A 57357-nucleotide genomic window follows, 5' to 3' on the forward strand; every position below is an offset into this window, starting at 1 on the left:
CCTTGGCGGTCGACGTGATGCAGTCGCCCTTCACCAGCTGCCCGCCGCCGGCGCCCGCGTCCCCGGGGTGGTCACCGGTGAGGTTCCGGCCGCAGACGGTGTTGGTGGGGATGCCGCTGCTCTTCTTGTTGTCGCCGGAGCCGAAGACCCGTGAGACCTGGATGATCAGGTCCGTCCCGGCCGGGCACTGGATCGCGTTGGGCATGATGCTGGCGCTCTTGATCTCCAGCGCCTTGAAGGTCGCGCCCGACTCGTCGCAGTCGTAGGCCCGGTAGCCGTCCGGCTTGTTCTCCGGATCCGGCCCTCCGCAGTCGCCGACCTCCCACGAACCGCCCTTGCCGTCCGAGGCGGAGGAGGGGGACGACGACGCGGAGGACGACGAGGAGGAGTCCTTGTCACCGAAGACCTTGGACGCGCCGTAGCCCAGACCGAGAATCACCGCGAGCACCAACAGGCTCTGCAGACACCCGGCTCCTCTCCGGGGGCGGGACGGGGTGCTGCCTGGCTGGCTCATGGTGCTGCTCCTCATGGTGTGTGGTGCACGGGTACGACGTCACGGCGTGCGAAGCCATGCGTACGAGGCCATGCGTACGAAGTCACGGGTGGGGACGCGGCATGGACACCTCACGGTTCCCGGAGCGGAGGGCTCGGCGGACAGCCGGCCGAGGCGCGCCCCCGCCGATGCCCGTACAGGAAAATCCCTGATCACAGGCGGTGAGGCGGGTCCAGGGGCAGCCGCCTGGAGCTGCGCGTCACCACGCTCGCCGAGCGCCCCGGAGGACAACTCCGGTGCGCCACCGCTCGGTCGGCGTTAGCGTGTGCCCCGTGCCGCACATCCCCGCCCTCCTCGTCATCGACATGCAGAACGCCCTGGTGGCCATCGCCCACGAGGGCGCCGGGACCGTCGCGAGGATCGCCGCACTCCAGGAGCGGGCCCGGGCGGCCGGCGTACCGGTGGTGACGGTCCAGCACCAGGACGACGAGCTGGAGCCGGGCACCGAGGGGTGGCGCATCGCCCCCGCACTCGCGCCCGCGCCGGGCGAGCCGGTCGTCCCCAAGTCGAGCCCCGACAGCTTCCTGGACACCGGACTCGACGCCACCCTGCGGGACATGGGGGTCACCGAGGTCGTCGTCACCGGGTTCGCCACCGAGATCTGTGTGGAGTCCACGGCCCGGCGGGCGCTGAGCCTCCGCTACGACGTGGTGCTCGTCGCCGACGCCCACACCACGTCACTCCGGCCCGGCCCCGACTCCGACTCCGACTCCGACCCCGGTTCCGGCCCGTACGCCGCTCCGGAGGCGTCGATCGCCCACCACAACGAGATCTACCGGAACCTGCGCTTCCCCGGCCGCCGCATCCGCGTACTGCGCACCGCCGAGGTGGACTTCACGGCGGGCGCGGCGACCGGCCGTCCCACGGGGTCCACGGCAGCCTGACGGGCCGTGCGGTGCCGTACGGTGCCGTACGGTCACGCCCCGGTGACCTACTGGGCAACGGTTGGGCACAACCGGGGACGGTCTGTCGGCGGCGGTGTATACGCTCAGCTCATACGCCCGACTCACGTACGCCTCCCAGGAGCAGCACATGCACGGCTACGGCTATCCGCCGCAGCAGCCGCCGACGTCCCGGCCGTCCCCGGGGACGCTCACCACGCTGCGCGCGATCTTTGTTGTGCTGACCGTGCTGAGCTGCGGGTTCCTCGGGTGGGTGGCGATGCTGAGGCTCGCGGTCGTCACCCGTAAAGCGTGTGACTGGTGGCTGCTGACCGTCACGCTGGTCCTCACCGTCGGCCTGTTCGCGTTCTTCGCGGCCCTGCCCGAGGAGGACCAGATGACGGACGCCCAGGCGCTGGTCGGGGTCGGCTGGCTCATAGCGCTCCTCGTCGGCGTCATCACGTACTACCTGATCATGGAGACGCGGCACTTCGCGGCGCCCGGACCGTACGACCCACAGCGGCCGTCGGCCGGCCCCACGACCACCACCGTTCCGTACGGGCCGCCCGCCCAGGTCCGCAACCAGCCTCCCGTCCATCCCCAGCCCCAGCCTCAGGCCCACCCCCAGCCCCAGCCCCAGCACCCGACGCCGCCCGCCACCCCGAACCCGTACGCCGTCGACACCCCGACCCCCAGGCCCGCGCCCCAGCGGCTCGACCAGGTCCGGGCCGAGCTGGACGAGCTCAGCGACTACCTCCGCAAGGAGACCAAGGAGAGCAAGGAGGGCGAAGGCCGGTGAGCAACCGGGTCATCGCCGGGCGGTACGAGCTGGCTTCCATCCTCGGCCAGGGCGGCATGGGCCAGGTCTGGACGGCGTACGACCAGCGCCTGGACCGCCGCGTCGCCGTGAAGCTGCTGCGCCCGGACCGGGTCGCCGGGCCCACCGGCAGCGACGCCGCCGACGAGCTGCGCCGCCGGTTCGTCCGCGAGTGCCGGGTCACCGCGCAGGTCGACCACCCCGGCCTGGTCACCGTCCACGACGCGGGCAGCGACGGCGAAGACCTCTACCTCGTCATGCAGCACGTGGAGGGCGCCGACCTCGCCGACCACCTCGCCGAGCGGACCCCGTACCCCTGGCCCTGGGCCGTCGCGGTCGCCGCCCAGCTCTGCGCCGTCCTGAGCGCGGTGCACGCGGTGCCGATCGTGCACCGCGACCTGAAGCCCCGGAACGTGATGGTCCGGCCCGACGGCACCGTCACCGTGCTCGACCTGGGCGTCGCCTCCGTCCTCGACACGGACACCACCCGCCTCACCCACACCGGTTCACCGATCGGCTCCCCGGCCTACATGGCCCCCGAGCAGGCGATGGGCGGTGCGGTCGGCCCGTACACCGATCTGTACGCCCTCGGGGTCGTCCTGCACGAACTGCTCAGCGGGGACGTGCCGTTCGCCGGGTCCACCGCGCTCGGCGTGCTGCACCGTCACCTCTACGAGCCGCCGGTCCCGGTCCGCCAGGCCCGCCCCGAGGTCCCCGCCGCCCTGGAAGCACTGGTCCTGCGGCTGCTCGCCAAGGACCCGCAGGACCGGCCCGCCTCCGCGCAGGAGGTGTACGAGGAGCTGGCCCCGCTGCTGCCCCAGCAGGGGACGCCCACCAAGCCCCTCGACCCGACCCGCCCCTTCCTGCGCCCGCACGCCCCCTGGCCGGACCGGGCCACGACCCCGGCCTCCGCGCCCGTACCCGCAGCCGTCTCCGTACCGTCGCAGGCCCAGGCCAACACCACCCCCTGGCCGGCCGTCGCCTCCCTCCTCTCCCCGCCCCCGCCGCTCACGGCGCCGACCAACTTCACCCCGCCGCCCGCCCGGCCGGATGTCGCCCAGGCCGTGGACGAGGTCAAGAAGCTGCTCGGCGAGGGCCGGATCACCCAGGCCGTGGACATCCTCGGCGCGATCCTCCCGGCGGCCGCCGCCGAGCACGGCGAGCACTCCCCGGTCGTCCGCATCCTGCGCAAGCAGTACGCGGCGACGCTGATGGACGACGGGCAGTACCGCCGCGCCCTCCCGGAGCTGCGGCGCCTCGCGGAGGACCGCACCGCCGAGACCGGGCCGGCCGACCTCCAGGTCCTCCAGTTCCGTTACGACGCCGCCCAGTGCCTGGAGCAGCTCGGCGAGGCCACGGCCGCGCTCGGCGAGTACCGCGCGGTCCTCCCGTACTACGAGAACGCCTACGGGCCGGTCACCACCGACCCCGGCCGGGCACTCGAGATCCGGCACCGCATCGGGCAGCTGCTGCTCGCGGTCGGGGACCACACGGCGGGCCGCGCCCAGCTCCAGGCCCTGCTGTACGACGCGGAGCGCACGTACGGCCCGCACCACCCGCTCCCCGTGGACCTGCGCCGCCGCCTCAGCCACCAAAGGGACGTCCGGGGCGGCTGAGCCAGCCCTGGCGCCGCCCCACATCCCCAACTCCTCCCGAATCGTTGGTCGAATCAGTGGCACCGATCACATCCACTGCCTACCATCGATCACCGCAAGGCTTGTGCACCGATGCACAAACTCTCCACGGGAGGCTCCTTTGCACCGCCGTCGTCGCACCGCGCTCGCCGTCTCCGCCGCAACCCTGCTGGCGGCCCCACTCCTGGCCGCCTGCGGCAACGAGGCCCACCCCGGTGCCGCGGCCGTCGTGGGCGGCGAGCGGATCGAGGTCTCGGCGGTCCAGGCCCAGGCGGCCGACGTCCGCGCCGCCCAGGAGAGCTCGCCCGAGGCCGCCCAGCTGGTCAACAAGTCGGGCCAGCTCAACCGCGCCAAGCTGCACGGGCTGATCTTCGGCCGGATCCTGGACAAGGCCGCCGAGGACGCCGGGGTCACCGTCACCCGCAAGGAGATCCAGGAGGCCCGGACCGCCGGCCGCGCGCAGTACGGCGGCGAGGAGCAGCTGCGGGCGATGATGCTCCAGCAGCGCTGGGTCGCCCCGGACCAGATCGACGGCGACATGCGGCAGGAGGTGCTGCTCCCGAAGCTCGCCAAGGCGCTCGGCGCGGACCTCGGCACCCCCGCCGGCCAGCAGGTCGTCGGCGAGGCGCTGACCAAGGCGTCGAAGCAGCTGAAGATCGACGTCAACCCGCGCTTCGGCGCCTGGGACGACCAGAAGATGCAGCTCGGTAACTACAAGGCGCCGTGGATCACCCAGGTCACCGAGTTCGCCCCGCAGGAGCCGGAGGCGGGCGCCTGAGCCGGGCGCTTGAGCAGGGCGCCTGAGCCGGTCGCTTGAGCAGGGTGCTTGGGTCGGTCGCTTGAGCCGGTCGCCGTCCGGGCACCCGCCGGGCGCCTGACCTCGGGACACGGCGGGTAGGTTCGCCGGGTGAACGCTGAAGCCCCCGGCACGCCCCCTGCCACCCCTGCCGCCCCCGGCCGTATCGTCCTGCTCACCGCCAGCCACCGGGTCGCGCCCGGCCTGCTGTCCTGGCCGGCCTGGCAGACGCTGCACGCGGCCGACCAGGTCCTCACCGCCGACCCGGACCACCCGCAACTGCCCTACCTCCGCGAGGCGGGCGTCCGCGTCGAGCACGCGGAGCCCTCCGCCGACGAGCTGGTCGCCGCCTGCTCGGGCGGCCGCACGGTCGTGGTCCTGGTGGGCGGCGAGGGCGACAGCCGCCTGACCGACGGCCTGGCCCGGCTCGGCGGCTCGGGCCGGGTGGCCATGCCGGACCTGGAGCTGCTCCCCGGCTCGTACGACCTGCCCGGCGCCCGCCTCCTGGACCTGGTCCAGGTGATGGACCGGATCCGCCGCGAGTGCCCCTGGACCTCGCAACGTACGCACAAGGGCCTCGCGAAGTACGCCATCGAGGAGGCGTACGAACTGGTCGAGGCGATCGAGGACGGCGACCGGACCGAGCTGCGCGAGGAGCTCGGCGACGTCCTGCTCCAGGTCGTCTTCCACGCCCGCATCGCGGAGGATGACCCCGAAGAGCCCTTCGACGTGGACGACGTGGCGGGCGGCCTGGTCGAGAAGCTGATCCACCGCCACCCGCACGTCTTCGGCGACGAGACCGCCGAGACCCCGGAGGACGTGCACGCGCACTGGCTCCGCACGAAGGCGATCGAGAAGCAGCGCACGTCGGTCACGGAGGGCGTCCCCCTCGGCCAGCCCGGCCTGGCCCTCGCGGCCAAGCTCGGCAGCCGCGCCCGCACGGCCGGCCTCGACGTCCCCCTCCCCACGGGCGACACCATCGGCTACGAGCTCCTCGCGCTGGCCGTGCAGGCCGAGGCGAACGGCACCGACCCGGAAGCCGCCCTGCGCGCGGCGGCCCGGGCGTACCGGGACGCGATCGTGGCGGCGGAGGGCGGGGCGGGTTAGTACGGTGACCTGAGAGGTCGTACGAGGGCGGGGGACGGGCATGGACGCCGAACGGGAAGCACTGAACCACGCGGAGACCGACAACTCCGTCTCCGGTGGGGCCTTCCACGCCCCGGTCGTCCAGGCCAGGACCTTCTCCGGCGGCGTACACAGCTACTACGTGTCGCCGTCGCACACCGTCCTACCACCCGTCTCCGAGTGGCCGCAGCTGGACACTGCCGACCCCATCGCCCTGGGCGTACGCCGTACCCGGCGGCTGCCCGGCGAGTCACCACTGCCGCCGTACGTGGAGCGGGATTGCGATGGCGAGTTGGGCGGACGCGTCCTCAAGGCTGCCCGGGAAGGCGGCCTGGTCGTGGTGACGGGGGCGCCGCTCTCGGGCAAGACCCGGACGGCGTGGGCCGCGCTGTTCACCAACCTGCCCGGTAGGACACGGGTGTTCGCTCCCTCGCCCGGCACCGATCTGCGGGGGCTCCCGGGGCTGTTACGCGGGCCGGGCGGGGCGGGGTGTGTCCTGTGGCTCGACGGCCTGGAGGGCCACTTGGGCGAGCATGGGCTGACCCCGGCGCTTCTCGCGGAGCTTGTACGGCTGCGTATGCCGGTGCTCGCCACGATGGAGGACGAGGTGTACGACGCCCGACGCTTCGGGGCGTCGGGGCGGGCGGGGGTGCTGAGCGCGGCCGAACCGGTTGAGCTGCCGCGGGTGTGGAGCGAGAGCGAAGCAGTCCCGGCTGAGGTGACCGTCGAAGATCGCCGTCTGCTTGACGCCGTGCTCTGGCGGGGGGATCACTCTGTATCTGAGTACCGCCGTCGGTCCCGAACTCGTGGAGGAGTGGAGACGGGCGCGGCGTCCGAACGCTCATCCGCGTGGCCATCTGCTGGTGCGAGCGGCGATCGACCTCGGCAGGTGTGGGCTGCGGAGTGCGGGCTTCTCCCAAGATCTGCTCCGCCATGCGCAGATGTTCTATCCGCAGGAGCTCGTCACGGCGCATTCCGAGTCCTTCGAGGACGGGCTCGCATGGGCCGCCCAAATTCGCCACGGAGTGACGGGGCTCCTGGTTCCTGGAGAGGGGCCGGACGCCTGGGCTGTGTTCGGGTCGCTCATCGCCGATGCGAACGACCGGGTGGACAGCTCACCCGTCCCGCTGGGCGTGTGGACGCTCGTGCTGTCCGCAGCCACAGACAAGGGGGCGCTCCGATCGGTGCGGTGGAACGCCCACAGGTCGCTGGTGCCCGCGGCCAAGAGGGACCCGGAGGCCGCCGCTGTGCTCGGAGCCATCAACGCCACGTTCGGCGATCTGGAAACCGCTACGTACTGGTATCGCAAAGCGGCGGACGCGGGCCATACCGAAGCCGCGGCGACTGTAGGAGAACTGCTGGCTTCGCTCGGCACAGTGACGAGAGCGATTCCGTACCTGGAGCAGGCTGCCGAAGCCGGCGTCGTACGTGCGCAGTACTACCTCGGCGTCCTGCTCGCCGAGCGTGCACACACGTGGCTCTCCAGAGCAGCAGAAGCCGGCCACCCCCTCGCCGCTCGCGCCCTCCCCTCACTCCGTAAAGTCACCGACACCCGGCCCGATACCGTCAAGGAGTGACCGACACCCCCGCCTGCCCCTACACGCCTGATGGTCCCGAACTCTTCACCTGGGAGTTCGCCACCGACCCCTACCCCGCCTACGCCTGGCTCCGCGAGCACAGCCCCGTGCACCGGACCGCGCTGCCCAGCGGGGTCGAGGCGTGGCTCGTGACGCGGTACGGGGACGCCAAGCAGGCGCTCGCCGACGCGCGGCTCTCCAAGAACCCGGCGAACCACGCCGGGTCCGCGGCGGCCAAGGGGAAGACGGGGATCCCGGGGGAGCGCAAGGCGGAGCTGATGACGCATCTGCTCAACATCGACCCGCCGGACCACACCCGGCTGCGCCGGCTCGTCTCCAAGGCGTTCACCCCGCGCCGGGTCGCGGAGTTCGCGCCCCGCGTGCAGGAGCTGACGGACCGGCTCATCGACCGGTTCATCGAGGACGGGGAGGCGGACCTCATCCACGACTTCGCCTTCCCGCTCCCCATCTACGCCATCTGCGACCTGCTCGGCGTCCCGCGCGAGGACCAGGACGACTTCCGGGACTGGGCTGGCATGATGATCCGCCACGGCGGCGGGCCGCGCGGCGGGGTGGCCCGGTCGGTGAAGAAGATGCGCGGCTATCTCGCCGAACTCATCCACCGGAAGAGGGAGAACCCCGGTGACGACCTGATCTCCGGGCTGATCCGGGCCAGCGACCACGGCGAGCACCTCACCGAGAACGAGGCCGCTGCGATGGCGTTCATCCTGCTGTTCGCCGGGTTCGAGACGACGGTGAACCTGATCGGGAACGGTACGTACGCCCTCCTCCGCCACCCCGAACAGCGCGCCCGCCTCGAAGAGTCGCTGGCGGCGGGGGAGAGCGCGCTGCTGGCCACCGGGATCGAGGAGTTGCTCCGGTTCGACGGCCCGGTCGAGCTCGCGACCTGGCGGTACGCCACCGAGGCGCTGACGCTCGGCGGGCAGGAGATCGCGGCGGGGGACCCGGTGCTGGTGGTGCTGGCGGCGGCGGACCGGGACCCGGAACGGTTCGCGAATCCGGACGCGCTCGATCTGTCACGGAGTGACAATCAGCATCTCGGCTACGGTCACGGAATCCACTACTGCCTGGGGGCACCGCTGGCCCGGCTGGAGGGCCAGGCCGCGGTGGCGACCCTGCTGAGACGCCTTCCTGACCTGCGACTTGCCGCAGAACCTGGCGATTTGCGCTGGCGCGGCGGGCTCATCATGCGCGGACTGCGCACCCTGCCGGTGCAGTTCGAGCCCGGTCGCCGCCTCGAACAAAGTGACACGCTGTCACCTCTGTGACTTTCACGTGATCTGCGCTGCATCGACTTGTGACATGCGTTCGAGTCCCGCTAGGTTCACGGTTCGACGCGTCGGCCGCTGTTCACCGGTTGCCCACGCGTCACTTGTTCAACAGCTTCTTGCTCCTCAGTTCTTGCTTGTCAGTCGCACGGAAGGCATATCCCATGGGCTCCGCGAACGGCAGACACCGCCGCCCTCGTCAGGCACCCGCCATCGTCGTCGCCGCAGGCGTGACCGGATCGGCCATCGCCATTCCGCTCCTCGGCGCGGCGGGCGCACACGCAGCCGACGCCACCACCTGGGACCGGGTCGCGGAGTGCGAGAGCGGCGGCATGTGGAGTGCCGACCTCGGCAACGGCTACTACGGCGGGCTTCAGTTCTCGCAGGAGACCTGGTCGGCGTACGGCGGCGACGCCTTCGCGGAGCGGGCCGACCTGGCCAGCCGCTCGCAGCAGATCTCCGTCGCCGAGAAGGTCCTGGACGACAAGGGCCCGCAGGCGTGGCCGAGCTGCGCGGTGATCTCCGGCCTCGCGGTGGACGGCAGCCTGCCCGGTGTCGACCCCGGTACCGCGCCCTCCACCGACCCCACCCAGGACCCGACGACCGCTCCGGCGGACGAAGCGGATGGAGCGGACGAAAAGGGTGAAGCGGGAGGTTCCGGCAACACGGACTCGACCGGCGCCACGGACAAGACCGGCACCACGGACTCCACCGACAAGACGGACGGAACCGGCAAGGGGGAGAAGAAGGGCGGAGCTGACACGCTCGACCCCTCGGCGAAGCCTTCCACTACGCCCCCCGCCACCGGAAAGACCGGCACCCCCGGCTCTCCTGACGCCTCGCAGCCCTCCACCTCCGCCCCCGACGCCTCGCAGGGCACCGACCGCACCGGCGGCAAGCACCGCGGCGCACCGGCCCCCGAGGAGGCCGGTGCGGTGGGGCAGGAGGACGGCCCTCGCGAGTCCGGCCGGCACGCCTCGCGGGGCGAGAGTGACGCGCGGGACGGCGGCGCGGTCACCGGCGGCGGCTACACCGTGCAGCCCGGGGACAACCTCTGGGCCATCGCGGACGCCCAGGAACTCCCCCAGGGCTGGACCGGCCTGTACGAGGCCAACAAGGACCTCCTTGGCTCCGACCCGGACCTGATCCTGCCCGGCCAGAGCCTGGATCTGGGGCTGGGTCAGAGCGCCGCGGAAGGTGCCGAGACCGGTGCCGGGGCGGGTGCCGATGCGGGCGCCGGAACGGGCGCGGAGGCGCCCGCCGCCAACTGATCGAATCCGGGAAAACGCCCCAAAATCGCGGGTAGTTCAGAGGCCTATGTCCACTTATGCGTAAGTGAGACATGGGTCTCTTTGCTGCAACTGGCGCGTCGCGTCCGCCCGCTCGGCGCAGATCCCCTCCGACCTGCGGAAACGGTCCGTCAGGGTGAGCAAGTAAGCGCCGATTGGGCCAGTATGTCCATCTTTGAATGTCGGGGTTGCCTGTGTTTACGGTCGGAACCGCTCGCACCGCGGGCCCCGTCGACCGTCACGCCGAATCCTGCCGTCGGTCGAAGGGAACAGACGCGTAAGCGCCGTAGGCAGGAGCGGGGGACCCAGGTAGGCCGCCGGGTCCGTACAACCCCTTCGAAGGACAGCTCCTTCGAGGCCGGGGACGTACGGGAACGGCTTGGGGTGAAGTCGCGCGCAAGGTCGCGCGACCGGGCAACTCATCAGCCCGAACCCGACAGCTCACCTCGTAGGCGTCGGTGAGGAGATCCGTTCCATGCTGCTGAACAGCAAGGGCAAGCACCGCCGCCCCTCGAAGACCGTCCGTTTCGCCACCCTCGCGGGCATCACCGGTGCCGCCGTGGCCGTCCCGCTGATGGGTGCGACCAACGCTTCCGCCGCCTCCGTCGAGACCTGGGACGCCGTCGCCCAGTGCGAGTCCGGCGGCAACTGGTCCATCAACACCGGCAACGGCTACTACGGCGGGCTCCAGTTCTCGCAGTCGAGCTGGGCCGCCGCCGGCGGTACGCAGTACGCCTCGCGCGCCGACCTGGCCTCCAAGGACCAGCAGATCGCCACCGCCGAGAAGCTCCTCGACATGCAGGGCCCGGGCGCCTGGGCCTGCGCCGGCGCCGGCGGCCTCACCAACGACGGTGTGGACCCGGGCGTGAACACCGGCTCCGGCCAGTCCGCGAGCAAGCCCGAGCAGGCCCAGCCCGAGCGCAAGGCCGAGCAGCCCACCACGCGCAGCGAGCAGCGCACCGCCCCGGCCGCCCCCAAGGCCGAGAGCTCCAAGAAGACCGTCACCACCCCGACCGGTGAGAAGGTCCAGAAGGGCGACGGCGAGTACAAGGTCAAGACCGGCGACACCCTGAGCAAGATCGCCGACAAGGAAGGCGTCAAGGGCGGCTGGAGCAAGCTCTTCAAGCTCAACGACGACATCGTCAAGGACGCGAACCTGATCTTCCCGGGTCAGCAGCTCCACCTGAAGTAACAGCCGGCTCTCCTCCCCGGAGGGAGGGGGTCCGGCGGCACCCTCCCTCGCACGGCTCCCCGGCCCGGCGCGCTACTCCCCCCGTGCGCGCCGGGCCGGGGTCTTTCCGTGGGAAGGGCGCCGCTCCCGCCGTGTGAAGGACGCCGGCGGGGATGGGGGTAGGGGCGATGACGGGTGATGGGGATGGGAATGGTGGGCGATCCGTTCACTTCTTGTCGGCATCGCACCCCCGCCGCTTGTTACCGCCCAGTAGATTTCTAGAGATTTGTCCCGTGATGCTGGCCCTTGGGTCCTTTTTCGTCCCAGGAGACGGGCGGTCGGCCGACTGACGCGGCCGGGCCGGTTAGGCTCGTGTCGCAAGGCCACAGTGACCCTGCACAACCAGCGTCATATCCCAGAAGGAGATGCCTCGTGCCGTCCATCGACGTCGTCGTAGCCAGGGAAATCCTCGACTCCCGGGGCAACCCCACGGTCGAGGTCGAGGTTGGCCTCGACGACGGCAGCACGGGCCGTGCTGCCGTTCCGTCCGGCGCCTCCACCGGTGCGTTCGAGGCTGTTGAGCTTCGCGACGGTGACCCCAACCGCTACCAGGGCAAGGGCGTCGAGAAGGCCGTCCTCGCCGTCATCGAGCAGATCGGCCCGGAGCTCGTCGGGTACGACGCCACCGAGCAGCGCCTCATCGACCAGGCGATGTTCGACCTGGACGCCACCGAGAACAAGGCCTCGCTCGGCGCGAACGCCATCCTCGGTGTCTCGCTCGCCGTCGCGCACGCCGCCTCCGAGGCGTCCGACCTGCCGCTCTTCCGCTACCTCGGCGGCCCGAACGCGCACCTGCTGCCCGTTCCGATGATGAACATCCTGAACGGCGGCTCGCACGCCGACTCCAACGTGGACATCCAGGAGTTCATGATCGCCCCGATCGGCGCGGAGTCCTTCTCCGAGGCCCTGCGCTGGGGCGCGGAGATCTACCACACGCTGAAGAAGGTCCTCAAGACCAAGGGCCTGTCCACCGGACTCGGCGACGAGGGCGGCTTCGCCCCGAACCTGGAGTCCAACCGCGCCGCCCTGGACCTCATCGTCGAGGCCATCACGGAGGCCGGTTACGTCCCGGGCCGCGATGTCGCACTCGCGCTCGACGTCGCCGCGTCCGAGTTCTACAAGGACGGCGTCTACGAGTTCGAGGGCAAGTCCCGCTCGGCCGCCGAGATGACCGAGTACTACGAGGAGCTCGTCTCCGCGTACCCGCTGGTCTCCATCGAGGACCCGCTGTACGAGGACGACTGGGCCGGCTGGAAGGTCATCACCGACCGCATCGGCTCCAAGGTGCAGATCGTCGGCGACGACCTCTTCGTCACCAACCCCGAGCGCCTGGCCCGCGGCATCGAGGAGGGCTCCGCCAACGCCCTGCTCGTGAAGGTCAACCAGATCGGTTCGCTGACCGAGACCCTGGACGCCGTCGAGCTGGCCCAGCGCAACGGCTTCAAGTGCATGATGTCGCACCGCTCCGGTGAGACCGAGGACGTCACCATCGCCGACCTCGCCGTCGCCGTGAACTGCGGCCAGATCAAGACCGGCGCCCCGGCCCGCTCGGATCGCGTCGCCAAGTACAACCAGCTGCTGCGCATCGAGGAGATCCTCGACGACGCCGCGGTGTACGCGGGCCGCTCCGCCTTCCCGCGCTTCAAGGGCTGACCCCCTTCCCAGGGCTGACCCGCGGCCCTGGGACGGTAGCCTCCGCCCGTCCCCGCACCCGGTCCCGTACCGTGTGCGGGGACGGACGTGTATGACGGGGAGGCGAGAGAACATGGCCGGGAAGGACCGCGACCGGTTCTCCACCGCGACCAGGCTGCGACTGCTCGGCGAGCAGACCGCGGCCCGCGTGTACCGCTCCCAGAACCGCCGCCAGGCCCGCCGCTCCCGGCTCACCGGCCGGGCCGCGTTCCTGGCGCTGGTGGTCTGCTCCCTGGTGGTCGCGCTCGCCTACCCGATGCGTCAGTACGTCTCCCAGCGCGACGAGATCGCCGAGCAGGAGCGGCTCTCGCAGGAGGCGAAGGCGCGCACCGAGGAGCTGCGGGACGAGAAGGCGCGGCTCCAGGACGACGCGTACATCATGCGGCTGGCCCGCCAGCACCTCCATTACGTCCTCCCCGGCGAGACCGGCTACATCGTGGCCGACCCCGACGCGGTGGAGGACCGCCGCGGAGAGCCCGGCGAGAACCACCGCCCCTGGCACTCGAACGTCTGGGACGGCGTGGACAGCGCCGACCGCGACTGACGCGCCCCTCCTCCGACACGACCCTTCCCTCCGACGAGCTTTCGACGAGCTTCCGAGCAGAACCAAGGCAGGCATGGAAACGCCCCCTCCGCAGACCGAGTCCACCAAGCCCACCGACGCGGACATCGCCGCGTTCGAGCAGCAGCTCGGCCGCCCGCCGCGCGGCCTGCGCGCCATCGCGCACCGCTGCCCGTGCGGCAACCCGGACGTGGTGGAGACCCAGCCCCGTCTGGAGGACGGCACGCCGTTCCCGACGACGTACTACCTGACCTGCCCCCGGGCGGCCTCGGCGATCGGCACGCTGGAGGCGAACGGGGTCATGAAGGAGATGACGGCCCGTCTGGAGACCGACCCGGAGCTGGCCGCCGCCTACCGGGCCGCGCACGAGGACTACATCACCCGCCGCGACGCCATCGAGGTCCTGGAGGGCTTCCCCAGCGCCGGCGGCATGCCGGACCGGGTGAAGTGCCTGCACGTCCTGGTCGGCCACTCGCTGGCCGCCGGCCCGGGGGTGAACCCGCTGGGCGACGAGGCCATCGCGATGCTGCCGGAGTGGTGGGCCAAGGGCGCGTGCGTCACGCCGTGCGTGCCGAAGGACGAGGACGGCTGGACGGTGGATGAGAGCGACGGGGGTCACTTCGCCTTCCGTCCCGTCGACGGTCCCTCCGAAGGGCAGGGCGCATGACCAGGGTCGCCGCCGTCGACTGCGGTACGAACTCCATCCGGCTCCTCGTCGCCGACGCGGACCCCGCCACCGGCTCCTTCACCCAGCTGGACCGCCGGATGACGATCGTCCGCCTCGGCCAGGGCGTCGACAAGACCGGCCGGCTGGCCCCCGAGGCGCTGGAGCGCACCTTCGCGGCCTGCCGCGAGTATGCCGCGGTGATCGAGGAGCTCGGCGCCGAACGGGTCCGCTTCGTGGCCACCTCCGCCTCCCGCGACGCCGAGAACAGCGAGGAGTTCGTCTCCGGCGTCCGGTCCATCCTGGGCGTCGAGCCCGAGGTGATCACCGGCGACCAGGAGGCGCAGCTCTCCTTCGACGGCGCCACCAAGGAGCTGACCGGCGGCGACCACCTGGAGAAGCCGTATCTGGTCGTCGACATCGGCGGCGGCTCCACCGAGTTCGTGCTCGGCTCGGACGAGGTCGAGGCGGCCCGCTCCGTGGACATCGGCTGCGTCCGCATGACCGAACGTCACCTGACCGTGGACGGCACCGTGATGGACCCGCCCACCCATGAGCGGGTCGCCGCGATCCGCGCGGACATCGACGCCGCCCTGGATGTGGCCGCCGGGACCGTCGCGCTGACCGAGGCGGCCACGCTGGTCGGCCTGGCGGGCACGGTTACCACGATCGCGGGCATCGCGCTGGAGCTGGCGGAGTACGACTCCGAGGCCATCCACCACTCCCGCGTCTCCCGAGGCCAGGTCCGCGCGATCACCGAGCACCTCCTCCAGACGACCCACGAGGAGCGCGCCGCGATCCCCGTGATGCACCCGGGCCGGGTCGACGTGATCGCGGCGGGCGCCCTCGTCCTGCTCGCCGTGATGGAGCGGACGGGCGCGCACGAGGTCGTCGTCAGCGAGCACGACATCCTGGACGGCATCGCCTGGAGCGCCGCGTAGCCGAGCTGATCGAGCTGTGAGTGCGGCGCGGGGCCGCCCCGCACTCACAGGGAGCGGTAGACGTCCCGCCGGTCGCCGACCTTGACGACGACGATGATCAGCTCACCGTCCTCCACCTGGTAGGCGACCCGGTAGCTGCCCACCCGGAGCCGGTAGAGCCCCGACGGGCCGGTGAGCTTCTTGATGTCGGCGTCCTCGCGGTACGGATCGTCGCCGAGGGCCGTCAGGGCGGCGAGGATGCGCATGGCGGCGGGCCGGTCGATGGCCCGGAGCTGTCGTTGAGCCGCCGCGGTGAACCGGAACGCGTACTTCACGCCGCGTCGTCAGCGCGCTCGGTGAACAGGTCCGCCAGCAGCTCCGCCATCGTCACGGTCGGGCCGCCCTCGGCCAGGACCGCTTCCGCCTCCCGGGCGAGCAGCACGTCCGCCGCTTCCTCCAGTGCGTCGAAGTCCGCGATGGGCACCAGTGCGGCGACGGGTTCGCCGTTGCGGGTGATCACCGTGGGCGTGCCCGCCTCGGCGGAGTTGATGTGGTCCGCCAGGTGCGCGCGGGCTTCCCGTACAGTCACAGTGCTCTCGGCCATGGGTCTAGTGTACGCGTATTCGTGTACACATACACGAGGTCGTCGTCAGCGAGCACGACGTCCTGGACGGCATCGCCTGGAGCGCCGCGTAACAGCCCGGCAGGGGCGGGGGGACGTACAGCATGAGCGAGGGCACGCCGCGTGGGGCCGTCGAGCGGATGGAACACCATCAGGTGGCCGTCTATCTCGCCGCGATGGCCCTCGGCGCCCTTCTCGGTCTCGCGGCGCCTTCCTTCGGGCCGGGGTTGGAGCACCTCATCAACCCCGTCCTGGGCGCGCTCCTTTTCGTGACCTTCCTTCAGGTCCCGGCGGCCGAGCTGCTGCGCTCGCTGCGCGACGGGCGGTTCCTCTCCGCCGCGCTGGTGGTGAACTTCGTCGTGGTGCCGCTCGTCGTCGCCGCGCTGTTCACGTTCCTGCCGGCCGACCGGGCGGTGCGGCTCGGGGTGCTGCTCGTGCTGCTCTGTCCGTGCGTGGACTACGTGATCGTCTTCAGCGGGCTCGCGGGAGGATCGGCCCGCCGGCTGCTCGCCGTGACGCCGGTCCTGCTGGTCGCGCAGATGGTGCTGCTGCCGGTGTTCCTGTACGCGTTCCTCGGCTCCGGGCTCGCCGACATCGTGGAGGCCGGACCGTTCCTGGAGGCGTTCGCCTTCCTGATCGTCATCCCGCTCGCGCTGGCCTGGGGGCTCCAGGGCTGGGCGGGGCGGCGGGAGAGCGGGCGGAAGGTGTCGGACGCGGCGACCACGACGATGGTCCCGTTGATGGCCGCGACCCTGCTGGTGGTCGTGGCCTCCCAGGTGCCGAAGCTGGGCGGGAACCTCACCGACGTCGCCGCGGTCGTCCCCTTCTACGCGGCGTTCCTGGTGGTGATGGCCTTCGCCGGGAGGGCGGTGGCCCGGCTGTTCCGGCTGGACGTGCCCGGGGGGCGGGCGGTGGTCTTCAGCGGGGCGACGCGTAACTCCCTGGTGGTGCTTCCCCTCGCGCTGGCCCTCCCCGACGCGTACGCGATCGCCGCCGTCGTGGTCGTCACGCAGACCCTCGTCGAGGTCGTCGGCATGGTTCTTTGCGTCCGCGCCGTGCCCCGCCTCCTGCCCGCTCAGCCGCAGCGTCACCTGCACCTTTGAGCCGCCCCGGGGGCCTGCTGGGCTGCTCGGGGGACCCTTCCGGAGAGGCGCCGCGAGAAAGTTCGTGAACTTCTTCACAAGGAATTCGGCCCTCTTGGGCGAAGTTCGTCCCCGCAAGGGCCGCCCGGGCCCCAGGAGGGCCCTCGTGGAAGGCGTACAGGCGCGTTCCGGGGGTGTTGCGCAGGTGTGAAAAGGGGTGCCGTCGCGGTGCTCCTGGAGGGCCAAGGGCCAGCTCACAGGCGGTCAGGAACGTTTCCCGGGGTGCTGCGGTTCCCCTGCGGCGTCATGACCTGGGTCACGTGGGCGGCGAAGTGTAGCAGAGGGTGGGTGAATCCTTGTGAAGGGGCTCACGAGCACCCCCCTGAGGGGAGGTGGATACTCGATGGCATGAGCACCACGGAGCGTCCCAGGATCCTCGTTGTAGGCGGTGGGTACGTAGGCCTGTACGCAGCTCGTCGCATTCTGAAGAAGATGCGATACGGAGAGGCGACCGTCACGGTCGTCGACCCGCGGTCGTACATGACGTACCAACCCTTCCTCCCCGAAGCTGCCGCAGGCAGCATCTCGCCTCGGCATGTCGTCGTCCCGCTGCGACGCGTGCTGCCCAAGGCTGAGGTTCTCACCGGTCGTGTCACGACCATCGACCAGGACCGCAAGGTCGCCACGGTCGCGCCGCTCGTCGGCGAGGCCTACGAGCTGCCCTTCGACTACCTGGTCATCGCGATGGGCGCGGTCTCCCGTACCTTCCCGATCCCCGGCCTCGCCGAGCAGGGCATCGGCATGAAGGGCATCGAGGAGGCCATCGGCCTGCGCAACCACGTCCTGGAGCAGCTGGACAAGGCTGACTCCACGACCGATGAGGACGTCCGCCGCAAGGCGCTGACGTTCGTCTTCGTGGGCGGCGGCTTCGCCGGTGCGGAGACCATCGGCGAGGTCGAGGACATGGCCCGCGACGCGGCGAAGTACTACACCAACGTGAAGCGCGAGGACATGCGCTTCATCCTGGTCGACGCCGCCGACAAGATCCTTCCCGAGGTCGGCCCGAAGCTGGGCACCTACGGCAAGGAGCACCTGGAGAGCCGCGGTGTGGAGATCTACCTCTCCACCTCGATGGACTCCTGCGTCGACGGCCACGTGGTGCTCAAGAACGGCCTGGAGGTCGACTCCAGCACCATCGTGTGGACCGCCGGTGTGAAGCCGAACCCGGCGCTCGCCCGCTTCGGTCTGCCGCTCGGCCCCCGCGGCCACGTGGACACCTCCGAGAAGCTCCAGGTGCAGGGCACCGACTACATCTGGGCCGCGGGCGACAACGCCCAGGTGCCGGACATGGTCGGCCGCCGCGCCGGCAACCCGAACGCCTGGTGCCCGCCCAACGCCCAGCACGCGCTGCGTCAGGCGAAGGTCCTCGGCGACAACGTGATCTCCGGCATGCGGGGCTTCCCGCAGAAGGAGTACAGCCACGCCAACAAGGGTGCGGTCGCCGGTCTCGGCCTGCACAAGGGCGTCGCGATGATCGTCATGGGCAAGGTGAAGATCAAGCTCAAGGGCCGTCTCGCCTGGTACATGCACCGCGGCTACCACGGCATGGCGATGCCGACCTGGAACCGTAAGATCCGGATCTTCGCCGACTGGACCCTCGCGGTCTTCCTGAAGCGCGAGGTCGTCTCGCTCGGCGCCATGGAGACGCCGCGCGAGGAGTTCTACGAGGCCGCCAAGCCGGCCCCGGCTCCGGCCGTCGCCGCCGCCAAGCCCGAGGGCGAGAAGGCCAAGGCCTCCTGACCCCCCGGTGACGCGCTCCGCGGGGAGCGCACCGTACGACGCCCGAAGGGGCCGTCCGCCATCCGTGGTGCGGACGGCCCCTTCGGCGTATCCGTGGCCGTGTCCACCGTGGGCGGGCGCGCGTTTTGCCCTTTCGTTGCCCGGTAGCGGGATGACGGAGCGTGGAAGGAGAGTTGACACAGACGTACCTCGTCGTGGCACCGATCCCTGCCACGGCGGGACTATGGGCACGTCGTTACGCATCGGGCTTGTTGTGTTTGTCGGGAACACCACCACGGAGGTGTGCGCCATGGCACGCGCCGCATCGCGGCTGACCGCTCTTGCCGAAGAGCTGCTCTCGGAACCCCTACCGGTCCGCATCCGGGCCTGGGACGGCAGCGAATCGGGTCCGCCCGGCGCCCCCGTCCTCGTGATCCGCCACCGCCGCGCCCTGCGAAGACTGTTGTGGAAGCCCGGCGAACTGGGCCTGGCCCGCGCCTGGGTGGCCGGGGAGATCGATGTCGAGGGCGATCTGTACGAGGTGCTCGACCGGATCGCCGGGCTCCTGTGGGACCGGGGCGCCGACGCCAAGGACGCCGTCCACCCGGTCCGCGACCCCGCCGTACGCGCCTTCGCCCGCGGCCTCCTCCAGCTGGCCGGCCCCTGGCCGCCGCCCGCCCCGCCCGCCGAGGAGGTCCGCCGCCGCACCGGCCCGCTGCACACCAAGCGGCGGGACAAGGAGGCCATCAGCCACCACTACGACGTGGGCAACGACTTCTACGCCCTGGTCCTCGGCCCGTCCATGGTCTACTCCTGCGCCTACTGGCAGGACGGCGGCGCCCTGGAGGACGCCCAGCGCGACAAGCTCGACCTGGTCTCCCGCAAGCTCGCGCTGAAGGAGGGCGACCGCCTCCTGGACGTCGGCTGCGGCTGGGGCTCCATGGCCATCCACGCCGCCCGCGAGTACGGGGCGCGGGTCACCGGCATCACCCTCTCCCAGGAACAGGCCACCCACGCCCGCAAGCGCATCGCCGAGGCGGGCCTGACCGACCGGATCGAGATCCGCGTCCAGGACTACCGGGACGTCACCGACGGGCCGTACGACGCGATCTCCTCGATCGGCATGGCCGAACACGTCGGCTCGGTCCGCTACCGCGAGTACGCCGACGACCTCTACGCCCTCCTGAAGCCCGGCGGCCGCCTGCTGAACCACCAGATCGCCCGCCGCCCTGAGAAGGACGAGGACGCCTACCGCATCGACGCGTTCATCGACTCCTACGTCTTCCCCGACGGCGAACTCGCCCCCCTCGGCCGCACCCTGGCCACCCTGGAGGAGGCCGGGTTCGAGGCCCGGGACGTGGAGGCGATCCGCGAGCACTACGCGCTGACCCTGCGCCAGTGGGTGGCCAACCTGGAGCGCCACTGGGAGCAGGCCGTACGCGCCACCTCCCCGGGCCGGGCCAGGGTCTGGCGGCTCTACATGGCCGCCTCCGCGCTCTCCTTCGAGCACAACAAGATCGGCGTCAACCAGATCCTCGCGGTGCGCCCCCTGGAGGGCGGCTCCTCCCGGCTGCCGCTGCGCAGCCGCGCCTGGACGGAGGAGGCGGAGCGGGCGGACGGCTGACCCGTACGCGTACCTCCGCGGTGCGTACGCCCGTGGTACGGGCGAGGGGCCGGTGCTCCGCCTTCCAGCGGTGCACCGGCCCCTCGTCGTCCCTGTCCTGCCCCTGTCCCGTCCCGGTCCCGGGGAGCTCCGGCTACTCGGTCTTGATCGCCGTCAGCATGTTGAGCTTCGCGGCGCTGCGGGCGGGCCACAGCGAGGCGAGGACGCCCACCAGTCCGGCCAGGGCCAGGAAGATCGCCAGCCGGTCCCACGGGATGACCAGGGCGTAGCCGGGGATGTCGGCGGCCAGGGTCTGGCCGATCGCCCAGCCGAGGAAGACCCCGAGGCCGACCCCGATCACCGCGCCGAAGACCGAGATGACGACGGCCTCCAGGCGGATCATGCGCTTGACCCGGCCGCGGTCGAGACCGATCGCCCGCAGCATGCCGATCTCCTGCTGGCGCTCGAACACCGACATCGCGAGGGTGTTGACGACCCCGAGGACGGCGATCAGCAGGGCCATGGCGAGCAGCCCGTACATGATGTTCAGCGCGGTGTTGATGAAGCCGCCGAACATGTCACGGATGTCCTGCCGGTCCATGACGCTCATCGCCGGGTTGTCGCCGAGCGCGTCCACGATGGACTGCTCGTTGGCCTGGCTCGCGCCGCCGTCCGTCTTGATCCAGATCTCGCGGATCTCGGGGCGGGAGGAGGCGCTGTGCCGGTCGGCGAGCTCCTTGGGGATCACGAAGGGCGAGAGGAACTCGTTCTCCTTGTAGAGCGCCCCGATCGTGACCTTGCCCTTCTTCTCGTCGTCGAACTGGACGGGAAGGGTGTCGCCGGTCTTCCAGCCGTTCGACTTCGCCGTCTTGGAGCCGACGGCGACCTGGCCGTCCTTCAGGGTGGCGAGCGAACCGGAGACGGTGTCCAGGGCGAAGACCTTCTCCACGTCGCCCGGGGTGACGCCGGAGGCGGAGTGGTACTCCCCGTCCACCTGGAGGGACGAGGCCTGCTGCGGGGAGAGCGCGGAGACGCCGTCCGCCTTCGACAGGGCGGTGAGCGCCGACTTGTCGAGGGAGTCGCCACTGGCCATCGAGACCATGTAGTCGGCCTTGATGTTGTCCGTGGTCATCTTGTCGATGGCCTGGCCGAGTGTGACGCCGAGCACCGAGATGCCGGTGACCAGGGTCAGCCCGATCGCCAGGGCGGAGGCGGTGGCTCCGGTACGCCGGGGGTTGCGGACCGCGTTCTGCGAGGCCAGCTTCCCGGAGACGCCGAACAGCTTGCTGATCGCCGGCCGCACCAGGGCGATGACCGGGCGGGAGAGCAGCGGGATCAGGATGATGATGCCGATCAGGGCGAGGAAGGCGCCGGCCGCGACCAGGTACCGGCCGTTGGTCCCGCCGGTCGCGGCGCCGCCGACGATGCCCACGGCACCCAGCAGGGCGATGAAGCCGCCGATCGAGTTCCGTACGACCAGGGACTTGACCGAGGCGGTGGCGTGCACGCTGCTCATCGCGGCGACCGGGGCGATCTTCGCGGCCCGGCGGGCGGGCAGCCAGGCGGCCAGGATCGTGATCACGATGCCGACGGCGAAGGCGGAGAGGACCGCGGTGGGCGAGACGATCAGCGGCCCGGCCGGGATCTTGCCGCCGAGGAGGCCCATCGCGGAGCGCAGACCGGTGGCGAGGCCGAGGCCCAGGGCGAAGCCGATGACGGAGGCGAGCGTGCCGACGACGGCGGCCTCGATCAGCACCGAGCGCTTGACCTGGCGGCGCGTGGCACCGATGGCCCGCATCAGGGCCAGCTCACGGGTGCGCTGGGCGACCAGCATGGTGAAGGTGTTGGCGATGAGGAAGATGCCGACGAAGAGGGCGATGCCCGCGAAGGCCAGCAGCATGGCGTTGAGGCTGCTGAGACCGGACTCGATCTGCTCGGCCTGCTCGTCAGCGAGGGCCTTGCCGGTCTGCGCGGTGGCTTCCTTCGGCAGCAGCGGCGTGATGGCGTCCAGCAGCTTGCTGTCGGAGGCGCCCGCGGCGGCGGCCACGGTGGCGTTCTGGAAGACGCCGGGCTTCAGGTAGAGCTTCTGGGCGGTCGCGGTGTCGAAGAGGACCAGGCTGCCGCCCGCGTTGACCGCGCCGTCCTCGGTGGTGAAGACACCGGAGAGGGTGTACTCCTTCACCGGGCCGTTGGTGGCGACCCGGACCGGGTCACCGACGCGGTACTTGCCCTTGGAGGCGGTGTCCTTGTCGAGGGCGATCTGGCCGTTCTTCGCCGGGCCGCTGCCCTGGGTGAAGTCGTACGCGCCGTCCTTGCCGTCCTTGCCGGGGGCGAAGTTGGCGCCGGTGTTGGACCAGCCGTTGCCGATCAGCTTGCCGTCCGGGTCGGCGACCCCGGCGAAGCCGTTGACCCGGCCGGTGACGGAGGCGACGCCGTCCACCGCGCGGATCTTCTCCAGGGTGGCCTCGTCGAGGCCGGGGGTCTTCTCGTCGCGCCCGCCGGCGTAGGTCTCCACGGCGACGGCGACATCGTCGTAGCTCTTGGCGGACTGGTTGCGGAAGGCGTTGCCGAGGGTGTCGGTGAAGACGAGGGTGCCGGAGACGAACGCTACGCCGAGCATGACGGCGAGCACGGTCATCAGCAGCCTGGCCTTGTGCGCGAGCACATTGCGCAGGGCGGTACGGAACATGTCTGTGTGTCCTGGGATGGGTTCCGGAAGGGGGACGTGGAGCGCGGGGGCGGGGCCGGGGTGCTGCGGCGGGGCCGGGGTGCGGCGGCCCGCCCGGGTCAGCTCGTGCGGCCCTTCGCGTCGAACGCCTTCATCCGGTCGAGGACCCCGTCGGCGGTCGGGTGCATCATCTGGTCGACGACCGCGCCGTCCGCGAGGAAGATCACCCGGTCCGCGTAGGAGGCGGCCACCGGGTCGTGGGTCACCATCACCACGGTCTGGCCCAGCTCGCGGACCGAGTTGCGCAGGAAGCCCAGGACCTCGGCGCCGGAGCGTGAGTCCAGGTTTCCGGTCGGCTCGTCACCGAAGATGATGTCGGGCTGCGAGGCCAGGGCGCGGGCCACGGCGACACGCTGCTGCTGGCCGCCGGAGAGCTCGGTGGGCCGGTGCTTGAGCCGGTCCGAGAGCCCCACCATGTCGATGACCTTCTGGAGCCACGCGGCGTCGGGCTTCCGGCCCGCGATGTCCATCGGCAGGGTGATGTTCTCCAGCGCGGTGAGCGTCGGCAGCAGGTTGAAGGCCTGGAAGATGAAGCCGATCTTGTCCCGGCGCAACTGGGTGAGCTGCTTGTCCTTCAGCGTGGACAGCTCGGTGTCGCCGATGCGCACCGAACCGCTGCTGAAGCTGTCGAGACCGGCGACGCAGTGCATCAGCGTCGACTTGCCGGAGCCCGAGGGGCCCATGATCGCGGTGAACTCGCCCTGCGGGAAGTCCACGGTCACCCGGTCCAGGGCGACGACCTGCGTCTCACCCTCGCCGTAGACCTTCGACAGCTCCGTGGCGCGGGCAGCCACCGCGGTGGCGCGGTGAACGGTGGGAGTGGTGGTCACAGGGACGCTCCTGGTTCGGGTGATGCGGATGCATACGGGGGTGACGCGGCCCGCGCTGACGGCGCGGCCTTGGGGACTACTCCATCGTCACGTCCCGATCGCGCCGAGTCGTCACCCCCGATGCCCGTTCCCGTGGCCCTCTTGAGTCGCATCACAGGGGTGGGGCCGTCCTCCTCGGGTATGACACCGACCCTGAGGCTTCATCCGAGGGACGGTCTCGTGACGCAGGGTGACGGCCGCTTCCCGGCGGCGCAGGCGCCCCCGCACCCGGAGCGGGAGCCGCTCCCGGCGCCCCGGATCCCGAGGGTGGCGCGCCCCCTGGCGAAGCCTGGCGCGCACCTGGCGTATTGGGCCGTACGGGTGCGGCGACTTTCCGTCAATCCCGCAGGGGGTCCGGTCGGCCGGGATCCGGTGCGGGCGCGTGGTGAGGCCGCGCGAATATGCTGACGGTCCCTCAAGCGTTCAATAAAATAGGACAACATCGCGCCACTGTTCCGCTGATCGGGGGACGCCCCCGGATAGGGTCAGTTGCCAACGCGGAGCCGCGCGGCACGCCCGGATGGTGGAACGTAGACACGGCGAGCTTAAACCTCGCTGCCCCTCGGGGGCGTGCCGGTTCGAGTCCGGCTCCGGGCACCACGCACAGTACGGAGCGTGACCCGGACGGTCCTCCCCGTAGCCCCTGCCCCCGCAGGCTCCACCGTCACCCGCGGACCACGGTGACAAAGATCCTCCTCCGGCACTGGGTGCTTCTTTTGCCTACCCATTACTCTTGTCGCAAGGCCGCGCAGTGTGGCCATGGAGGAGTGAGATGAGGAGCAGCAACCCGGTCTTCTCGCGACGGGGGTTCAGCCGCGACAACGGCCACGCGGGCTTCAACGCGGCGCCGCAGGCCGGGGCCGCCACGACGGGCGCCAACCCGTACGCGCAGGGCACCGCCGCAAACCCGTACGCCACCAACCCTTACGCCCAGCAGGGCACCCAGCCCGGCGCCCCGGCGCCCGCGCGCACCGACGCGATGACCATCGACGACGTGGTGACGCGTACGGCGATGACGCTCGGTCTGGTCGTCGTGGCCGCCGCCATCGCCTGGTGGGTCATGCCGGTCGACCAGGCGAACCTGGGCAGCGCCTACGGTGTCGCCATCGGTGCCGCGATCATCGGCTTCGTGCTGTCGCTGGTGAACTCGTTCAAGCGCCGGCCCTCGCCGCCGCTGATCCTGCTGTACGCGGCGTTCGAGGGTGTCTTCCTCGGCATCGTCAGCAACATCGTCAGTGTCTACGTCGCCCCCGGCGCCGCGATGCAGGCGGTGCTCGGCACGATGGCGGTCTTCGCCGGTGTGCTGATCGCCTACCGCACCGGTCTGATCCGGGTCACGCGCCGTTTCTACGGCTTCGTGATGGCGGCCGCCATCGGCTTCATGCTGCTGATGATGGTCAACCTGCTGTTCGCCGTCTTCGGCGGCGGTGACGGCCTCGGCTTCCGCAGCGGCGCCCTCGGCATCATCTTCGGCATCGTGGCCATCGTGATCGGCGCGTGCATCCTCGCTCTCAACTTCAAGCAGGTCGAGGACGGCATCGCGTACGGCGCCCCGCGCGAGGAGGCATGGCTGGCCGCGTTCGGCCTCACCGTGACCCTGGTGTGGATCTACATCGAGATGCTGCGCCTGGTCGCCATCCTCAGCGGTGACGACTGACCGGTGACGACTGACCGGTGACACACCGGTGAGAACCACGAGAACGGAAGGGCCCGCAGGCATGAAGCCTGCGGGCCCTTCCGTCTGAGCGTCCGGCTGTTGGCGGCCGGGCGGGAGGGGCACGTAGGGTCGTGCGCGTGCTCGATACGACGCCTCTGATCCTGGCCGTGGACCGATTCGCCGACCGGCTGCGTTCGGCCCCGCAGAGCCGCCTCCAGCGCGGTGCGGCCGCCGAGGGCTTGGCCGCCGCCCGCGAACTCGCCGCACGGGCGCAGCGCTTCGAGAGCCCCGGGGCGGAGCCGCGGGTGCTGCCGGACGCCGGGGTGTTCGCGGTGGGCGACCAACTCGCCGTCGCGGGGCGTGATCTGGCCGTGGAACTGGTGACGGCCCCGTCCGGAGAGCTGGACGAGGCCGTGCGATACGTGGAGGAAGCGGCGGCGCGGGCTTTCGCGTAGCCGCGGGAGGCGGCGACGGGTCAGAACGAGGCGATGACGCGGTCCGCCAGGATGTAGACGTTGTCCTCACCGCAGGAGAAGGTCAGCGCGTAGGCGCCGGAGACGCCCGAGCCGCCCAGCAGCACCGGCTGCCGGCCCGCCCGCAGCGCGTCCGCGAGCCGCTCGGCCGTCTCGCGGTGGCCGGGGGTCATACAGAGCGTGGTGCCGTCGGCGAAGACGTACACATCGAGCGTGCCCAGCGGGCCCGGCCGCACATCGGTGAGCTCGGTGGCCAGGTCGGCCAGCTCCTCCAGGCGGCTCACGGTGCGCTCGTGGTCGGTGACCACCGGCGTCTGTACGGGGACGAAGTCCGGGTGGGAGGGGTGGCGGCGGCGGGCCGCGGCCAGCTCGGGGGAGTCCTCGGGGTGGTCCGCGATCTCCGGAAGGTCCATGAACTCACCGGCGAACTCACCGGCCTCGTGCTCCGCCAGCGTCCGCTCGCTCAGCTCCGCCAGCTCCTCCATCGCCTCGGCCGATTCGAGGTCCAGCGACTCCAGACCCGCGAAGTCGCTCTGGCGCGGAAGGTAGAACGGGGCGTCCTCACCGAGCACCGGCATCCCGCCCAGCAGGGAGGGGGCGTCCGCCGCGTCACGGGCCTCCTGGGCGGCCCAGAAGGCGCGCGCCTCGGCCAGCTCACGCTCGCGCTCCTCGGCCAGCGCCTCGGCCACGGCCGCGCGTATCTCCTCGGGGGGAGTGGCGGCACTACGGCTCTGCGGTGGGACCGACGCACCGGGAGCGCGCCCCTCGGCCAGCTCCGTGCGCAGGCCCGCGACCTGCTTGCGCAGCCCGTGAGCGGCATGCAGCGCGGCGGCGCCGACGGCCGTGGCAGCGGCGGTGGTCAGCAACAGGGCAAATGACATGGCGCTCACTGACAACTCCCGGTTTCAATCGATACCCCCGACTTCCTACATCAGCTTGGCCTGTACCCGTACCGGCTGTCAGTGCATTACGTCACGAAATGGACAGGTCTTTCGGTCCGATGTTTAGCGCCAAAAGGCTGTGACCTGCGAAAACGACTCTCCCCCGGGACGCAGATCACATCCTGGGGGAGATTCGGTCACGGTCGGGGCTCGGTGGGGTTAGCTGAGCCGCTCGATCACCATCGCCATGCCCTGCCCGCCGCCCACGCACATCGTCTCCAGGCCCCACTGCTTGTCGTGGAACTGGAGGCTGTTGATCAGCGTGCCGGTGATGCGGGCGCCGGTCATGCCGAAGGGGTGGCCGACCGCGATCGCGCCGCCGTTGACGTTGACCTTCTCCAGCGGCAGGCCGAGGTCCCGGTAGGAGGGGATGACCTGGGCGGCGAACGCCTCGTTCAGCTCGGCGAGGTCGATGTCGCCGATGGTCAGGCCCGCCCGCTTCAGCGCCTGCTTGCTCGCCTCGACGGGGCCGTAGCCCATGATCTCGGGGGAGAGGCCGGAGACACCGGTGGAGACGATCCGGGCCAGCGGGGTCAGGCCCAGCTCGCGCGCCTTGGTGTCGGACATGATCACCAGGGCGGCGGCGCCGTCGTTGAGCGGGCAGCAGTTGCCCGCGGTGACGAGGCCGTCGGGGCGGAAGACCGGCTTCAGGCCCTGCACGCCCTCCAGCGTGACGCCGGCGCGCGGGCCGTCGTCCTTGGAGACGACCGTGCCGTCGGGGGTGGTGACCGGGGTGATCTCCCGCTCCCAGAAGCCGTTCTTCAGGGCTTCCTCGGCGAGGTTCTGCGACCGTACGCCGAACTCGTCCATGTCCTGGCGGGTGACGCCCTTGGACCGGGCCAGGTTCTCCGCCGTCTGCCCCATCGAGATGTACGCGTCCGGGACGATGCCGTCCTCACGCGGGTCGTGCCAGCCGGCGCCGGACTCCTCGGCGCGGGCGGCGGTGCGGGCCTCGGCCTCGGCGAAGAGCGGGTTGTGCGTGTCCGGGAGGCTGTCGGAGTTGCCCTTGGTGAAGCGGGACACCATCTCGACGCCCGCCGAGATGAAGACGTCGCCCTCGCCCGCCTTGATCGCGTGCAGCGCCATCCGGCTGGTCTGGAGGGAGGAGGAGCAGTAGCGGGTGACCGTACAGCCGGGAAGGTGGTCCATCCCCATCTGTACGGCGATGATGCGGCCCAGGTTGTTGCCCTGCTCGCCCCCGGGCAGACCGCAGCCCAGCATCAGGTCATCGATGTCCTTCGGGTCCAGCTCGGGGACCTTGGCCAGCGCGGTCTGGATGATCGTGGCGGTCAGGTCGTCCGCGCGCAGGTCCTTGAGGGACCCCTTGAAGGCGCGGCCGATCGGCGAACGGGCGGCAGAGACGATCACGGCTTCGGGCATCACGCGGCTCCATGAGGGCTGGAAAGCTGGGTGGACAGGGGGAACTCCCTTGGAAGCTACCCGGGCGTATGGCCCGGGTCACCCGGCAGGCCGTGTGATGAGCGACTCTTTTCTAAGCGCTTGCTCAGCCCTCTGCGGCCTGCCGGGTGCCCGGTCCGGGAAGCCCTATGTGTGCCCGTGCGCCGCGTCCGGGTGTGGATGGGGTGCCGCCGCCGGTTCCGTCTCCGTTGAGGCGGGCAGACGCCGCCTCCTGCGGTGCTTGAGGAGCGCCCAGGGGGCGCGCGCCCCCGTGACCTCCGTACCGGCCTCGCGGGCCGCCTGGGAGGCCGCCTTGGCCACCGGGAGGATGTCCTCGCGGCGCGAACCGTCCAGCCGGTCCGACTCCGGCCACAGGCCCAGCACCGCGCAGAGCGTCGGCAGCACCGCCATCGCCGCCGTCGCGTACCCCTCGGCGGAGGGGTGGTAGTTGTCCGGGCCGAACAGCTCGCGCGGGTTCGCCGCGAACTCCGGGCCCAGCAGGTCGCCCAGCGACACCGTGCGCCCGCCCTGCTCCACCGAGCCGATCGTCTGCGCTGCCGCCAGCTGCCTGCTCACCCGCCGGGCCAGCCACCGCAGCGGCTGGTACACCGGCTCGATCGTGCCCAGGTCCGGGCAGGTCCCGACGACCACCTCCGCCCCCGCCGTCCGCAGTCGGCGCACCGCCGTCGTCAGACAGCGCACCGACTGGGTGGCGGGCATCCGGTGGGTGACGTCGTTCGCCCCGATCATGATCACGCAGACGTCCGGGGTACGGGCCGGGTCCGCGAGCAGCAGCGAGACCTGCCGCTCCAGATCGTCCGACCTGGCCCCCGGCAGCGCCACGTTCCGCAGGTCCACCGGCCGCTCGGACACCGCCGCGAGCCCCGAGGCGAGCAGCGCCCCCGGGGTCTGCCCGGCCCGCCGCACGCCCTGGCCCGCCGCCGTCGAATCCCCCAGCATCCCGAGCCGCAACGGATCGTTCGGCCCGGCGAACGCCACCCCGTACCGCCCGTCCGCACTCGGCGGAACCGGTGCCGTACCGCCGCCCACCTGCCTCTTCGCGAGCTGGACCTCCGCCAGGAACACGCCGACGGCCGCCGCACCGATCAGTCCGATGCTGCCACCGCCGTAAGCCGCGCCCGCCGCGATCCGCCGTGCCACCCTTGCTCTCGACACAGTCCGGTCCACCTCCTTCTCGCCGTACCGCCCTACATGTACCTACCTGCCCCGTGAAGTGCGCCGCCCAATCGCACCGCGCGTCCCCGGGCCCGTACGCTCCGTGTCCGACCTCGCTTTCCGGCCTCCCTTTCCCGGGACGGAGCCCGTACGTACGCATCGTCCGGCCCGTACGCATACTCTGGGCCGGACCATCTCGGAGATCCCGGAGTACACGGTGCAATTCCACGATTCGCTGATCACTCTTGTCGGCAACACCCCGCTGGTGAGGCTGCGCAACGTCACGGCAGGCATCCAGGCGACCGTCCTGGCCAAGGTCGAGTACTTCAACCCTGGCGGGTCGGTGAAGGACCGCATCGCCCTGCGCATGATCGAGGCGGCCGAGCAGAGCGGCGAGCTCAAGCCCGGCGGCACGATCATCGAGCCGACCAGCGGCAACACGGGCGTCGGCCTGGCGATCGTCGCCCAGCAGAAGGGCTACAAGTGCATCTTCGTCTGCCCGGACAAGGTGTCCACGGACAAGATCAACGTGCTGCGCGCGTACGGCGCCGAGGTCGTCGTCTGCCCCAGCGCGGTTGACCCGGAGCACCCGGACTCGTACTACAACGTCTCCGACCGCCTGGTCACCGAGACGCCCGGGGCCTGGAAGCCGGACCAGTACTCCAACCCGAACAACCCGCGCTCGCACTACGAGACCACCGGTCCCGAGCTGTGGGAGCAGACGGAGGGGAAGATCACCCACTTCGTCGCGGGCGTCGGCACCGGCGGCACGATCACCGGCACCGGGCGCTACCTCAAGGAGATCAGCAAGGGCGCCGTCCAGGTCATCGGCACCGACCCGGAGGGCTCGGTCTACTCCGGCGGCTCCGGCCGGCCGTACCTGGTCGAGGGCGTCGGCGAGGACTTCTGGCCCTCCGCCTACGACGCCGAGGTCACCGACGAGATCGTCGCGGTCTCCGACAAGGACACCTTCCAGATGACCCGCCGCCTCGCCAAGGAGGAGGGCCTGCTCGTCGGCGGCTCCTGCGGTATGGCGGTCGTCGGGGCCCTGGAGGTCGCCCGGCGGCTCGGCCCGGACGACGTCGTGGTGGTGCTGCTGCCCGACAGCGGCCGCGGCTACCTGAGCAAGATCTTCAACGACGAGTGGATGGCCGACTACGGCTTCCTGGAGGACACCAGCTCCTCCCCGCAGGTCAGCGCGGTGCTCAACTTCAAGGAGGGCCCGCTGCCCTCCCTCGTCCACATGCACCCGGACGAGACGGTCGGCCAGGCGATCGACGTGCTGCGTGAGTACGGCGTCTCCCAGATGCCGATCGTGAAGCCGGGCGCCGGACACCCCGACGTGATGGCCGCCGAGGTCATCGGCTCCGTCGTCGAGCGGCAGCTGCTGGACGCCCTGTTCACCCAGCGCGCCTCGCTCAGCGACCCGCTGGAGAAGCACATGTCGGCCCCGCTGCCGCAGGTCGGCTCGGGCGAGCCGGTCGAGGACCTGATGGCCGCGCTCAGTGGTGCCGATGGTGCGGATGCGGCGATCGTGCTCGTCGAGGGCAAGCCGAAGGGCGTCGTGAGCAGGCAGGACGTGCTGGCGTTCCTCGCGAAGGACGCCGGGTCCGCGAAGGTCTGACCCGGTCAGGTCCGACCGGGGCCGGTCGCGGTCAGGGCTTCGCGAAAACGGTACGAGCGCGTCACGTCCGCGCAGCACCCGCTTAACACGGCTCCGGCACATTGGTGGGTGTCGGCAGGGAAACCCGCCGGCACCCAGAACGGCGACACCGGACTACGGAGCGGCTCCCGGACCTCCACCGTCGCCCGGACGCGGGCATCCGGCCCTGACCCGGACCGCGTCCTTCGCGGGGACCGCCGTCGTCCCGCCCCCCGGGCCACCGGGGGTGCGGCGGCCCCCGTGACATACCTCAGGGGTATCCCCTGGACGCGCGGCCGGACCCCCCGGTGGGCCCGGCCGCGCGGCCGTTCCCGGCCACGTCCCGTGTGTCTTCTGCGCGGCTACGTCACCCGGTCAGTCCTGCCACTCCGAGGCCGGGGCCGCGCGCCGCTCCCGCCCCCGCTGCCGGAACAGGCCCCCGCCGCGCGACGCGTTGGCCACGTTCACCCCGACGATCCCCATCCAGGCCACCACCAGCCCCTCGATGCCCGCGTTGGCGACCCCGATCGCGGAGAGCGGGACGGCCAGCACGAGCGATACGACCCCGAACCCGAACCGCTCCCCGAAGCCGGACAGCGCCCCGGCGGACGGCGGCGATATGGACCGGGGGTCCCGGGCGGCCGTCACCTGCTGCTCGGCGAGGTGGCGCCGGACCTGGCGGTCCAGGGTGGTGTCGAGGCGCTGCTCGACCTTCTCCAGGAACGAGTCGACGAGCGCGGACTCGTACTCCGGACCCAGCTCGCGGCGCGCCTGGAGGGTGGCGGCGAGCTCCTTCTCGATCTCGTGGTCTCGGGCTTCCATACCCGTTACGTTACGAGCGCGGGCGCGCCGGAACACGGGGGCTAGCCCCCGTATTTCCCTTCGGCCGCACAGCGGAGACGCCCGGCCGGAAGCCCTGGCCGGGCGTCTCGCTCACCTGCTCGTCACGGGTGGTCGGCCCGTCCTCCGCCGGATGCGTCGGCGGCGAAGGTCTGGCGGATGAAACGCCGCTGCCAGGGCACCTCGACCGCACGCGAGTGGTAGTTCTTCCGCACCCACTTGACCGCTTCCTTGGGGTCCATGCCCTCGAAGACGCAGATCGCGGACAGCGCCGTCCCCGTCCGGCCGATGCCCCCTCCGCAGCAGATCTCCACCCGTTCGCTCGCGGCCCGCTCGTACGCCAGGCGGAGCTTGGTCATCGCCTCCGCCGGGTCGGCGGGCAGCCAGAAGTCCCGCCAGGGCACCCACACCGATTCCCACGGCTGGTCGGCCGGCCGGTGGTCCGTCAGGTGTACGGCAAAGGTCGGGGTCTGCCCCTCCGGCAGGTCATACCTGAGGCCGCGCCCCCGGATCCGCCGCCCGGAGGGCAGCTGAATCACCTTGGGAGTATCGACGTTCCATGGTTCGGTCATGTCGGATCCTGTTTCGATCGGTTCGGCAGGAGTGAACGGCCTGCCATCGTCATCATCCCCAGCGGGATCTGGGGAAGCACTTGTTGGGCATGGAAAACCAGTGCGAAGGCCAACCCTTCGGCCTGTCCGAGGACACCGGCCGTCGCCGCCAGCACGGCCGCCTCGAAGGTGCCCACCTGACCCGGCAGGGTCGGCATGATGTTGGACACCTCGACCGACAGCAGGACCAGCACCAGGACGGCCGCCGACAGCCCCAGGCCGAGGGCCTTCGCGACCGCGGCGGCCGCCACCAGGTCGAGCGCCCTGGTGACCAGCCCGGCCGCCCCCACCTCCGCGAAGACGCGTGGCCGTCGCACCGGCCCGAGGGAGGTGCGCGCGTCGAAGACGATCTGCCGCAGCCGGCCCTCCCGGGCCGGGGCCGACGGGGTGCGCGCGACCCGCACGATCAGGAGGGACTCCACGGTCAGCACCGCCAGGTACGCCCAGGCGACGGCCACCGCCCAGCCGGGCATCCCACTGCCCGGCCACCAGATGACCACCAGGAAGGGCACCAGACCCAGGCTGGAGAAGAACTTGCGGACCAGCATGAGCGTGACGGTCACCGTCCGGGCCACCCCCTCGCGCAGGAGGTAGCCCACCCGGACGAACTCGCCCACCCCCTCCGGGCTGACGGCGGCCGCCGCCTGTACGGCGAACTCGATGCGCACCAGGAGGCCCAGGCGGATCCGGGACCCGGTGAACATGGCGTTCCAGCCGAGGGCACGGGTCACCTGCGAGGCCACGTTGGCCAGGACGGCCAGGGTCAGCCAGCGCGGGTCGGCGTCCGTGACGACCGCCCACAGGTGGCCCGGGTCCAGGCCCCGCAGGGTGATCACGAGGCTGACGGCCACCGCGACGAACAGCAGCACCCGGATCACCCGGGTGCGGGTGGTGCGGCGCTTCGGCGGGGAGTGGGGCGTGGTCACGGCTCCACCCGCAGCTGGACGGTGCCCGCGTCGCCGTCCACGGTCAGCAGGGTTCCGCTGGTGATGCGCGAGGTCGCGGTCCTGACCCCCATCACCGCCGGGATGCCGTACTCGCGCGCCACCACCGAGCCGTGGGACAGCGCGCCCCCGACATCGGCCACCACCGCTCCGGCCCGGGCGAGCAGGGGCGCCCACGCCGGCGTCACCTGCCGTACGACGAGCACCTCGCCCTTCTCCAGCGTGTCCGCCTCGGTGATCTCCTGGATCACCCGGGCCCGGCCCGTGTAGCTCCCCGGGCTCACGGCCGATCCGCTGAGCCCGTCGGCCCGGTCCTCCTGCCGCTCGACCCCGAACAGGGCGAGGGACGTGATGTCCGAGCCGAAGAGCACGATCCGCGCGTCGGCGGGGACCACGTCCGGCGGGTCCAGGCGCCGCTGCCACTGGCGTCGCAGGCGGCGCCGGTGCACCAGGTCGCGCCAGCGCGCGTCGCCCGTGGCCGTGCCCACCCAGCCGGACAGCTCCTCCCCGGTCAGGTAGAAGACGTCGTCGTCGGTGTCGAGCAGGCCGGCGCCGACCAGCCGGCGGCCGAGTTCGAGATATCCGGCCCGCATGAACGGCCAGCCCAGCGTGAAGTGGTGCAGCGCCTCGTCCCGCACACCGCTCCAGTGGTTCGCCCACCGGTGGACCCGGTGCCGTACCTGGCCCAGCGGCCCGCGCCCGAGCCGGCGGGCCGGACCGGCGGCGCCGGAACCCGGCACCGGCGGGCCGCCCGGTCCACCGGTGCCGTCCCGGCGGCGGCCGGCTATCACCGAGCGGAGCATCGAGGGATCGTCGATCGCCGTGGGCTCGGCCGGGTCGAGGCTGTACACCAGGTGGCCGAAGCGGCGCAGGTACGCGTCGAGCAGCCGCTCCTCGTCCTCCGGGGCCGCCGCGATCCGGTCGAGTGCCCGGTCGGCCTGGTGGGCGAGCCGGTCCTCGCCGACCAGCAGCGCCCCGGCCGTGAGTCCGGCGGTACGGCGGCCGCCGCGTGCCAGGACCTTCCCCAGGAGCCACTCGCCGGCGTTCCAGTGCCAGGCGAGCCCTCCGATCACCGCCCAGTAGCGGGCGCTCAGCTCCTCGACGGTCCGGATCCGCCGCAGCACCTCGGCCGACGACAGGTCGGCGAGCGGTGTGTCCCGTACCCGCTCCAGACCGTCCCGGAGCGCGGGCAGCACCTCCTCGCGCCAGCGCCGCTCCACGGGCGAGAGGTGGAAGCCCAGCCAGCGTGCGGTGAGCCGCAGGGTGCGCAGGGGGTGCCGGGAGAGGGGGAAGTCGAACCGCAGGTACGCGAACCCGTTGACGGTCCCGTGCATCGGCTCGGGGATCAGCGGGTTCCGCGCCCGCTGTCCGGTCGGACCGCCCCAGTTGGTCGCCCACCGGTCGATCAGGGTCGGGAACAGGGTGGTCGCGAAGAGCGGGGAGAGCGGATCGGACAGCCAGGAGTCACAGATGCTCATCCGGGCCCACCGCGTCCCCGGGACCTCGGCGGCCCAGTCGCCGAACCGCGTCGGGAGGGGGACGGCGGCGGTGATCGGGCGGGCCTGCAACAGGTGGACTCCGGCGCCGTCCAGCGCCCACTCGATGTCCTGCGGTGCGCCCAGTGCCTTCTCCACCGCCAGCGCCGTCCGTACCAGCGAGCGCAGGGGGCCCTCGCGCCCCTCCGTCCCGCCCATCCGCTCCCCGAACGCGGTGCTGAACGCCGGGGCGTGCGGCTCGCTCCGGGAGAACACCGCCCGTTCCGGCTCGACCACTCCGTCCACGAGGCCGGTGCCGAGCCCTTCGACCGCCTCCACGAGGACCAGGTGGCCGTCCTCAGCGGCCGGGCCCTCCGCCGTGAACAGCACTCCGGCCCAGGTGGGGTCCAGCATCGCCTGCACCACGACGGCCATCGCCGGGGCACCGTCGGCGAGGCCGATCCGGTCCCGGTAGACCCCGGCGGCGGCGGAGTGCCGGGACCTCTGGCACCGGCCGACGGCGGCCAGCAGCTCCTCGAAGGTGCGGACGCCGAGGATGCTCTCGTACTGGCCGGCGGCGCTGCTCACCGCACCGTCCTCGCTGGTGGCGGACGACCGTACGGCGACGCCGTGCGGCGCGCGCAGGGCCTCCCAGTGGGCCCGTACCTCCGCGACGGCGTCGGGCAGGAGCCCGGGCCCGCCGTCCTCCTCCCGGCCCGCCGACGCGGCGAAGACCCCCACCGGCAGGCAGAAGCCGGGCGGTACGGGGAACCCCGCCGCCACCAGCCGCCCCAGCCCCTTGGCCTTGCCGCCGACCTGCTCCACGGGCAGTCCGGCGGCCTCGGCCAGACTCACGACACGCTCAGCCACGCTGCGCCAACTCCACCCACTGCTGATAGAACCGCCGGAACCGCCGGACCGCCTCGTCCCCGGGCACGTAGATGCCGTGCCGGTCACCCGGCAGCAGCGTGTCGAAGACCGGGAGGTCCTGGCGGGCGGCCACCTGGACCTCGGCACGGTGGACCAGGGAGCGCAGCCGGCCCATGACCCCCGCCCCGTCGGCGTCCACGGCGGCGCTGATGTGCTGGACGCTGTGGTGCTCCCCGATCGGGGTGACGGCCAGCACCATCCGGTACAGGCGCCTGCCGTCCGCGTAGTACTCGATCTCCTGGCAGCTCGCCCAGCCGCGCAGCCGCAGGGTGAACTCGTCGGCGTTGAGCCCGAACACGTTCGACACCGCGCCCAGAGGACCCCGGTACGAGGGCCAGGTCAGGGTCGCGTCGCAGCGCTCCTCCGGGAGGCCGTCCGCCGGCGGGAACGTGATGCGGGCGTCCCCGGTCACGGTGAGCCCGTGCAGGGCCACCAGGTGGTCCGGGTCGTAGGTGTTCTCCAGGATCCGCCGGGTGGTGGCCCTGGTCGGGTCGGCCAGGCGGAAGTTGCGGGTGCTCGGGAGCCGCCGCGCCCGGAGGCCGGGCAGGTCCGGCGGCTCGTACCGCGGCGCCCCCTTCCCGTACCAGACCCACACGAAGCCCGAGGACTCGCGGGTGGGCAGCGTGGCGACGGCCGCCCGCCGGGGCGGGACCCGTCCCGGTACGGAGACGCACGTCCCCGACCCGTCGAACCGCCACCGGTGGAAGGGGCATTCCAGCGTGCCGTCGACCACCTTGCCGCCGTACAGGGCGGCTCCCGCGTGCGGGCAGACCGCGCCCTGCACATGGGCCCGGCCGTCGGCGCCGCGCCAGACGACGTGCCCCCTCCCGAAGAGGGTGGCCTTCCTCGGCCTGCCCCGCAGCTCCGCGGAGGGGAGCGCGACGTACCAGCCCGAGGCGAGGTTGCTGACCGGCCGCGCCGCCGCGGCCAGCCGCTCGGACGTCTTCTGCCTCATCCGGTCCCCTTCTCCACAATCCACCGTCCAGGCGGCGTCGGCCCCTTCACTCCGTGACCCGCCCCGTCCAGCCGCGATGGAACTGACGGAACCGCAGCACGCCCTCGTCGTCCGAGGTGTTGACCGATCCGTCGGTCTCCTCGGCGTCCCGGTAGATACGCAGGTCCGCGCGCGTTCCCCACCAGTGCTGGAGCCGGTACGCCCAGAAGGCCGGGGCGGAGCCGAGCAGGCCGCCGGTCCTCGGCATGACGGTCCAGCCGTGCATGGTCGTCGCGCCCTCGGCCGTCGGCGTCACGGCCAGCAGCTCGTGGGCCATCGGGCGGTCGTCCAGCTCGAAGGTCAGCACCTGGTACGAGGGTGTCGAGCGCAGGTGCAGACAGAGCCGCCCCAGGCCAGGAGCCCGGTCCAGCGGGGGCGGCAGGGTGATCGAGTCCGTGATGATGCGGGCCCCGATCGTGTGCTTGTCCTCCTCGGCGTCCCAGGTGAGCCGCAGATCGCCGGCGATCCCGTGGACCACCGGGAAGTGGGGCAGGTCGAAGCCGTTCTCCAGCACCCGGCGCGCGGTCGCGTTCGTCTCGAAGGCGAACCGGTAGCGCCGGCCGGACCGCGCGGATCGCTCCAGGTGGGGGAAGTCCGGCGGGGGGTACTCCGGGACCGCCGATCCCACCCACGTCCAGACGTAGCCGAGCCCCTCCCAGGACGGGTGCACCCGTGCCGAGGCGCCGCGGGGCACCCGCCGGGTCGCGGGGGCGGCCACGCACGTTCCCTCGCCGTCGAACCGCCAGTGGTGGAACGCGCAGCGCAGCGCGCCGTCCACCACCCGTCCCAGCTCCAGCGCGGCTCCCTGATGGGGGCAGAAGCGGTCCATGACCACGGCCGCGCCGTCGCCCGCGCGCCACACCACCACTTCGGTCCCGGCCACGACCGTGGCCCGGGGCCGGCGCCCCACCCGGGCGGAGCGCTCGGCGACGTACCACCCGCGCGCCAGGCCGCGGGGCGCTTCGAGGTCGCGGGGCGGCTGTCCGCGTACCGGCGCGAGACTCATGTGCCCGTCCTTCCGTCGTCCGTCACCCGGTCGACCCACGACTGGTAGTAGCGGCGGAACCGGAGCAGCCCGTTGTCGTAGCGCACGTAGACCGTGCGCTGGGCGTTGCGGGTCGAGTCGTAGACGGGCACGTCCTGGAAGGTCCCGGCCCTGTTCTGGACCCAGAACAGGGCGTAGTTGAAGAGGGTGCGGGGCCAGCGTCCGGTACGGCGTACCCCTGCCCAGCCGATCTGCCGCGTGGCCCGGTCGCCCTCGGGGACGATCCCCATGATCACCTTGTAGACCTCGGTGCCGTCCACGTACGCCGTGAACCGCTGTCCGCCCGGCCACCCGTCGACCAGCAGCTGCATGCGGCGGCCCATCGCGAAGGTGGAGACGACGCCGGTGAGCCAGGCGAAGGGCGCGCGGCGCAGCGGCGGCCGCCGCGGCCGGCCGGAGAACCACACACCGAACCAGGAGTCGTCCCGGGACAGCGGAGGGCCGTTGTCCGAGGCTTCGGACTGCTCGGTCAGGACGCGGAACTCCACCGCGTCCAGGGCCAGTCCGTGCAGCGCGCTGAAGTGCTGGTGGTCGACGGCGTTCTCCAGCAGCTGCCGGACGGTGCCGGTCGTCGTGTCGTCGTAGTGGAAGCCGAGATAGCGGCGGGGCCTGGCGGACTTCGCCGGGAACTCCGGCAGGGCGAAGAGGGGTTCGGGGGTCCCGTACCAGACCCAGACGAACCCGTGGGCCTCCTGGGTGGGGTAGGACCGGGTCCGGGCGGTCGTCGGGATGCGCTCGACCCCGGGGATGGCGGAGCAGACCCCGTTCCCGTCGAACCGCCAGTGGTGGAAGGGGCAGCGCAGCTGCCCGTCGACGACGTCCCCGAGACCGAGGTCGGCGCCCTGGTGCGGGCAGTGCGCGGCGACGCAGTGCGCCACCCCCTGCCGGTCGCGCCAGAGCACCACCTGGCGCCCGAACAGCCGCATCCTGTGCGGCCCCTTGCCCAGGCGCGGGCTCCTGATCGCGGCGTACCAGGAGGCGGCGATGTTCGCGCCGGCCGGGTTCGGCGGGACGGCCGAGGCGTCCGTGGTCTCCAGCTCCTCCGGGGAGCCCGCCGCGCGGGTCACGCCGCGGCCCGGTCGTGGACGACCTGGGCGGCCCAGCGGAGCATCGAGGCGCGCTCGCCGAACCCGTCGAGCTCCGCCACGCCGTGCGCGATCAGGTCGCGGACCCGCTTGCGCGCCTTCTCCACTCCCATCACCCGGGGGTAGGTCCATTTCCCGGCGGCCCGGTCCTGGCCGACCTCCTTGCCGAACTTCTCGAACGTCGACGTCTCGTCGAGAATGTCGTCGACGATCTGATAGGCGAGTCCGAGGTTCCTCGCATAGGTGACGAGATGGGCGATGTCCTGCTGCGAAGCCCCGCCGAGTATGGCCCCGGTGACCACCGAGGCCTCGATGAGCGCCCCGGTCTTCTTGATGTGCATCTCCTCCACGGTCCACGCGTCGACCTGCTCGCGTCCCTGGGAGTGGAGGTCGATCGCCTGGCCGCCGGAGAGACCGGACGGGCCGACCACCTCGATCAGTTTGGCCATGACGCCCAAGATCTTCTCCGGGGGCAAAGCCCCGGCGTTCTGGAGGATGAACTCCAGTGCGTAGGCGAGCAGTGCGTCACCTGCCAGCAGAGCCATGCCTTCGCCGAATACCCGGTGATTGGAAGGGCTGCCCCGGCGGAAATCGTCATTGTCCATGGACGGCAGGTCGTCATGGATGAGGGAGGCGGTGTGCAGCATTTCCAGGGCGCAGGCGGTGGGGAGGGCGATCGAGACATCGGTGTCGAATATCTCGAACGTCAGCAGACACAGAGTCGGCCGTATGCGCTTTCCGTCGGCCAGTAACGAATAGGCCATCGCCTCGCGCAACCGGGGCGGTTCCACCGAATCCACGGAGGAGCGCAGCCTGTCGTTCACCTGGCGGCGGAAATTTTCCATAGGAACCGGAAGATCGGCTTCTATTTCGGCGTTGTCGACGGTGAAGGACACGAGCGTTCATTCCCCCCATGGATTCGCTGAACGAGTCATCGATGGACCGGGTGGCGCTGATGGCGGTGGTTCACGGCGCGGTGCCGAAGGGTGGCCGCGGCTTTCCCGGGAGCCGGCCCTCAGAGCGGTCGGCGGACCGGTATTCAGAGCACCCGCGCCCGGGTGCCGGTGTCCTCTCCCGCGGCGGGCGGCGGGGTCCCGGCCACGCTCGTCCGCTTCAGCCAGCGGTCCGTACCGTCGAACCGGGGACTGAAGGCGCGCCGACCGTGCACGGCGCGGTAGTTGTCCACGATCAGTACGTCGCCCTCGCCGACCACCACGTCCCGCTGGACGCGGCTCAGCTCGCCGACGACCGCGGACAGGGCCTCGGCGGCCTCGTCGTCGCCGGGCAGTGAGGTCGTGTAGGGCGCGTCGATCCGCAGGCAGGGAGCCTCGGGATCGCCGAAGAGGAGGGCGGCCGGCTCCGGGTTCTCGTTCATCGCGCGGGCCCGCCGCAGCGCCTCGTCCTCGGGGTCGAGCTCGGCCAGTTGACGCAGATGTTCCAGGTCCGGGCGGATCAGGAAGCGCCGCTGGTGAAGCACGGACCGGTGGTGCGCGGAGAGCCGTACGTCGTGCACGCTGCCGATGGTGGTGGGCACCCGGTCGTCGTTCCTGATGCCGAGGAGACCCAGATAGCGGCACCGGTCCTGGTGGAAGCCGTCCTCGGTGTGCCACTCCAGGGCGACCGAGCCATGGCCGCTCTGCTCCTCGCGGTCGCTCTCGACGGGGATCAGGTTCTGCACCATCCGGCCCCGCTGGATGGTCGGCCAGGCGAAGACCTCACCCAGGTAGGCGGCGAGGAGCGCCAGTTGGGCCTCCTCCAGATCCTGGCGGCGGTCGTCGAGGGCTTCCTGCCAGGTGAGCGGGGTGGGTCCGCACCGCTCGGGTTCGACACGCGCCCCCGAGATGCGCAGTGCGCTCAGCGAGGGGGATTCCCGCAATTCGTCCAGGGCCGCGCGGAGCGATCCCGGTATGCGGTGGAGGTGGTCGTCCAATCCCTTGTAGAAGGTGGGATCGGCGGGTGAGCCTTGGCTGTTCAGTGCTGTCCGGGCTGCCGCGCGTAATGCCTCGGACTCTTCATCCGTGAGTAAGTGCCCTAAAACGGTATCCATTATGTAAACCCCCGTGGTCCGGACGGCAACCATATCGGTGAGAAACCCGTACGGATGATGCCTGGTGACGAATCGGTGGCGAACCTGTACGTCAGATCTTGCGGGTGAGTCCGGTAAGTCTTCTGTAACTCTGGGCGGCGCGGATCATTATGATACACCATGTTCGTCATCTGTTCAGGTTGTCGCAACCTGAACTCCCGATTCCGTTAAGGCGGTTGTGTGTCCGCCGTGTGACCGCGGATCGGGTGCGCTGTGCGGGATTCCGCTCTAGGAGACGGGAATGAACAGCATGAGAACCCTGAGGCTGACCGCGTCCCGACGCGCCAGGCAGCTCCTGACCTCGGTCGTCACGCAGGTGACCCCGGCGATACGGCGCGCCACCGAGATCGCAGTCGGGGAGGGTATCCACGGCCCGGTGCTCGGGGCATCCCTGAAAGGGCAACTTCGCGCCACACCATCGCGCCTGACAGCGCGATACCTGGCATTCGCCATGAAACGAGGCCGACTCGGAGCGCTCGCCCCAGAGCCGGTCGGAGGGAATCTATTCGGACATCTCATCGTGTTCCGAGACGCCTGCATCGAAAGGACGTTAGCGCGTATTTGCGCCAACATTCCCGATGGGGCGCGAGCCCAGCAGGACATCGCTGACCTCGCCGAAACGGAATTCCAGGTCCGCCGGGGCGGGGCCGAATCCGGACAGCTGCGCCGGCTGATGGAACTGGCCCCCAGCGAGCTGCGCGTCGTCCGTGACGTCGGCCGGGTGTGGGACCGCCCCGGCGACGCGGAGCTCCGCGAGGCGCTCCGGCCGGCCGAGACCCTCGCCTACGTCGCCTGGGACCTGACGCAGTACGCCAACGGCACCGGCACGGTCGGACGCACCAACATCTACGCCGCCTTCGTCGACACCTACGGGGACACGGCGGCGGAGCGGCTGCGCGAGGAAGTGGCCGATTTCCGACGGCAGTTCGAGAAGCGGCTGCAAGCGCTCGACGTCGCCGAACGCGACCGGCTGTCAGGCGCGGTCACGCTCCACTGCGCTCCCGCCTGGGGGGACTATCCGGACCCCGCGGCCGAACGGCACGAGGAGGAGACCACGGCGGAGGGGGTGTCGAGCGCGGTCGTCCTGTTCGGCATGCTGTGCGTGGTCGGCTGGCTGGTCGCCTACGCGGCGATCATCTACCGGGGCTTCGCCGACCAGACCTACGGTGTGCCCCTCGCCGCCCTCTTCGCCAACCTCACCTGGGAGTTCGCCTACGGCTTCCTCCTGGACCCGCTGGGCGACTACTTCCACACGGCCAGTATCTTCGGGTTCCTGGTCGACGCTGTGATCGCCTGGCAGGTGTGGAAGTACGGGGCGGCACAGTTCCCCGACAGCTCCCTGGGCCGGTACTTCCGCCCCGTCTTCGGACTCTGCGTGGCCGCCGCCCTGTCGGTCAACTACCACGCGTTCATCGACCTGGCGGACCCCGACGGGGAGTACACCGGGTTCGGGATCAACCTCATGATGTCGATCCTGTACATCAAGATGCTGGAGGACCGCGGGTCGCCCGCGGGGCAGTCCATGTACATCGCGGTCGGCAAGTGGCTCGGCACCCTGTGCGCCTGGATCGCCACGGCGCTCACCGTCACCACCACCCCGCAGCGGACCTGGCCGACGAGCTGGTCCGACTTCACACGCCAGGCGCTGGGCAACCGTTCCTACCCGCTCACCCCGCTGATCAACGTCATGTACGGGTGGACGTTCCTGCTCGACGCCGCCTACTGCGTCCTGCTCCACCGCCGTATCCGGGCCGCGGGCATGTCGCCCTGGCAGAGGTTCTGAGGTCTCCGCTCCGTCACGGACGCCGTCCGCCGGACGGCAGGAAGGGAATGGACATGAGCGCCAACCGCCAACAGGTCGTCGACTACTTCGAGGGAACCCGCTGGGACTACCGCCATCTGTGGCGCAGCGAGAAGGCCGGAGCCCTCCACTTCGGCTTCTACGACCGCCGGATCCGGAACCACGTCACGGCGCTGCGCCGGATGACCGGCTATCTGGCGTCCGTCGTCGGGATCACTCCCGAGGACCGGATCATGGACGCCGGATGCGGGATCGGGGGCTGCGCGATCCGCATCGCCGACCACTTCGGCTGCCGTGCCACCGGCGTCAACATCACACCGTTCCAGGTCGCCGCCGCCCGGGAGGCCGCCCACCGGGCGGGCGTCGACGGCCTCGTGGAGTTCGTCGAGGCCGACTTCACCGACACCGGCCTCCCCGACGCGTCGCACACCGTCGTCTGGGCGCTGGAGAGCGTCGTCCACGTCGACGACAAGGAGGCCTTCGTCCGTGAGGCGCACCGGGTGCTGGCTCCCGGCGGACGGCTGATGATCGCCGAGTACCTCGTCCGCGAGGACCCGGCACCCACCCCGGCGCAGGAGGAGGAGCTGGCGACCTGGTGCCGGGGGTGGGCGATGCCCGGACTGCTCACCGCCGGCGAGTACGAGCGGCTGCTGCACAAGCAGGGCTTCGAGGACGTACGGATCGTGGACATCTCCCCCTACGTCGCCCCCTCCCTGCACCGGCTGCGGTGGCTGGTCCGGCTGCTGGGTCCCACCGCGCCCGCCTTCCGGCGGCTCGGGGTGCTGGCCCCGGTGCCCGCCGACAACCTGATCGCGTCCGCCGCGCAGATCCGGATGTTCGACGCCGGAGCCTGGCGCTACCAGGTGGTCACGGCCAGGAAGCCCGCGGAGCCGGCGGCCGGCACCCCCGGCGACGCGGTCCCGCCCGGTCACACCCCCGCCGAGCCCACGAGGTGACCGGCGCCGGAGTCCGGACCGCCCCCCGGCTCCTCGTCGGATCGGCGCTCTCGGCGGCGGCGCTCACCGTGCTGGCCGTGCTGGTGGCCGCCGGGAGCGATGCCGTCGGCGCGTTCGACGCCGGAGCCCGGGAGCTCGCCGCCCGGGCGTTCGGCCCGTCCGCCGGCCCCTGGCCCGGGGCCGGCGGACGGGCCGACCTGGCCGGCTCCACCCTGCTGGCCGTGCTCGTGGTGGCGGCCCTCGGGGTGCTGCTGGTCCGCCGCCGGTTCGGCGCCGCCCTGTGGCTGCTCGGCGGCCTGACCGCGCAGTTCGTCGCGGAGACGGTGCTCGGACCCCTGGTGGGGCGGGCGTCGCCGGTACCGGCCGACGGCACACCGCCCGACGCCGGGTTCAGCTTCCCGTCCGGCCACGCGGCCTCCGCGACCCTGGCCGTCGTGGTGCTGGTGGCGGTGGCCAGGGCGCGTACCGGCACACCGCTGTGGTGGACGTGCCTGGGCGTGGGGGCGCTCCTCGTCCTGGCCGTCGGCGTCACCCGGGTCATCGCCGACGCCCATCACCCCGCCGACGTCGTGGGCGGCTGGCTGCTGGGACTCACGGTCGGTCTCGCCGTCGCCCCGCGCCCAGGCACCTCCGAGGCCCGTGGGAAGTCCGGGGCCGGTGGAAAGTCCGGAGCCCGTGGAAAGGAAGCGTGATGAACAGTCCGGCCGTCCTGGCCGCCACCCCTCTGGGGAAGGCCGCAGCCATCGTGCGGGACTACGTCCTGCGGATGTACTACGTGGTGGACGAGGTGCCGCGCCTGGATCGCCTGCGGCTGACACCCCTGCTGCTGGGCGTCGAGTACCTCGTCTACCGCGTCGACTCCCTGGCCGAACGGAACGCGACGGTGGATCTCGATGCCGTACGCAACGACGACTACGAGGCGTTCCACACCTACAAGAAGGCCTTCGAGAAGGTGCTGCGGGCGTTGGGCGCGTGGAACGGGGACGTGGCCTTCCTGGTCGACGAGGCGGAACGGTTCGTCCGGCTGGAGAACGGCGCCACCTCGCGCGGGACCGTCACCCGGGGCGACGTCCTCGCCATGGTCGAACTGCGGCCCACCGACGTACGTCTGCTGCGCGCGATGGCCTTCGCCCTGCGGGGGCGTCCGATGGAGCCCGCGACCCGGGACCTGCTCTGGCCGGTGGAAGTGCTCGCGGACCTGGCGAACGACCTGCGGCACTACGAACAGGACGTCGCTGCGGGCACCTTGAACGTGTACGCCGCCTTCGTGGAGCTCTACGGTGACGCGGCCGCCACGGAGCTCCGGCGCGAGGCGGACCGGTACGAGTCGATGTTCCTGGAGCGCCTGTCCGCGCTGCCGCCCGAGCGGCGGGCGCGTATCGCGGAGGTCTGCCGGCCCCGCTACGCGGCGGCGCTGGAGCCGTACCCCCGGGTGGTCACCGCCCGCCCGGTCCCCGCGCCGCCCGCCCGGCCCCCGGGCACGTACCTGCGGAAGGGCGTCGTCGCCTGCGCGGCCCTGACCGCCGGGGTGCTCGCCGCGGCGGCGCACCGGCGCGGGCGGCCCCGGTCCTCGCCGCTGCCCATCCGTTCACCCCTGCACCTGTTACCCCTGCACCCGAAGAGAGGACGTGCGTCATGAGCGGCGCGACGAGCCGGACCCCGATCATGTTCAACCCGCTGTCCGAGGGATTCATGGAGGACCCGCACCCTCACTACGCGGAGGTGCGCCGGCACGCCCCGGTGCACGAACACCCGGGCGGCTTCTGGATGGTCTCCCGGTACGAGGACGTGGAGACGCTGCTGCGCGGGGAGCACTCCGTCGACAAGCGCAGCGCGCGCGGCGCCACCGATTCCGGCCGCCCGCCGCGCCTCAAGGGGCTCGCACTGATCGACCAGGACCCCCCGCACCACACGCGCCTGCGCAGACTCGTCTCCCAGGCCTTCACCCCCAGGGCGATGAGCGGGATCGAGCCGGTGGTGCGGGCCTTGGTCGACGAGGCGTTGGAGGAGCTGGGCCGCGCCGGGGGCGGGGACCTGGTCGAAGCCCTTGCCTTTCCGCTGCCGTTCGCCGTGATCACCCGGATCCTCGGGATGCCGGAGGTCGACACGGTGCGCCTGCGCGAGCTGACCAGCCTGCTCATACGGCTGGGGGAACCCGGCGCCGGCTCCGGGGCGAAAGACGGCATCGAAGCCGCCGACGCCGAGATGGCGGAGCTCGTCTCCGACGCGATCTCCCGCAAGCGCCGGGCCCGCGGGGACGACCTCCTCACCGCCCTCATCGACGCCGAGGACGACGGCGACCGGCTCACCCACGACGAACTCGTCGCCCAGGTAGCCATGGTCTACGTCGCCGGTTACGAGACGACCGTCAACCTGATCTCCGGGGGGATCCTGGCGCTGCTGCGCCACCCCGAGCAGCTGGACCTCCTGCGCACCACACCCGGACTGGAGCGGAACGCGATCGAGGAGCTGCTCCGCTACGAACCCCCGGTCCACCTCGCCCGGCGGATCACCCTGCACCCCCTGCTGATGGCGGAGCTCGCCATCCCGGCCGGTTCGGTCGTCCTCGCGAGCCTGGCGGGTGCCAACCGCGACGAGGAGTTCTGGGGCCCGGACGCCGGCCGGCTGCGGCTGGACCGCGAGAACGCGCGCCGCCACGTCTCCTTCGGCGGCGGCGCCCACTACTGCATCGGCGGAGGGCTCGCCCGGATCCAGGGGCGGATCGCCATCGGGGAACTGGTCCGCCGCTTTCCGGACCTGGAGCAGGCGGGCGAGGTCCGCTGGAACGGCCTGCTGAGCCTGCGGGGCCCGGCCCGCCTGCCGGTCCGTATCTGACCGGGGGCCGCCCGGCCGCCCGCTGCATATGGACATGCAGGAGCCTTCCTGGCTGAATGGATCTGTCGGCGCCGACCGTGGCGCGACGCCGATCGTGGCGCGAGGGATCCGGCGAGGATCAGCAAGGGGACAGCATGAGTGGGAGCAGCCCCGCCGCGCGGTTGCAGCAGCTCTTCGAGGGGCACCGGCTCACGCCCACCCAGCGGCGCATCGCGCACTGCATGGTCCGCCGGGCAGCCGACGCGCCGTTCCTCTCCAGCGTCGAGCTGGCCGAGCTCGCCGGGGTCAGCCAGCCCTCCGTCACCCGGTTCGCCGTCGCCCTCGGCTTCGACGGCTACCCGGCGCTCCGCCGCCACCTCCGCGAGGTCGCGCCCGCCGACGCGGAGCAGGAGGAGGCGGGGGAGACGTACAACGAGTACCAGCAGGCCGTCCGCGCCGAGATCGAGAACCTCCAGCACCTCTCGGACCTCCTCGCCGACCCCGGCCCCGTGGAGCGGGCGGGCCGGCTGCTGGCCGGGTCCCGGCCGCTGCCCGTGCTGGGGCTGCGCGCGGCCTCCTCGCAGGCGCGCGGCTTCGGCTACTTCGCCGCCAAGGTGCACCCCGACGTCCGCGTCCTCGACGAGGGCGGCTCCATGCTCCTGGACCGGATCGACGCCGCCCGCCGGGCCGGCGCCACCGCCCTGATGTGCTTCGCGCTGCCGCGCCACCCCAGGGAGTCCGTGGAGGCGCTGGCGTACGCCGGGGAGCAGGGGCTCACCGTCGTGACGGTCGCGGACTCCGCCTTCGCGCCGGTCGCTAAGCACAGCGATCTGCTCCTCCCGGCGGCCATCGGCTCCGGGCTCTCCTTCGACACCGTCTGCGCCCCGATGCTGCTGGGGCGGGTGCTGCTGGAGGCGATGTGCGACGAACTGCCCGACGCCCAGGCGCGGCTGGAGGAGTTCGACGTACGGGCGGCTGCCCGGGGCCTGTTCGTGGAGTGAGGCCTCCTGAGCGGCTCGATTTCGCGCATTCTCACGCACCCCTCATCTGCGGCCGCTAATCTCCGCGCGCAGAACGACCGGAACGACCGGCACAGGAACCGGCGGGCGTGGAGCGAGAGGGGTACGGACGTGGGGCGCGGAGGACAGTCGCTGGCGAGAGTGGCCGTGATCGTACGGGCCGGGGCCGCCCCGCTGTCGTGGGCCGGGCTGGTGGCCGCCGCCGCGGGAGCGTTCGTACCGGGGCTGACCGGGCGCCGGATCGGGCTGCTGACGGGGGCGGCGCTCTTCATCGTGACCGCGGCCGTCGTGCTCCTGGCACGCGGAGGGCGGTACGCGGAGCTGGCGCGGGGCGCCTCCCGGGCGGGGCGCGGCGACTTCCTCCAGGACCGGGCCGTGACCGTACGGGCCTGGCGGCGCGGGCACCGGTGGTGGCTGCTGGGCGCGTTCGTGGCGGCGGTGGCGTCCTCGTTCGCGCTGCCGGGCGCCGGCGGTCTGGTCCTCGCGGGCGCGGGGGCCGGTCTCTGGGCCAAGGCGGTGCGGATCGGGCAGCGGGAGCGCCGGGACGACGTCCTGTACTGGGTGCGCACCGACTGGGCCGGGCGCGGCAGCCCGGTCGCGAAGGGGGTGCAGGGGCACCGCACGACGGGGCCGACGGCGGGGGACGCCGCGCCGGGCGGGGCGCGGCGTCGCCGCCGGTAAAGGTCGGACCTCAGCGGCGTCACCGCCGGTGAGGTCGGACCTTTGCGGCGTCGCCGCCGGTAAGGTCGGACCTTTGCGCGTCGAGACCGCTCCGCAAGAGGTCCGACCTTTCAGGCCTCAGACCTCCAGCTCGGCCTCGATCCTCTTCAGCTGGTGACGGGCCATCGCCAGGTTCGCGCGGCTCGCGTCCAGCACCAGGTAGAGGAAGAGGCCGTTGCTGCCCCGGGTCTTGAGCAGCCGGATCAGGTGGTACTGGGTACCCAGGGTGATGAGGATGTCCTCGATCTCCTCCTTGATGCCCAGGTGCTCCATGGTGCGGAGCTTGGCGCGGATCACGTCGGTGTTGCCCGCGGCCGCGACCTCCAGGTTGAAGTCCTTGCCGCCGCCGAGCGTGCCCAGGGCCATCCCGCTCGTGTAGTCGACGAGGGCGACACCCGTGGTGCCCTCGATCGAGCTCATCGCTTCCTTCAGTGACGCTTCGGTGTTCGCCATGGAGGCTCGTTTCCTTTCCGTGGCCGGTCGCGCTGACCGGGTCCGTTTTCGCGTGAGTGGCATGGGTGTGGTGTGTGGTGGGTGGTTGTGGTGCGCGTGGGGGAGGGGCGGTTACGTCGGGCGCTGCGGGAGCGTGCGGTTGGGGGCGCCGCGCGACGGTGCGGTGCGCGGCATGGGGGGCGTGCGCTCGGCGCGTTCCAGGGCGGTGTCGACGAGTTCGCCGATCCGGGCGCCTGCCCGGCGGCCCTCCAGATGGAGCCGGCCGACGTTGATGCGGTCCTCGGCCAGCAGGGTCAGGACGGCGGAGGAGCCGGCGGCGTAGGTGGCGATGTAGCCGCTCTCGCCGCGGACCAGGAGCTCCCGGAAGCCGCCGCGGCCGGTGGCCTCCGTCATCCGGATCGAGACGCCGAGCGCGGCGGCGGTGAGGGCGGCGACGCCCTCGGCCTCGATGCCCGGGGTGTCGTGGGCCAGGACCAGTCCGTCGGTGGAGGCGGCCAGCGCCCCGGCGAGGAGGGGAACCCTGGCCCGTAACCGCTGGAGCTCGTCGAGGACACCGCGCGTCTCGGCCTCGGGAACCATCAGCTGTCTCCTCCCGGCACGCTGTCTGAGCGCGCGTATCACAGGGCCTCCAATGCGTCTCGGAGCCGGCGCAGCAGGGCGATATCGGGGTCGGCCGTCACCTCGGGGAGCGTGATCCGGCCGTGTGCCGAGGCGGTGGCGGGCAGGGGCTGCGCGCGGACCGCCTCCACCTGGCCGGCCGCGGCGAGCCGCCGCAGGTCGACCAGGATGTGGAACGCCGAACGGCCCAGTGCCAGGGCGATGTCCGACGCCGTACGCACCCCGTCGGCCAGCTCCAGGACGGCGCGCTGGCGGGCGGGTACGGGGCTGTCGCCCGGGTGTGCCGCCGCCCGGACGACCGGGGCGCTGTCGCAGGCGGCGTCGGGCCAGATCCGGTCCAGCAGCTCCCGTCTGCGCAGCGTCTCGCGCTGGACGGCGGCCACCGGGACCGGCCGCACCGGCCCGATCCAGTGGGACACCCCGTAACGGAAGCGGGCGGGTGTCCCGGTCGGGGCGAGGGCGAAGAACGCGGCGTCGTACAACGCGCCCAGGTGGCACAACTCCAGGGCGCCGCCCGGCACATGGCCGCTGTCCACGAGATAGCGGCCGACCCGCTGTCCGGCCCCGGCCTGCGCCACCGCGTCCCACCAGCCCTCGTGCCGCAGTGTGCCGCCGGTGGTGAGGAGGACGTCGATGCCGGGGGTGGCGGGGCTCTCGGCGTGCACCACCTGGCCGTCGGCGAGGTAGAGCGTGCCCCGGTCGCGCATCAGGGCGCCGGTGGCGCGTTCGGCGGCGAGGCGCTGGAGCATCGGGGAGAGGACCGGGAGCCGGTCCGTCTCCGGGGCGCCGGGGTCGGCGGCTATCGCGCTCATGCCAACACCAGCCGCTCGGCCAGCTCACCCAGGCGTAACCGGGCCATCGCGAGGTTGCCCTCGGAGCGGCTCAGCCAGAGGTGGAGGAAGACGCTGCTGTCGAAAGCCGTCTCGACGAAGCGGAGCATGTGGTAACCGTCTTGTGTGGTGACGATGACGTCCTCGACGGAGGTGCTCGGCGCTTCCCCGGAGCGTTCGCTTCCGCCCCCTGCGGTCAGGTGGGCGAAGGCGGGCTGTTCGGCGGTCATCCGGGCGACCTCGGCGGTCTCGGCCGCCGTCGCCTCGTGGTCGCCGTTGGGGGACTCGCCGATGGTGCCGAGCGCGAGGCCGCTCGTCCAGTCGACCACCGAGGCGCCCCGGGCGCCGGGCAGCCTCATGACTTCGAGCAGGCACTCGTCGATTCCGGGCACGCGGATTCCCCTCCCGACGCGGCGTACGGCTGTGACCCTGAGGCTACGCAACGTACTCACGGCAGGTGGAGGTTCTGGCATTTTCCTTTGGTACATGCGCCCCAGGGTGTAAAGGAGCGGCTGAAATGTGGTGGCCGGGAACTGGGGTGGCGTTCCGTCAGCCCGCCGCCCGGTCGGACTTCTCGCGGGCCGCCATCACCGCCTTGTTCACCGCCCACAGTCCGATCCCGATCAGCAGCAGGATCCCGGCCCGTACGTAGACGTCGGCGCCCCGGTCGGCGAGCGGGCTCGCCAGGACCAGCGAGGTGATCGCGCCGAGGACCGGCAGGGCGGTCGGCGTACGGAAGTGGCGGTGGTCCACCCGGTCCTTGCGCAGCACCAGTACGGCGATGTTGACCACGCCGAAGACGCACAGCAGCAGGAACGAGGTGGTGTCGCCGAGTCCCTCGATCTCGCCGGTGGAGACCAGGCCGATCGCCAGGAGGGAGACGAAGACGATGCCGACCCAGGGGGTGCGCCGGCCCGCCAGCACCTTGCCCATCGTGGGCGGGAGGATGCGTTCGTTGGCCATGCCGTAGCAGAGCCGCGAGGCCATCATCAGGTTGATCAGCGCCGAGTTGGTGACCGCGAACAGGGCGATCAGCGCGAAGAGTTTCGGCGGAAAATCGACGCCGCCCGCCTTCACCACTTCCAGCAGCGGGCCGCTGGACTCGGACAGGGTGCGGGAGTCGACCAGGAGCGAGGAGACCAGCGCGACCAGGATGTAGATCGTGCCGGTGACGGCCACGCCGATGAAGATGGCGCGCGGGAAGTTGCGGGCGGGGTCCTTGGTCTCCTCGGCCATGTTGACCGAGTCCTCGAAGCCCACGAAGGCGAAGAACCCGAGCGCGGTGGCGCCGAGCACCCCGGTGAGCAGGGCGTATCCGGTCCCGCCGGTCTCGATCTGGGTCAGCCGGGAGGGCTCCCCGTCGCCGCTGAACACCGCGTACGCGCCGATCGCCAGGATCACCGCGAGCCCGCTGACCTCCACCAGGGTCAGCACGACGTTCGCCTTCACCGACTCGGAGACCCCGCGCAGGTTGATCGCGGCCAGCGCGAGGATGAAGAGGATCGCGATGAGGGTCGGCGGTACGGCGTCGGTGAACTCCCCCAGGTAGTCGCCGCTGAACGCCCGGGCCGCCGCGCTCGCCGAGGAGAGCCCGGAGCACATGACCATGAAGGCGACGATGAACGTCAGGAACGGGATCTTGAACGCCTTCTGGGTGTAGAGCGCGGCCCCGGCCGCCTTCGGGTACTTGCCGACGAGCTCCACGTACGAGGCCGCCGTCAGCAGCGCCACGACGAACCCGATCGCGAACGGCAGCCAGAGCGCCCCGCCCACCTTGCCCGCCACGTCGCCGGTGGTGGCGTAGATACCGGTGCCGAGGATGTCCCCGATGACGAAGAGGATCAGCAGCTTGGGGCCGAGCGCCCGCTTGAGCGGCGGCGACGCCTCGGGGGCTGCGGGTGCGGGTGTGCCGGGCGTGTCTGGTGTGCCGGGCGTGCTCATCGGTGCCTCCGGTGCCTCCGGTGCCCTCGGGTCGGGGATGGAACACCTCTTCCCGGACGCGACGCGAACCGCACCTGTTGACTAAGACTATTCAGCGCCTCAGGATGTGAATGGATATTCACCGTCCCGAGGAGGCACCGCCATGTCAGGACCCCGCCCCGTACGAGCGCCGCGCGGCAGCGCCCTCAGCACCCTGGGATGGCAGCAGGAAGCCGCCCTGCGCATGCTCCAGAACAACCTGGACCCCGAGGTCGCCGAGCACCCCGACAAGCTCGTCGTCTACGGCGGCACGGGCAAGGCGGCCCGCGACTGGCGCTCGTTCGACGCGATGGTCCGCACCCTCCAGACGCTCAAGCAGGACGAGACGATGCTCGTCCAGTCGGGGCGGCCGGTCGGTGTCATGCAGACCCATGAGTGGGCGCCGCGTGTCCTGATCGCCAACTCCAACCTGGTCGGCGACTGGGCCAACTGGGAGGAGTTCCGCCGCCTGGAGGCGCTCGGCCTCACCATGTACGGCCAGATGACCGCCGGGTCCTGGATCTACATCGGCACCCAGGGCATCCTCCAGGGCACCTACGAGACCTTCGCCGCCGTCGCCGCGAAGAAGTTCGGCGGAACCCTGGCCGGGACGCTCACCCTGACGGCCGGGCTCGGCGGCATGGGCGGCGCCCAGCCGCTCGCGGTCACCATGAACGACGGCGTCGCGATCTGTATCGACGTCGACCCGCGCGCCATCGACCGCCGCATCGAGCACCGCTACCTCGACGTCAAGGCCGACAACCTGGAGCACGCCCTCCAGCTCGCCGTCGAAGCCCGCGACCAGCGGAAGCCTCTCTCCATCGGCCTCCTCGGCAACGCGGCGGAGCTGCTGCCCCGGATGCTCGCCGAAGGCGCGCCCATCGACATCGTCACCGACCAGACCAGCGCCCACGACCCGCTGGCCTACCTCCCGATCGGCGTCGACTTCGACGACATGGCCACCCTCGCCGCCGAGAAGCCCGCCGACTTCACCCAGCGCGCCCGGGAGTCGATGGCCCGCCACGTCGAGGCCATGGTCGGCTTCATGGACGCCGGGGCCGAGGTCTTCGACTACGGCAACTCCATCCGCGGCGAGGCCCGGCTCGCCGGGTACGACCGGGCCTTCGACTTCCCCGGCTTCGTCCCCGCCTACATCCGCCCCCTCTTCTGCGAGGGCAAGGGCCCCTTCCGCTGGGCCGCCCTGTCCGGCGAGGCCTCCGACATCCACAAGACCGACCGGGCGATGCTGGAGCTCTTCCCGGAGAACGAGTCCCTGCACCGCTGGATCAAGATGGCCGGCGAGCGCGTCCACTTCCAGGGCCTGCCCGCCCGCATCTGCTGGCTCGGCTACGGCGAGCGCGACAAGGCCGGCGAGCGCTTCAACGACATGGTCGCGAGCGGCGAACTGGCCGCCCCGCTGGCCATCGGCCGCGACCACCTCGACTGCGGCTCGGTCGCCTCCCCGTACCGCGAGACCGAGGCCATGCTCGACGGCTCCGACGCCATCGCCGACTGGCCGCTCCTCAACGCCATGGTCAACGTCGCCTCCGGCGCCTCCTGGGTCTCCCTCCACCACGGCGGCGGTGTCGGCATGGGCCGCTCCATCCACGCGGGCCAGGTCACCGTCGCCGACGGCACGAAGCTCGCGGGCGAGAAGATCCGCCGCGTCCTGACGAACGACCCCGGCATGGGCGTCATCCGTCACGTCGACGCGGGCTACGACATCGCCGAGTCGGTCGCCGAGGACAAGGGCGTACGCGTCCCGATGGCGGAGGGCAACTGATGCCCACGGGCGCATCCGCCACCTCTTCCGGCACTCAGCAGTGGCGTACAGGTGACTCCTTCCTCTCCATGTGGCGCGAGCTGGCCCCCGTCGGCCGCCACCCCGACAGCGGCGGCTACCGGCGGTACGCCTGGTCGGCGGCGGACCTCGACTGCCGGGCCTGGTTCCGTACGCAGGCCGAGGCGCGCGGCCTCACCTACGAGACGGACCGCAACGGCAACCAGTGGGCCTGGCTCGGCGACCCCCTGGCCGGCGACGCCGTCGTCACCGGCTCGCACCTGGACTCCGTACCGGACGGCGGCGCCTTCGACGGGCCGCTCGGTGTGGTCTCCTCCTTCGCCGCGCTCGACGAACTCCGCTCCCGTGGCGTGGCGTTCACCCGCCCCCTCGCCATCACCAACTTCGGTGACGAGGAGGGCGCCCGCTTCGGCCTCGCCTGCGTCGGGTCCCGGCTCGCCGCCGGGCAGCTCACCGTGGCCGACGCCCACCGCCTCCGGGACGCGGACGGGATCGCCCTGCCCGCCGCCATGGAGAGCGCCGGATACGACCCCGAGGCCATCGGCCCCGACCCCGAACGGCTCGCCCGGATCGGCGCGTTCGTCGAACTCCACGTCGAGCAGGGCCGCGCCCTCGACCTGACCGGCGACCCCGTGGGCATCGCCTCCGCCATCTGGCCGCACGGCCGCTGGCGGTTCGACTTCCGGGGCGAGGCCAACCACGCGGGCACCACCCGTCTGGCCGACCGCCGCGACCCGATGCTCACGTACGCCGAGACCGTGCTCGCCGCCCGTCGAGAGGCCGAACTCACCGGCGCCCTCGCCACCTTCGGCAAGATCGCGGTCGAGCCCAACGGCGTCAACGCCATCCCCTCCCTCGTCCGTGGCTGGCTCGACTCCCGCGCCGCCGACCAGGCCACCCTGGACGCCGTCGTCACCGGTATCGAGCGCGCCGCCCGCCAGCACGCCGAGCGGGGCGGGATCGACCTCGATGTCGTACGGGAGTCCTTCACGCCCGTCGTCGAGTTCGAGCACGCCCTGCGCGACGAACTCGCCAGGATCCTGGAGGGGACCGGCGACACGGGGCGCCCGGTCCCCGTCCTCGGCACCGGCGCGGGCCATGATGCGGGTATTTTGTCCGCTTCGGTCCCCACCGCCATGCTCTTCGTGCGGAACCCCACCGGCATCTCGCACTCTCCGGCCGAACACGCCGCCGAGGACGACTGCACGGCCGGGGTGCGGGCACTCGCCGACGTACTGGAAGGTCTCGCGTGCAGCTGACGACACGGACGGCCGGCGGGCCCGTCACCGCCACGTACTGGATGGACCACGCCTGGCTCGGCACCCATGTGGAGCCCGACGTCACCGTGGAGGTCGCCGACGGCCGCATCGCCGGGGTCAGGACCGGCGTGGAGACGCCCCCGCCCGGCGCCACCGTGCTGCGCGGCCTGACCCTCCCCGGCCTCGCCAACGCCCACTCGCACGCCTTCCACCGGGCCCTGCGCGCCACCGTCCAGGTGGGCTCCGGCACCTTCTGGACCTGGCGCGAGCTGATGTACCAGGTGGCCTCCCGGCTCACCCCGGACACCTACTTCGACCTGGCCCGCGCCACGTACGCGGAGATGGCGCTGGCCGGCATCACCTCCGTCGGCGAGTTCCACTATCTGCACCACGCGCCCGGCGGCACGCCCTACGCCAACCCCAACGCCATGGGCGAGGCGCTGATCGCGGCGGCGGCCGAGGCGGGCGTCCGGATCACCCTGCTGGACACCGCCTACCTCGCCGCCGGCTTCGGCGAGCAGCCCAACCGGCACCAGCTGCGCTTCTCCGACACCACCGCCGACGCCTGGGCCGAACGCGCCTCCCTCCTCAAGGGCGACGACCACACCCTGATCGGCGCGGCCATCCACTCCGTCCGCGCGGTCCCTGCCGGCCAGCTGGCCACCGTCGCGCAGTGGGCCGAGGAGCGGAACGCCCCCCTCCATGTCCACCTCTCCGAGCAGACGGCGGAGAACGACGCCTGCCTGGCCGCCCACGGCCGCACCCCCACCCGGCTCCTGGCCGACCACGGGGTCCTCGGCCCGCGCACCACCGGCATCCACAACACGCATCTGAGGGAGGAGGACATCGCGCTGCTCGGCTCCTCCACCACCGGCACCTGCATGTGCCCCACGACGGAGCGCGACCTCGCCGACGGCATCGGCCCCGCCGTGGCCCTCCAGAAGGCGGGCTCGCCGCTCTCGCTGGGCAGCGACAGCCACGCCGTCATCGACCTCTTCGAAGAGGCGCGGGCGATGGAGCTCAACGAGCGGCTGCGCACCCACATCCGGGGCCACTGGACGGCCGCAGCCCTGCTGCGGGCCGCCTCCGCCGACGGGCACGCCGCACTCGGCCGCCCCGACGCGGGCGTCCTGGAACCGGGCGCCCCCGCCGACCTGACGACGATCGCCCTGGACTCCGTCAGAACAGCGGGACCGGTGCCCCGACTGGCAGCGGAGACCGCCGTATTCGCCGCCTCCGCCGCTGATGTGCGGCACACGGTCGTGGCAGGGCGTCACATCGTCCGCGACGGCCGCCACGCGCTGATCGAGGACGTGCCAGGAGCGCTCGCGGCGGCCGTGGCAGCCCTGCACCACTGACCCCGGACCGGAACCCGGCCGAAACCCCGGAACGCAAGGAGAACACTCTCCAGATGACGACCACCGCCGTCACCCACATCGCCAGCCTGGTCACCAATGACCCCTCCCTCGGCAACGGGACCCCCCTGGGCCTGATCCAGGACGCGGCCGTCGTCATCGAGGGCGACCGCATCGTCTGGACCGGTGAATCAAGCAAAGCACCCGCCACTGACAACGTCCTCGACGCGGCCGGCCGGGCCATGATCCCCGGCTTCGTCGACTCCCACTCGCACCTGGTCTTCGCGGGCGACCGCACCCAGGAGTTCAACGCCCGGATGTCCGGGCAGCCCTACACCGCCGGCGGCATCCGCACCACGGTCGCCGCCACCCGCCAGGCCTCGGACGAGCAGCTCTCCGACAACGTCGCCCGCTACCTCGCCGAGGCCCTGCGCCAGGGCACCACCACCCTGGAGACCAAGTCCGGCTACGGCCTCACCGTCGAGGACGAGGCCCGCGCCCTGCGCGTCGCCTCCCGCCACACCGACGAGGTCACCTACCTCGGCGCCCACGTCGTCCCCCCGGACTACGCCGACGACCCGGCCGGCTACGTCGACCTGGTCACCGGCCCCATGCTGGAGGCCTGCGCCCCGCACGCCCGCTGGATCGACGTCTTCTGCGAGCGCGGCGCCTTCGACGGCGACCAGGCCCGCGCCATCCTCACGGCGGGCCGCGCCAAGGGGCTCGTCCCCCGTATCCACGCCAACCAGCTGACGTACGGCC

At 71.7% G+C, this 57357-nt stretch carries 52 protein-coding genes, 1 tRNA gene and 1 riboswitch (2 of these 54 only partly in view); of the genes, 31 read left to right on the forward strand and 22 right to left on the reverse strand.

Annotated elements, in window-relative coordinates:
* Positions 1 to 514 carry the 5' portion of a hypothetical protein gene (locus R2B67_RS22150; RefSeq protein ID WP_026242136.1) on the reverse strand. Its footprint begins 152 nt before the window's first position, so the window shows 514 of its 666 coding nt (coding positions 1–514); the start codon lies at positions 512 to 514; its stop codon lies beyond the left edge, outside the window.
* Between the two features lie 311 nt (positions 515 to 825).
* Here R2B67_RS22150 and R2B67_RS22155 point away from each other — a divergent pair, with 311 nt between their 5' ends.
* The 13 genes from R2B67_RS22155 to R2B67_RS22215 all read left to right on the forward strand — a co-directional run bounded on the left by R2B67_RS22155 (position 826) and on the right by R2B67_RS22215 (position 15051).
* Complete coding sequence (locus tag R2B67_RS22155) at positions 826 to 1437, forward strand: cysteine hydrolase family protein (protein ID WP_317820493.1); 612 nt, start codon at positions 826 to 828, stop codon at positions 1435 to 1437.
* A gap of 148 nt (positions 1438 to 1585) precedes the next feature.
* On the forward strand, positions 1586 to 2233 hold the full coding sequence (locus tag R2B67_RS22160; protein WP_317820494.1) for a hypothetical protein: 648 nt from the start codon (positions 1586 to 1588) through the stop codon (positions 2231 to 2233).
* Positions 2230 to 3867, forward strand: coding sequence for a serine/threonine-protein kinase (locus tag R2B67_RS22165; protein ID WP_317820495.1), 1638 nt, complete (start codon positions 2230 to 2232; stop codon positions 3865 to 3867). Before R2B67_RS22160 ends, R2B67_RS22165 begins: the two co-directional genes overlap by 4 nt.
* 139 nt (positions 3868 to 4006) lie before the next feature.
* Positions 4007 to 4663, forward strand: coding sequence for a SurA N-terminal domain-containing protein (locus R2B67_RS22170; RefSeq protein WP_018515632.1), 657 nt, complete (start codon positions 4007 to 4009; stop codon positions 4661 to 4663).
* A gap of 129 nt (positions 4664 to 4792) precedes the next feature.
* Complete coding sequence (locus R2B67_RS22175; RefSeq protein WP_317820496.1) at positions 4793 to 5788, forward strand: nucleoside triphosphate pyrophosphohydrolase; 996 nt, start codon at positions 4793 to 4795, stop codon at positions 5786 to 5788.
* 881 nt (positions 5789 to 6669) lie between these two features.
* Positions 6670 to 7383, forward strand: coding sequence for a tetratricopeptide repeat protein (locus R2B67_RS22180; RefSeq protein ID WP_317820497.1), 714 nt, complete (start codon positions 6670 to 6672; stop codon positions 7381 to 7383).
* Positions 7380 to 8672: a cytochrome P450 family protein gene (locus R2B67_RS22185; protein WP_317820499.1), complete on the forward strand. Its 1293-nt coding sequence runs from the start codon at positions 7380 to 7382 to the stop codon at positions 8670 to 8672. The genes R2B67_RS22180 and R2B67_RS22185 overlap by 4 nt, the downstream gene beginning before the upstream one ends.
* Before the next feature lie 164 nt (positions 8673 to 8836).
* Complete coding sequence (locus R2B67_RS22190) at positions 8837 to 9943, forward strand: transglycosylase family protein (protein ID WP_317820500.1); 1107 nt, start codon at positions 8837 to 8839, stop codon at positions 9941 to 9943.
* Between the two features lie 290 nt (positions 9944 to 10233).
* A riboswitch (cyclic di-AMP (ydaO/yuaA leader) is annotated at positions 10234 to 10431 on the forward strand.
* Between the two features lie 5 nt (positions 10432 to 10436).
* Positions 10437 to 11153, forward strand: a complete 717-nt coding sequence (locus R2B67_RS22195) for a transglycosylase family protein (protein ID WP_317820502.1) — start codon at positions 10437 to 10439, stop codon at positions 11151 to 11153.
* A gap of 411 nt (positions 11154 to 11564) precedes the next feature.
* Positions 11565 to 12845: a phosphopyruvate hydratase gene (eno, locus tag R2B67_RS22200; protein WP_018515627.1), complete on the forward strand. Its 1281-nt coding sequence runs from the start codon at positions 11565 to 11567 to the stop codon at positions 12843 to 12845.
* Positions 12846 to 12957: 112 nt separating this feature from the next.
* Entirely contained in the window at positions 12958 to 13428 is a 471-nt protein-coding gene (locus R2B67_RS22205; protein WP_018515626.1) for an FtsB family cell division protein, read from the forward strand.
* A 73-nt stretch (positions 13429 to 13501) separates the two neighbouring features.
* On the forward strand, positions 13502 to 14113 hold the full coding sequence (locus tag R2B67_RS22210) for a DUF501 domain-containing protein (RefSeq protein ID WP_317820503.1): 612 nt from the start codon (positions 13502 to 13504) through the stop codon (positions 14111 to 14113).
* Positions 14110 to 15051, forward strand: a complete 942-nt coding sequence (locus tag R2B67_RS22215) for a Ppx/GppA phosphatase family protein (RefSeq protein ID WP_317820504.1) — start codon at positions 14110 to 14112, stop codon at positions 15049 to 15051. Before R2B67_RS22210 ends, R2B67_RS22215 begins: the two co-directional genes overlap by 4 nt.
* 44 nt (positions 15052 to 15095) lie before the next feature.
* Here the strand turns inward: R2B67_RS22215 and R2B67_RS22220 are convergent, their stop codons facing one another.
* A complete protein-coding gene (locus tag R2B67_RS22220) occupies positions 15096 to 15365 on the reverse strand; it encodes a type II toxin-antitoxin system RelE family toxin (RefSeq protein WP_317820505.1) in 270 nt (89 codons plus the stop codon).
* On the reverse strand, positions 15362 to 15634 hold the full coding sequence (locus tag R2B67_RS22225) for a type II toxin-antitoxin system Phd/YefM family antitoxin (RefSeq protein WP_018515622.1): 273 nt from the start codon (positions 15632 to 15634) through the stop codon (positions 15362 to 15364). Before R2B67_RS22225 ends, R2B67_RS22220 begins: the two co-directional genes overlap by 4 nt.
* Positions 15635 to 15756: 122 nt before the next feature.
* On the opposite strand from R2B67_RS22225, the gene R2B67_RS22230 reads away from it, so the two are divergent.
* The 3 genes from R2B67_RS22230 to R2B67_RS22240 all read left to right on the forward strand — a co-directional run bounded on the left by R2B67_RS22230 (position 15757) and on the right by R2B67_RS22240 (position 20137).
* Complete coding sequence (locus R2B67_RS22230; RefSeq protein ID WP_317820506.1) at positions 15757 to 16755, forward strand: bile acid:sodium symporter; 999 nt, start codon at positions 15757 to 15759, stop codon at positions 16753 to 16755.
* 387 nt (positions 16756 to 17142) lie between these two features.
* Positions 17143 to 18534 carry an NAD(P)/FAD-dependent oxidoreductase gene (locus tag R2B67_RS22235; RefSeq protein ID WP_237326262.1) on the forward strand — a complete coding sequence of 464 codons (1392 nt, stop codon included), beginning with the start codon at positions 17143 to 17145 and terminating at the stop codon, positions 18532 to 18534.
* Positions 18535 to 18823: 289 nt separating this feature from the next.
* Positions 18824 to 20137, forward strand: a complete 1314-nt coding sequence (locus tag R2B67_RS22240) for a class I SAM-dependent methyltransferase (protein WP_317820508.1) — start codon at positions 18824 to 18826, stop codon at positions 20135 to 20137.
* 133 nt (positions 20138 to 20270) lie between these two features.
* Here R2B67_RS22240 and R2B67_RS22245 read toward each other — a convergent pair whose 3' ends face one another.
* Positions 20271 to 22805, reverse strand: a complete 2535-nt coding sequence (locus R2B67_RS22245) for an ABC transporter permease (RefSeq protein WP_317820509.1) — start codon at positions 22803 to 22805, stop codon at positions 20271 to 20273.
* A gap of 98 nt (positions 22806 to 22903) precedes the next feature.
* Complete coding sequence (locus R2B67_RS22250) at positions 22904 to 23674, reverse strand: ABC transporter ATP-binding protein (RefSeq protein WP_018515617.1); 771 nt, start codon at positions 23672 to 23674, stop codon at positions 22904 to 22906.
* A gap of 553 nt (positions 23675 to 24227) precedes the next feature.
* Here R2B67_RS22250 and R2B67_RS22255 point away from each other — a divergent pair.
* The 3 genes from R2B67_RS22255 to R2B67_RS22265 all read left to right on the forward strand — a co-directional run bounded on the left by R2B67_RS22255 (position 24228) and on the right by R2B67_RS22265 (position 25825).
* Positions 24228 to 24313, forward strand: a tRNA-Leu gene (locus R2B67_RS22255).
* A 172-nt stretch (positions 24314 to 24485) separates the two neighbouring features.
* Entirely contained in the window at positions 24486 to 25370 is an 885-nt protein-coding gene (locus R2B67_RS22260; RefSeq protein ID WP_317820511.1) for a Bax inhibitor-1/YccA family protein, read from the forward strand.
* Between the two features lie 137 nt (positions 25371 to 25507).
* Complete coding sequence (locus tag R2B67_RS22265; RefSeq protein WP_317820513.1) at positions 25508 to 25825, forward strand: hypothetical protein; 318 nt, start codon at positions 25508 to 25510, stop codon at positions 25823 to 25825.
* 20 nt (positions 25826 to 25845) lie between these two features.
* On the opposite strand, the gene R2B67_RS22270 is transcribed toward R2B67_RS22265, so the two are convergent.
* The 3 genes from R2B67_RS22270 to R2B67_RS22280 form a co-directional block, all read right to left on the reverse strand.
* Positions 25846 to 26724, reverse strand: coding sequence for a hypothetical protein (locus R2B67_RS22270; protein ID WP_317820515.1), 879 nt, complete (start codon positions 26722 to 26724; stop codon positions 25846 to 25848).
* A gap of 219 nt (positions 26725 to 26943) precedes the next feature.
* The gene (locus R2B67_RS22275) at positions 26944 to 28164 is read right to left on the reverse strand and encodes an acetyl-CoA C-acetyltransferase (protein ID WP_128844858.1); all 1221 of its coding nucleotides are present in this window, start codon (positions 28162 to 28164) and stop codon (positions 26944 to 26946) included.
* Positions 28165 to 28329: 165 nt separating this feature from the next.
* Positions 28330 to 29343, reverse strand: a complete 1014-nt coding sequence (locus R2B67_RS22280; protein ID WP_018515612.1) for an SGNH/GDSL hydrolase family protein — start codon at positions 29341 to 29343, stop codon at positions 28330 to 28332.
* A 232-nt stretch (positions 29344 to 29575) separates the two neighbouring features.
* Here R2B67_RS22280 and R2B67_RS22285 point away from each other — a divergent pair, with 232 nt between their 5' ends.
* The gene (locus tag R2B67_RS22285) at positions 29576 to 30982 is read left to right on the forward strand and encodes a cystathionine beta-synthase (protein ID WP_317820517.1); all 1407 of its coding nucleotides are present in this window, start codon (positions 29576 to 29578) and stop codon (positions 30980 to 30982) included.
* Positions 30983 to 31375: 393 nt separating this feature from the next.
* Here R2B67_RS22285 and R2B67_RS22290 read toward each other — a convergent pair whose 3' ends face one another.
* The 9 genes from R2B67_RS22290 to R2B67_RS22330 all read right to left on the reverse strand — a co-directional run bounded on the left by R2B67_RS22290 (position 31376) and on the right by R2B67_RS22330 (position 40854).
* Positions 31376 to 31822, reverse strand: a complete 447-nt coding sequence (locus tag R2B67_RS22290; protein WP_317820519.1) for a hypothetical protein — start codon at positions 31820 to 31822, stop codon at positions 31376 to 31378.
* Positions 31823 to 31944: 122 nt separating this feature from the next.
* Entirely contained in the window at positions 31945 to 32412 is a 468-nt protein-coding gene (locus tag R2B67_RS22295; protein WP_317820521.1) for a protein-tyrosine phosphatase family protein, read from the reverse strand.
* The gene (locus R2B67_RS22300) at positions 32409 to 33377 is read right to left on the reverse strand and encodes a lysylphosphatidylglycerol synthase transmembrane domain-containing protein (protein WP_018515608.1); all 969 of its coding nucleotides are present in this window, start codon (positions 33375 to 33377) and stop codon (positions 32409 to 32411) included. Before R2B67_RS22300 ends, R2B67_RS22295 begins: the two co-directional genes overlap by 4 nt.
* On the reverse strand, positions 33374 to 35740 hold the full coding sequence (locus R2B67_RS22305) for a PEP/pyruvate-binding domain-containing protein (RefSeq protein WP_317820523.1): 2367 nt from the start codon (positions 35738 to 35740) through the stop codon (positions 33374 to 33376). The genes R2B67_RS22300 and R2B67_RS22305 overlap by 4 nt, the downstream gene beginning before the upstream one ends.
* Entirely contained in the window at positions 35733 to 36755 is a 1023-nt protein-coding gene (locus R2B67_RS22310) for a Rieske 2Fe-2S domain-containing protein (protein WP_018515606.1), read from the reverse strand. The genes R2B67_RS22305 and R2B67_RS22310 overlap by 8 nt, the downstream gene beginning before the upstream one ends.
* Before the next feature lie 46 nt (positions 36756 to 36801).
* A complete protein-coding gene (locus R2B67_RS22315; protein ID WP_317820526.1) occupies positions 36802 to 37800 on the reverse strand; it encodes a Rieske 2Fe-2S domain-containing protein in 999 nt (332 codons plus the stop codon).
* Positions 37797 to 38906, reverse strand: a complete 1110-nt coding sequence (locus tag R2B67_RS22320; protein ID WP_317820528.1) for a Rieske 2Fe-2S domain-containing protein — start codon at positions 38904 to 38906, stop codon at positions 37797 to 37799. Before R2B67_RS22320 ends, R2B67_RS22315 begins: the two co-directional genes overlap by 4 nt.
* Positions 38903 to 39820, reverse strand: coding sequence for a polyprenyl synthetase family protein (locus tag R2B67_RS22325; protein WP_158689995.1), 918 nt, complete (start codon positions 39818 to 39820; stop codon positions 38903 to 38905). Before R2B67_RS22325 ends, R2B67_RS22320 begins: the two co-directional genes overlap by 4 nt.
* A 143-nt stretch (positions 39821 to 39963) precedes the next feature.
* A complete protein-coding gene (locus R2B67_RS22330) occupies positions 39964 to 40854 on the reverse strand; it encodes a TauD/TfdA family dioxygenase (RefSeq protein WP_317820532.1) in 891 nt (296 codons plus the stop codon).
* Positions 40855 to 41683: 829 nt separating this feature from the next.
* Here R2B67_RS22330 and R2B67_RS22335 point away from each other — a divergent pair.
* The 7 genes from R2B67_RS22335 (at position 41684) to R2B67_RS22365 (ending at position 48281) form a co-directional block, all read left to right on the forward strand.
* Complete coding sequence (locus R2B67_RS22335) at positions 41684 to 42793, forward strand: transmembrane-type terpene cyclase (RefSeq protein ID WP_317820534.1); 1110 nt, start codon at positions 41684 to 41686, stop codon at positions 42791 to 42793.
* A gap of 53 nt (positions 42794 to 42846) precedes the next feature.
* Positions 42847 to 43767 carry a methyltransferase domain-containing protein gene (locus R2B67_RS22340; protein ID WP_317820536.1) on the forward strand — a complete coding sequence of 307 codons (921 nt, stop codon included), beginning with the start codon at positions 42847 to 42849 and terminating at the stop codon, positions 43765 to 43767.
* Positions 43764 to 44459: a phosphatase PAP2 family protein gene (locus R2B67_RS22345; RefSeq protein ID WP_317820538.1), complete on the forward strand. Its 696-nt coding sequence runs from the start codon at positions 43764 to 43766 to the stop codon at positions 44457 to 44459. The genes R2B67_RS22340 and R2B67_RS22345 overlap by 4 nt, the downstream gene beginning before the upstream one ends.
* Positions 44459 to 45406, forward strand: coding sequence for a hypothetical protein (locus R2B67_RS22350; RefSeq protein WP_317820540.1), 948 nt, complete (start codon positions 44459 to 44461; stop codon positions 45404 to 45406). The genes R2B67_RS22345 and R2B67_RS22350 overlap by 1 nt, the downstream gene beginning before the upstream one ends.
* On the forward strand, positions 45403 to 46602 hold the full coding sequence (locus R2B67_RS22355; RefSeq protein WP_018515597.1) for a cytochrome P450: 1200 nt from the start codon (positions 45403 to 45405) through the stop codon (positions 46600 to 46602). Before R2B67_RS22350 ends, R2B67_RS22355 begins: the two co-directional genes overlap by 4 nt.
* A 134-nt stretch (positions 46603 to 46736) precedes the next feature.
* Complete coding sequence (locus tag R2B67_RS22360; RefSeq protein ID WP_239475958.1) at positions 46737 to 47582, forward strand: MurR/RpiR family transcriptional regulator; 846 nt, start codon at positions 46737 to 46739, stop codon at positions 47580 to 47582.
* Positions 47583 to 47741: 159 nt separating this feature from the next.
* A complete protein-coding gene (locus R2B67_RS22365; protein WP_317820543.1) occupies positions 47742 to 48281 on the forward strand; it encodes a hypothetical protein in 540 nt (179 codons plus the stop codon).
* A 117-nt stretch (positions 48282 to 48398) separates the two neighbouring features.
* Here the strand turns inward: R2B67_RS22365 and R2B67_RS22370 are convergent, their stop codons facing one another.
* From R2B67_RS22370 to R2B67_RS22390, 5 genes are all read right to left on the reverse strand, one after another.
* Complete coding sequence (locus R2B67_RS22370; protein ID WP_317820545.1) at positions 48399 to 48773, reverse strand: hypothetical protein; 375 nt, start codon at positions 48771 to 48773, stop codon at positions 48399 to 48401.
* Positions 48774 to 48884: 111 nt separating this feature from the next.
* Positions 48885 to 49352 (reverse strand): roadblock/LC7 domain-containing protein, encoded by a 468-nt coding sequence (locus R2B67_RS22375; RefSeq protein WP_018515593.1) that lies wholly within the window; start codon positions 49350 to 49352, stop codon positions 48885 to 48887.
* A gap of 38 nt (positions 49353 to 49390) precedes the next feature.
* The gene (locus tag R2B67_RS22380; RefSeq protein WP_317820546.1) at positions 49391 to 50203 is read right to left on the reverse strand and encodes a transcriptional regulator; all 813 of its coding nucleotides are present in this window, start codon (positions 50201 to 50203) and stop codon (positions 49391 to 49393) included.
* Entirely contained in the window at positions 50200 to 50613 is a 414-nt protein-coding gene (locus R2B67_RS22385; protein ID WP_018515591.1) for a hypothetical protein, read from the reverse strand. The genes R2B67_RS22380 and R2B67_RS22385 overlap by 4 nt, the downstream gene beginning before the upstream one ends.
* Before the next feature lie 157 nt (positions 50614 to 50770).
* Positions 50771 to 52162, reverse strand: coding sequence for an APC family permease (locus tag R2B67_RS22390; protein ID WP_317820548.1), 1392 nt, complete (start codon positions 52160 to 52162; stop codon positions 50771 to 50773).
* A 142-nt stretch (positions 52163 to 52304) separates the two neighbouring features.
* Between R2B67_RS22390 and hutU the strand changes: the two genes are divergently transcribed.
* The 4 genes in view from hutU to hutI are tightly spaced (at most 53 nt apart) and all read left to right on the forward strand, a layout consistent with a single transcriptional unit that may run on beyond the window.
* Positions 52305 to 53963: a urocanate hydratase gene (hutU, locus tag R2B67_RS22395; protein ID WP_317820550.1), complete on the forward strand. Its 1659-nt coding sequence runs from the start codon at positions 52305 to 52307 to the stop codon at positions 53961 to 53963.
* A complete protein-coding gene (locus tag R2B67_RS22400) occupies positions 53963 to 55240 on the forward strand; it encodes an allantoate amidohydrolase (RefSeq protein ID WP_317820551.1) in 1278 nt (425 codons plus the stop codon). Before hutU ends, R2B67_RS22400 begins: the two co-directional genes overlap by 1 nt.
* A complete protein-coding gene (locus tag R2B67_RS22405) occupies positions 55231 to 56598 on the forward strand; it encodes a formimidoylglutamate deiminase (protein ID WP_317820552.1) in 1368 nt (455 codons plus the stop codon). The genes R2B67_RS22400 and R2B67_RS22405 overlap by 10 nt, the downstream gene beginning before the upstream one ends.
* Before the next feature lie 53 nt (positions 56599 to 56651).
* Positions 56652 to 57357, forward strand: the 5' portion of a protein-coding gene (gene hutI, locus R2B67_RS22410; protein ID WP_317820554.1) for an imidazolonepropionase. 467 nt of this gene lie beyond the right edge of the window; only the first 706 of its 1173 coding nucleotides appear in the window; its start codon is at positions 56652 to 56654; its stop codon lies off the right edge, out of view.

The organism is Streptomyces cyaneofuscatus (assembly GCF_033109485.1).
Lineage (GTDB): Bacteria > Actinomycetota > Actinomycetes > Streptomycetales > Streptomycetaceae > Streptomyces > Streptomyces cyaneofuscatus.

What these genes read in the sequence shown, in the direction of transcription:
- R2B67_RS22295 (WP_317820521.1), bottom strand. Translation starts at nt 32,412, where the DNA reads ATGACCGAACCATGGAACGTCGATACTCCCAAGGTGATTCAGCTGCCC.
- R2B67_RS22225 (WP_018515622.1), bottom strand. Translation starts at nt 15,634, where the DNA reads ATGGCCGAGAGCACTGTGACTGTACGGGAAGCCCGCGCGCACCTGGCG.
- R2B67_RS22370 (WP_317820545.1), bottom strand. Translation starts at nt 48,773, where the DNA reads ATGGCGAACACCGAAGCGTCACTGAAGGAAGCGATGAGCTCGATCGAG.
- R2B67_RS22400 (WP_317820551.1), top strand. Translation starts at nt 53,963, where the DNA reads ATGCCCACGGGCGCATCCGCCACCTCTTCCGGCACTCAGCAGTGGCGT.
- R2B67_RS22235 (WP_237326262.1), top strand. Translation starts at nt 17,143, where the DNA reads ATGAGCACCACGGAGCGTCCCAGGATCCTCGTTGTAGGCGGTGGGTAC.
- R2B67_RS22380 (WP_317820546.1), bottom strand. Translation starts at nt 50,203, where the DNA reads ATGAGCGCGATAGCCGCCGACCCCGGCGCCCCGGAGACGGACCGGCTC.
- R2B67_RS22270 (WP_317820515.1), bottom strand. Translation starts at nt 26,724, where the DNA reads ATGTCATTTGCCCTGTTGCTGACCACCGCCGCTGCCACGGCCGTCGGC.
- hutU (WP_317820550.1), top strand. Translation starts at nt 52,305, where the DNA reads ATGTCAGGACCCCGCCCCGTACGAGCGCCGCGCGGCAGCGCCCTCAGC.
- R2B67_RS22355 (WP_018515597.1), top strand. Translation starts at nt 45,403, where the DNA reads ATGAGCGGCGCGACGAGCCGGACCCCGATCATGTTCAACCCGCTGTCC.
- R2B67_RS22340 (WP_317820536.1), top strand. Translation starts at nt 42,847, where the DNA reads ATGAGCGCCAACCGCCAACAGGTCGTCGACTACTTCGAGGGAACCCGC.
- R2B67_RS22190 (WP_317820500.1), top strand. Translation starts at nt 8,837, where the DNA reads ATGGGCTCCGCGAACGGCAGACACCGCCGCCCTCGTCAGGCACCCGCC.
- R2B67_RS22205 (WP_018515626.1), top strand. Translation starts at nt 12,958, where the DNA reads ATGGCCGGGAAGGACCGCGACCGGTTCTCCACCGCGACCAGGCTGCGA.
- R2B67_RS22240 (WP_317820508.1), top strand. Translation starts at nt 18,824, where the DNA reads ATGGCACGCGCCGCATCGCGGCTGACCGCTCTTGCCGAAGAGCTGCTC.
- R2B67_RS22315 (WP_317820526.1), bottom strand. Translation starts at nt 37,800, where the DNA reads ATGAGTCTCGCGCCGGTACGCGGACAGCCGCCCCGCGACCTCGAAGCG.
- R2B67_RS22210 (WP_317820503.1), top strand. Translation starts at nt 13,502, where the DNA reads ATGGAAACGCCCCCTCCGCAGACCGAGTCCACCAAGCCCACCGACGCG.
- R2B67_RS22160 (WP_317820494.1), top strand. Translation starts at nt 1,586, where the DNA reads ATGCACGGCTACGGCTATCCGCCGCAGCAGCCGCCGACGTCCCGGCCG.
- R2B67_RS22230 (WP_317820506.1), top strand. Translation starts at nt 15,757, where the DNA reads ATGAGCGAGGGCACGCCGCGTGGGGCCGTCGAGCGGATGGAACACCAT.
- R2B67_RS22245 (WP_317820509.1), bottom strand. Translation starts at nt 22,805, where the DNA reads ATGTTCCGTACCGCCCTGCGCAATGTGCTCGCGCACAAGGCCAGGCTG.
- R2B67_RS22350 (WP_317820540.1), top strand. Translation starts at nt 44,459, where the DNA reads ATGAACAGTCCGGCCGTCCTGGCCGCCACCCCTCTGGGGAAGGCCGCA.
- R2B67_RS22360 (WP_239475958.1), top strand. Translation starts at nt 46,737, where the DNA reads ATGAGTGGGAGCAGCCCCGCCGCGCGGTTGCAGCAGCTCTTCGAGGGG.
- R2B67_RS22335 (WP_317820534.1), top strand. Translation starts at nt 41,684, where the DNA reads ATGGAACTGGCCCCCAGCGAGCTGCGCGTCGTCCGTGACGTCGGCCGG.
- R2B67_RS22310 (WP_018515606.1), bottom strand. Translation starts at nt 36,755, where the DNA reads ATGAGGCAGAAGACGTCCGAGCGGCTGGCCGCGGCGGCGCGGCCGGTC.
- R2B67_RS22275 (WP_128844858.1), bottom strand. Translation starts at nt 28,164, where the DNA reads ATGCCCGAAGCCGTGATCGTCTCTGCCGCCCGTTCGCCGATCGGCCGC.
- R2B67_RS22390 (WP_317820548.1), bottom strand. Translation starts at nt 52,162, where the DNA reads ATGAGCACGCCCGGCACACCAGACACGCCCGGCACACCCGCACCCGCA.
- R2B67_RS22290 (WP_317820519.1), bottom strand. Translation starts at nt 31,822, where the DNA reads ATGGAAGCCCGAGACCACGAGATCGAGAAGGAGCTCGCCGCCACCCTC.
- R2B67_RS22260 (WP_317820511.1), top strand. Translation starts at nt 24,486, where the DNA reads ATGAGGAGCAGCAACCCGGTCTTCTCGCGACGGGGGTTCAGCCGCGAC.
- R2B67_RS22215 (WP_317820504.1), top strand. Translation starts at nt 14,110, where the DNA reads ATGACCAGGGTCGCCGCCGTCGACTGCGGTACGAACTCCATCCGGCTC.
- R2B67_RS22375 (WP_018515593.1), bottom strand. Translation starts at nt 49,352, where the DNA reads ATGGTTCCCGAGGCCGAGACGCGCGGTGTCCTCGACGAGCTCCAGCGG.
- R2B67_RS22195 (WP_317820502.1), top strand. Translation starts at nt 10,437, where the DNA reads ATGCTGCTGAACAGCAAGGGCAAGCACCGCCGCCCCTCGAAGACCGTC.